The organism is Microbacterium sp. WCS2018Hpa-9 (genome assembly GCF_031843745.1).
Lineage (GTDB): Bacteria > Actinomycetota > Actinomycetes > Actinomycetales > Microbacteriaceae > Microbacterium.
On the sequence record NZ_JAVTIY010000003.1, the window covers coordinates 449768 to 506064 of the forward strand.

At 68.7% G+C, this 56297-nt stretch carries 55 protein-coding genes and 1 tRNA gene (2 of these 56 running past the window's edge); 34 read left to right on the forward strand and 22 right to left on the reverse strand.

Features of this window, described 5'->3' with window-relative positions; translation table 11 throughout:
• On the reverse strand, positions 1-342 hold the 5' portion of the coding sequence (locus RQG82_RS08860) for a hypothetical protein (protein WP_311258724.1). It extends 552 nt beyond the left edge of the window; only the first 342 of its 894 coding nucleotides appear in the window; the start codon lies at positions 340-342; its stop codon lies off the left edge, out of view.
• Between the two features lie 153 nt (positions 343-495).
• Between RQG82_RS08860 and RQG82_RS08865 the strand changes: the two genes are divergently transcribed.
• The 5 genes from RQG82_RS08865 (at position 496) to RQG82_RS08885 (ending at position 6469) form a co-directional block, all read left to right on the forward strand.
• Positions 496-1476 (forward strand): glycosyltransferase family 2 protein, encoded by a 981-nt coding sequence (locus tag RQG82_RS08865; protein WP_311258725.1) that lies wholly within the window; start codon positions 496-498, stop codon positions 1474-1476.
• Entirely contained in the window at positions 1473-2831 is a 1359-nt protein-coding gene (locus RQG82_RS08870; protein WP_311258726.1) for a polysialyltransferase family glycosyltransferase, read from the forward strand. Before RQG82_RS08865 ends, RQG82_RS08870 begins: the two co-directional genes overlap by 4 nt.
• Positions 2832-2878: 47 nt before the next feature.
• Positions 2879-4123 carry an acylneuraminate cytidylyltransferase gene (locus tag RQG82_RS08875; protein WP_311258813.1) on the forward strand — a complete coding sequence of 415 codons (1245 nt, stop codon included), beginning with the start codon at positions 2879-2881 and terminating at the stop codon, positions 4121-4123.
• Between the two features lie 85 nt (positions 4124-4208).
• A complete protein-coding gene (locus RQG82_RS08880) occupies positions 4209-5081 on the forward strand; it encodes an N-acetylneuraminate synthase family protein (RefSeq protein ID WP_311258727.1) in 873 nt (290 codons plus the stop codon).
• Complete coding sequence (locus tag RQG82_RS08885; protein ID WP_311258728.1) at positions 5078-6469, forward strand: DUF6716 putative glycosyltransferase; 1392 nt, start codon at positions 5078-5080, stop codon at positions 6467-6469. Before RQG82_RS08880 ends, RQG82_RS08885 begins: the two co-directional genes overlap by 4 nt.
• Positions 6470-6498: 29 nt before the next feature.
• On the opposite strand, the gene RQG82_RS08890 is transcribed toward RQG82_RS08885, so the two are convergent.
• Positions 6499-7101 carry a TetR/AcrR family transcriptional regulator gene (locus tag RQG82_RS08890; RefSeq protein WP_311258729.1) on the reverse strand — a complete coding sequence of 201 codons (603 nt, stop codon included), beginning with the start codon at positions 7099-7101 and terminating at the stop codon, positions 6499-6501.
• 105 nt (positions 7102-7206) lie between these two features.
• Between RQG82_RS08890 and RQG82_RS08895 the strand changes: the two genes are divergently transcribed.
• Complete coding sequence (locus RQG82_RS08895) at positions 7207-7920, forward strand: SDR family oxidoreductase (RefSeq protein ID WP_311258730.1); 714 nt, start codon at positions 7207-7209, stop codon at positions 7918-7920.
• A gap of 34 nt (positions 7921-7954) precedes the next feature.
• A complete protein-coding gene (locus RQG82_RS08900; RefSeq protein WP_311258731.1) occupies positions 7955-8953 on the forward strand; it encodes an NADP-dependent oxidoreductase in 999 nt (332 codons plus the stop codon).
• Between the two features lie 58 nt (positions 8954-9011).
• Here the strand turns inward: RQG82_RS08900 and RQG82_RS08905 are convergent, their stop codons facing one another.
• Both RQG82_RS08905 and RQG82_RS08910 read right to left on the reverse strand, forming a co-directional pair.
• Positions 9012-9794, reverse strand: coding sequence for an ABC transporter permease (locus RQG82_RS08905; RefSeq protein ID WP_311258732.1), 783 nt, complete (start codon positions 9792-9794; stop codon positions 9012-9014).
• A complete protein-coding gene (locus RQG82_RS08910) occupies positions 9791-10828 on the reverse strand; it encodes an ATP-binding cassette domain-containing protein (RefSeq protein WP_311258733.1) in 1038 nt (345 codons plus the stop codon). Before RQG82_RS08910 ends, RQG82_RS08905 begins: the two co-directional genes overlap by 4 nt.
• 61 nt (positions 10829-10889) lie before the next feature.
• On the opposite strand from RQG82_RS08910, the gene RQG82_RS08915 reads away from it, so the two are divergent.
• Positions 10890-11873, forward strand: a complete 984-nt coding sequence (locus RQG82_RS08915; RefSeq protein WP_311258734.1) for a WYL domain-containing protein — start codon at positions 10890-10892, stop codon at positions 11871-11873.
• Here RQG82_RS08915 and RQG82_RS08920 read toward each other — a convergent pair.
• On the reverse strand, positions 11862-12797 hold the full coding sequence (locus tag RQG82_RS08920; RefSeq protein ID WP_311258735.1) for a hypothetical protein: 936 nt from the start codon (positions 12795-12797) through the stop codon (positions 11862-11864). The genes RQG82_RS08915 and RQG82_RS08920 overlap by 12 nt on opposite strands.
• 136 nt (positions 12798-12933) lie before the next feature.
• On the opposite strand from RQG82_RS08920, the gene RQG82_RS08925 reads away from it, so the two are divergent.
• Positions 12934-13009 (forward strand) — tRNA-Met (locus tag RQG82_RS08925).
• 79 nt (positions 13010-13088) lie between these two features.
• Here the strand turns inward: RQG82_RS08925 and RQG82_RS08930 are convergent.
• From RQG82_RS08930 to RQG82_RS08970, 9 genes are all read right to left on the reverse strand, one after another.
• Entirely contained in the window at positions 13089-14282 is a 1194-nt protein-coding gene (locus RQG82_RS08930; RefSeq protein ID WP_311258736.1) for a low temperature requirement protein A, read from the reverse strand.
• A 52-nt stretch (positions 14283-14334) separates the two neighbouring features.
• Positions 14335-16065, reverse strand: a complete 1731-nt coding sequence (locus tag RQG82_RS08935; protein ID WP_311258737.1) for an ABC transporter ATP-binding protein — start codon at positions 16063-16065, stop codon at positions 14335-14337.
• Entirely contained in the window at positions 16058-17719 is a 1662-nt protein-coding gene (locus tag RQG82_RS08940) for an ABC transporter ATP-binding protein (protein ID WP_311258738.1), read from the reverse strand. Before RQG82_RS08940 ends, RQG82_RS08935 begins: the two co-directional genes overlap by 8 nt.
• Complete coding sequence (locus tag RQG82_RS08945; RefSeq protein ID WP_311258739.1) at positions 17716-18504, reverse strand: ABC transporter ATP-binding protein; 789 nt, start codon at positions 18502-18504, stop codon at positions 17716-17718. The genes RQG82_RS08940 and RQG82_RS08945 overlap by 4 nt, the downstream gene beginning before the upstream one ends.
• Before the next feature lie 11 nt (positions 18505-18515).
• The gene (locus RQG82_RS08950) at positions 18516-19598 is read right to left on the reverse strand and encodes an iron chelate uptake ABC transporter family permease subunit (protein ID WP_311258740.1); all 1083 of its coding nucleotides are present in this window, start codon (positions 19596-19598) and stop codon (positions 18516-18518) included.
• Entirely contained in the window at positions 19595-20668 is a 1074-nt protein-coding gene (locus tag RQG82_RS08955; RefSeq protein ID WP_311258741.1) for an iron chelate uptake ABC transporter family permease subunit, read from the reverse strand. The genes RQG82_RS08950 and RQG82_RS08955 overlap by 4 nt, the downstream gene beginning before the upstream one ends.
• An 8-nt stretch (positions 20669-20676) precedes the next feature.
• Complete coding sequence (locus RQG82_RS08960; protein ID WP_311258742.1) at positions 20677-21738, reverse strand: ABC transporter substrate-binding protein; 1062 nt, start codon at positions 21736-21738, stop codon at positions 20677-20679.
• A 166-nt stretch (positions 21739-21904) separates the two neighbouring features.
• The gene (locus tag RQG82_RS08965) at positions 21905-22747 is read right to left on the reverse strand and encodes an AraC family transcriptional regulator (protein WP_311258743.1); all 843 of its coding nucleotides are present in this window, start codon (positions 22745-22747) and stop codon (positions 21905-21907) included.
• Between the two features lie 21 nt (positions 22748-22768).
• Positions 22769-23386: a TetR/AcrR family transcriptional regulator gene (locus RQG82_RS08970; RefSeq protein ID WP_311258744.1), complete on the reverse strand. Its 618-nt coding sequence runs from the start codon at positions 23384-23386 to the stop codon at positions 22769-22771.
• A 70-nt stretch (positions 23387-23456) separates the two neighbouring features.
• On the opposite strand from RQG82_RS08970, the gene RQG82_RS08975 reads away from it, so the two are divergent.
• Positions 23457-24755, forward strand: coding sequence for an MFS transporter (locus RQG82_RS08975; protein ID WP_311258745.1), 1299 nt, complete (start codon positions 23457-23459; stop codon positions 24753-24755).
• Positions 24756-24787: 32 nt separating this feature from the next.
• Complete coding sequence (arfB, locus tag RQG82_RS08980) at positions 24788-25228, forward strand: alternative ribosome rescue aminoacyl-tRNA hydrolase ArfB (protein WP_311258746.1); 441 nt, start codon at positions 24788-24790, stop codon at positions 25226-25228.
• A gap of 9 nt (positions 25229-25237) precedes the next feature.
• Here the strand turns inward: arfB and RQG82_RS08985 are convergent, their stop codons facing one another.
• Together RQG82_RS08985 and RQG82_RS08990 are read right to left on the reverse strand one after the other, a co-directional pair.
• Positions 25238-27313 (reverse strand): DUF2156 domain-containing protein, encoded by a 2076-nt coding sequence (locus tag RQG82_RS08985; protein WP_311258747.1) that lies wholly within the window; start codon positions 27311-27313, stop codon positions 25238-25240.
• Between the two features lie 4 nt (positions 27314-27317).
• Positions 27318-28070 carry a hypothetical protein gene (locus RQG82_RS08990; RefSeq protein WP_311258748.1) on the reverse strand — a complete coding sequence of 251 codons (753 nt, stop codon included), beginning with the start codon at positions 28068-28070 and terminating at the stop codon, positions 27318-27320.
• Between the two features lie 101 nt (positions 28071-28171).
• Between RQG82_RS08990 and RQG82_RS08995 the strand changes: the two genes are divergently transcribed.
• Entirely contained in the window at positions 28172-29248 is a 1077-nt protein-coding gene (locus tag RQG82_RS08995; protein WP_311258749.1) for a PQQ-dependent sugar dehydrogenase, read from the forward strand.
• Positions 29249-29274: 26 nt separating this feature from the next.
• Here RQG82_RS08995 and RQG82_RS09000 read toward each other — a convergent pair whose 3' ends face one another.
• Entirely contained in the window at positions 29275-30255 is a 981-nt protein-coding gene (locus tag RQG82_RS09000) for an oxidoreductase (protein ID WP_311258750.1), read from the reverse strand.
• Positions 30256-30304: 49 nt separating this feature from the next.
• Here RQG82_RS09000 and RQG82_RS09005 point away from each other — a divergent pair, with 49 nt between their 5' ends.
• Positions 30305-30706, forward strand: a complete 402-nt coding sequence (locus RQG82_RS09005; RefSeq protein ID WP_311258751.1) for a MerR family transcriptional regulator — start codon at positions 30305-30307, stop codon at positions 30704-30706.
• 1 nt (position 30707) lies between these two features.
• On the opposite strand, the gene RQG82_RS09010 is transcribed toward RQG82_RS09005, so the two are convergent.
• Together RQG82_RS09010 and RQG82_RS09015 are read right to left on the reverse strand one after the other, a co-directional pair.
• Positions 30708-31361 carry a thioredoxin domain-containing protein gene (locus RQG82_RS09010; protein ID WP_311258752.1) on the reverse strand — a complete coding sequence of 218 codons (654 nt, stop codon included), beginning with the start codon at positions 31359-31361 and terminating at the stop codon, positions 30708-30710.
• Positions 31362-31445: 84 nt separating this feature from the next.
• Entirely contained in the window at positions 31446-31859 is a 414-nt protein-coding gene (locus RQG82_RS09015) for a hypothetical protein (protein WP_311258753.1), read from the reverse strand.
• Between the two features lie 100 nt (positions 31860-31959).
• Here RQG82_RS09015 and RQG82_RS09020 point away from each other — a divergent pair, with 100 nt between their 5' ends.
• The 3 genes from RQG82_RS09020 to RQG82_RS09030 are packed head-to-tail and all read left to right on the forward strand — an operon-like array spanning position 31960 to position 34872.
• Positions 31960-32325 (forward strand): PLDc N-terminal domain-containing protein, encoded by a 366-nt coding sequence (locus tag RQG82_RS09020; protein WP_311258754.1) that lies wholly within the window; start codon positions 31960-31962, stop codon positions 32323-32325.
• Positions 32322-33986, forward strand: coding sequence for a 2-succinyl-5-enolpyruvyl-6-hydroxy-3-cyclohexene-1-carboxylic-acid synthase (gene menD / locus RQG82_RS09025; protein ID WP_311258755.1), 1665 nt, complete (start codon positions 32322-32324; stop codon positions 33984-33986). Before RQG82_RS09020 ends, menD begins: the two co-directional genes overlap by 4 nt.
• Positions 33987-34029: 43 nt before the next feature.
• Positions 34030-34872, forward strand: a complete 843-nt coding sequence (locus tag RQG82_RS09030; protein WP_311258756.1) for a polyphosphate kinase 2 family protein — start codon at positions 34030-34032, stop codon at positions 34870-34872.
• A 12-nt stretch (positions 34873-34884) separates the two neighbouring features.
• Here RQG82_RS09030 and RQG82_RS09035 read toward each other — a convergent pair whose 3' ends face one another.
• Positions 34885-36144, reverse strand: coding sequence for an isochorismate synthase (locus RQG82_RS09035; protein WP_311258757.1), 1260 nt, complete (start codon positions 36142-36144; stop codon positions 34885-34887).
• Positions 36145-36205: 61 nt separating this feature from the next.
• Here RQG82_RS09035 and RQG82_RS09040 point away from each other — a divergent pair, with 61 nt between their 5' ends.
• The 6 genes from RQG82_RS09040 (at position 36206) to RQG82_RS09065 (ending at position 42166) form a co-directional block, all read left to right on the forward strand.
• On the forward strand, positions 36206-36769 hold the full coding sequence (locus tag RQG82_RS09040) for a hypothetical protein (RefSeq protein ID WP_311258758.1): 564 nt from the start codon (positions 36206-36208) through the stop codon (positions 36767-36769).
• A complete protein-coding gene (locus tag RQG82_RS09045; RefSeq protein WP_311258759.1) occupies positions 36766-37485 on the forward strand; it encodes a class I SAM-dependent methyltransferase in 720 nt (239 codons plus the stop codon). Before RQG82_RS09040 ends, RQG82_RS09045 begins: the two co-directional genes overlap by 4 nt.
• 45 nt (positions 37486-37530) lie before the next feature.
• Positions 37531-38592: a polyprenyl synthetase family protein gene (locus RQG82_RS09050; RefSeq protein ID WP_311258760.1), complete on the forward strand. Its 1062-nt coding sequence runs from the start codon at positions 37531-37533 to the stop codon at positions 38590-38592.
• A 58-nt stretch (positions 38593-38650) separates the two neighbouring features.
• On the forward strand, positions 38651-40024 hold the full coding sequence (locus RQG82_RS09055; protein WP_311258761.1) for an FAD-dependent oxidoreductase: 1374 nt from the start codon (positions 38651-38653) through the stop codon (positions 40022-40024).
• Positions 40025-40086: 62 nt separating this feature from the next.
• A complete protein-coding gene (locus tag RQG82_RS09060) occupies positions 40087-41130 on the forward strand; it encodes a hypothetical protein (RefSeq protein WP_311258762.1) in 1044 nt (347 codons plus the stop codon).
• 28 nt (positions 41131-41158) lie between these two features.
• Positions 41159-42166 (forward strand): alpha/beta hydrolase, encoded by a 1008-nt coding sequence (locus RQG82_RS09065; RefSeq protein ID WP_311258763.1) that lies wholly within the window; start codon positions 41159-41161, stop codon positions 42164-42166.
• Positions 42167-42185: 19 nt separating this feature from the next.
• On the opposite strand, the gene RQG82_RS09070 is transcribed toward RQG82_RS09065, so the two are convergent.
• Both RQG82_RS09070 and RQG82_RS09075 read right to left on the reverse strand, forming a co-directional pair.
• On the reverse strand, positions 42186-42821 hold the full coding sequence (locus RQG82_RS09070; RefSeq protein ID WP_311258764.1) for a GntR family transcriptional regulator: 636 nt from the start codon (positions 42819-42821) through the stop codon (positions 42186-42188).
• A gap of 858 nt (positions 42822-43679) precedes the next feature.
• The gene (locus RQG82_RS09075; RefSeq protein ID WP_311258765.1) at positions 43680-44168 is read right to left on the reverse strand and encodes a YajQ family cyclic di-GMP-binding protein; all 489 of its coding nucleotides are present in this window, start codon (positions 44166-44168) and stop codon (positions 43680-43682) included.
• A 188-nt stretch (positions 44169-44356) separates the two neighbouring features.
• On the opposite strand from RQG82_RS09075, the gene RQG82_RS09080 reads away from it, so the two are divergent.
• From RQG82_RS09080 to rpsG, 12 genes are all read left to right on the forward strand, one after another.
• Entirely contained in the window at positions 44357-45565 is a 1209-nt protein-coding gene (locus RQG82_RS09080; protein WP_311258766.1) for a maltose ABC transporter substrate-binding protein, read from the forward strand.
• 66 nt (positions 45566-45631) lie between these two features.
• The gene (locus tag RQG82_RS09085; RefSeq protein ID WP_311258767.1) at positions 45632-47236 is read left to right on the forward strand and encodes an ABC transporter permease subunit; all 1605 of its coding nucleotides are present in this window, start codon (positions 45632-45634) and stop codon (positions 47234-47236) included.
• A gap of 1 nt (position 47237) precedes the next feature.
• Positions 47238-48161 (forward strand): sugar ABC transporter permease, encoded by a 924-nt coding sequence (locus tag RQG82_RS09090; RefSeq protein WP_311258768.1) that lies wholly within the window; start codon positions 47238-47240, stop codon positions 48159-48161.
• 72 nt (positions 48162-48233) lie between these two features.
• Positions 48234-48386, forward strand: coding sequence for a hypothetical protein (locus tag RQG82_RS09095; protein ID WP_311258769.1), 153 nt, complete (start codon positions 48234-48236; stop codon positions 48384-48386).
• Between the two features lie 132 nt (positions 48387-48518).
• On the forward strand, positions 48519-49559 hold the full coding sequence (locus RQG82_RS09100) for an ABC transporter (RefSeq protein WP_311258770.1): 1041 nt from the start codon (positions 48519-48521) through the stop codon (positions 49557-49559).
• An 8-nt stretch (positions 49560-49567) separates the two neighbouring features.
• Complete coding sequence (locus tag RQG82_RS09105; RefSeq protein WP_311258771.1) at positions 49568-50059, forward strand: hypothetical protein; 492 nt, start codon at positions 49568-49570, stop codon at positions 50057-50059.
• A 59-nt stretch (positions 50060-50118) separates the two neighbouring features.
• Entirely contained in the window at positions 50119-50766 is a 648-nt protein-coding gene (locus RQG82_RS09110) for a spermidine/putrescine ABC transporter substrate-binding protein (RefSeq protein WP_311258772.1), read from the forward strand.
• Between the two features lie 149 nt (positions 50767-50915).
• On the forward strand, positions 50916-51392 hold the full coding sequence (locus RQG82_RS09115; RefSeq protein WP_311258773.1) for a DUF2975 domain-containing protein: 477 nt from the start codon (positions 50916-50918) through the stop codon (positions 51390-51392).
• Complete coding sequence (locus tag RQG82_RS09120; RefSeq protein WP_140037917.1) at positions 51392-51610, forward strand: helix-turn-helix transcriptional regulator; 219 nt, start codon at positions 51392-51394, stop codon at positions 51608-51610. The genes RQG82_RS09115 and RQG82_RS09120 overlap by 1 nt, the downstream gene beginning before the upstream one ends.
• Complete coding sequence (locus RQG82_RS09125; RefSeq protein ID WP_311258774.1) at positions 51610-55332, forward strand: SCO7613 C-terminal domain-containing membrane protein; 3723 nt, start codon at positions 51610-51612, stop codon at positions 55330-55332. Before RQG82_RS09120 ends, RQG82_RS09125 begins: the two co-directional genes overlap by 1 nt.
• A gap of 219 nt (positions 55333-55551) precedes the next feature.
• Entirely contained in the window at positions 55552-55920 is a 369-nt protein-coding gene (gene rpsL / locus RQG82_RS09130) for a 30S ribosomal protein S12 (protein WP_311258775.1), read from the forward strand.
• Between the two features lie 5 nt (positions 55921-55925).
• Positions 55926-56297, forward strand: partial view of a 30S ribosomal protein S7 gene (gene rpsG / locus RQG82_RS09135; RefSeq protein ID WP_215169391.1) — the 5' portion only. 99 nt of this gene lie beyond the right edge of the window; only the first 372 of its 471 coding nucleotides appear in the window; the start codon lies at positions 55926-55928; the stop codon falls past the right edge of the window.

Sequence of the window (56297 nt, forward strand, 5' to 3'; positions counted from 1 at the left end):
ACCCGTCGCCGCGACGAACAGTCGATCGTCGAACCACGCGAGGCCGCCGGCATGGATCGGGGCGGGCTGCAGCTCGCCGCCATCTTCGACCGCGAGCAGCACGTCGAGATGACGAGAGCGCTCGAGGTCGACGAATGCGATCCGAGACGCCAGATGGTGACCGTCGAGCCGCTGACGGAACCAGCTCACGGCGAGTGTCCGGCGCCCCTGCCACAGACCGAGATCGATGCCCTGCGGATACCAGCGGCGAGTCCAGGTGCGGGCGCTCAGCCACCGCAGGTCGACCGTGGTGCGGCGCTTCTGGCGCACCGGGCGCCAGGTGGTTCCGAACGGCCAGAGCATGCACCCATCGTCGCCGATCGCCGGGCGAGGTGCGAATCGGCCGCGGGCATCGGTGCGTCGACGCAGATCGCGTCACCGCGCGTTCACCCGCTGGCCCCCGATCGGCAAGGAACGCCTGAGAGCATTCCGAGACCGTCGACCCGGGGGAGTTCTGTGCGCACACCGCTCGTGACCGTCATCCTGCCAGCCAAGGACGCAGGCGCCTACATCGGCACGACGCTCGAGACGCTGACACGGCAGTTCGACGACCCCGCCTCGCTCAAGCTCGTGGCTATCGACGACGGCTCGCGCGACGACACCGGCACCCTGATGAGGCGATATGCCGAGCGGTTCCCGCACGCCGAGGTCATCGTCAACCCCCGGCCGAAGGGGCTCGCGAGCGCGCGCAACCAGGGGCTCGAGCATGTCGAGGGCGATGCGTTCTGCTTTCTCGACGGAGACGACTGGATGCAGCCGCAGCGGCTCTCGGTGCTGGCCCGGCGTCTGGACGAGCTCCAGTGCGACTTCCTCCGCACCGACCACGTCACGGTGAAGGCCGGCGTGCGCACCCTCGTGCCGGCACCGTACCCGTGGCGGGAGACGGTCGGCTCACCCCGTGAGGCGATCCTGCCCGACAACGAGCCGACGATGGTCGACTACCCGTTCGCCTGGGCCGGGATCATGCACCGTCGCCTGATCGACCAGGGACTCGCGGGTTTCACACCCGGCCTCTTCACCGCCGAAGATCGTCCGTGGATCTGGCGCCTGCACCTGCAGGCCCGATCGTTCGCGGTGGTCGACGCCCCGGCATTGCTCTACCGCCGCGGGGTGTCGACATCGCTCACGCAGGTGCGCGACCGTCGACAGCTCGACTTCGTGCGCGCGATGGGCGAGGTGCTCGACATCGTCGAGGCGGATGCCGAGTCCGACCGCTTCCTGCCGAAGGCGGTGTGGAGCGTGATGGCGCTCTCTTCCCGCCATCTCGTGCGATCGAGGAGGATGACCCCGTCGCTGCGCGTCGAGATGCGCGCGGGCCTGCGCGGATTGCTCGCCCGCCTGCCTGAGGGCGAGGCATCGGCTGTGCTGTCGCGTCTCGACGGACCCCGGCGCCGCGTGCTGGCACCGCTGCTGCGCACCGTCGGGGTCGCGGCATGACGCAGCTCTTCGCGGTGCACAGCGCCTATGGGCTGGCCACCGCGGCCGGTGCACTCGACGGCGGGCTGCTCGGCGACCACGGTGAGCGCATCCTCGTTCCGTTCGTGTCATCGCGAGTGCCCGAGACATCGGTGAGCATCGCCTCCGACCCCGCGCTGGCGAGCCTGCGCGACAGGTTCGACCGCATCGAAGATCTCGACGCGCTGCTCGGCCCCCTGCATCCGAGCTCGTGGAAGCCCCATGCTGCTGACCTGCCGCTGCTGCGCCGACTGCTGACCCGGGCGTGGGGCATCGACACGGGCGACATCGAACTGCTCGTGCAGAGCCCGCAGGTCGCCCCGGCACGCACCCTGATGCTGCTCTTCCCGCACGCGCGACTCACGATCATCGGAGACGGGCTCATGACGTACTCGCCGATGCGGGTGCGGATGCCGCACACGGTGACTGCGCGGATCGGTCGCGTCGTGCACGTCGACGTGGTGCCAGGACTGACGCCGTTGGTGGGGTCGCCCACCGCGACTCCCGTGCCTGTCTCGCCCGACCTGTTCCGCGCGGTGCTCGCCGAGACCGCCGCGGCGGTCGACGACACGGCAGAACTCGAGAGCGCTCTCGGCGGTGAGTCGACCGTGCTCGTGCTCGGCCAGTACCTGTCGGCTCTCGGCCTGGTCAGCGAGGGCGAGGAGATCGCGCTGCAGAAGGAGATGATCGACCGCGCGGCGAGCCGACGACCGCAGCACATCGTCTTCAAACCGCACCCCGCCGCCCCGCCCCGTCTGAGCGACGCTCTGCGTGACCGGGCGCGGGTGCACGGCATCGACTTCCGCGAGTACCGCGGTGCGCTCGCCGCAGAGGTGCTGGCCGAACGGATCGACGCGACAGCCGTCATCGCCGGGTTCTCGACCGCCCTGCCGACCGTGCAGGCGCTGTTCGGCCGGGAGATCGATGCGGTCGGGGCAGGCACCGTGCTCGCGCGGCTGACTCCCTATGAGAACAGCAATCGGGTGCCGGCGACGATCGTCGATGCGCTCACCCGTGCAGACTCCCCGTACCGTGAACCCGACAGCATGCAGCTGCTGATCGACGCGGTCGGCTATGCGATGCAGCCCGTCGTCGCCGGGCACCTGCGCGGTCGGGCCGAGCAGCTGCTCGCCGGCATCCGGCCCTCTGACCGGGATCGGTACTTCGCCCCCGAGAGGCTCAGCGAGCTGCGGCTGCCAGGGGCGCCGCGCGAGACGGCCATGCGTCGTGCGCTGCGCCCGGTGGGCGGCATCGGCCGAGTCGAACAGATGAAGCTCACGGTGCTCGCAGCGCGGCGCAGACTCGCTCGCGCCTGGCGAGTGCTCAGAGGGCGATGAGCGGGATGACGGCGAAGAGGGACGACGACGGCGATGGGATCAGCGACATGACCGCGGAACAGCAGAGGGCGGAAGCCGGCAGGGTCGTCGCGATCATCCCGGCACGAGGCGGATCCAAGGGCGTGCCGCGCAAGAACCTGCGACGTGTCGGCGGGGTGCCGCTCATCGAACGCGCCGTGCGCACCGCATCCGAGACCGATGGCATCGACCTCGTGGTCGTCTCGACCGATGACGACGAGATCGCCGCGGTGAGCGAGGCGGCCGGGGCGAGAGTCGTGCGGCGACCGGCCGAGATCTCCGGTGACACGGCCTCGTCGGAGTCGGCGATCCTGCATGCGCTCGACGTGCTCGAGGCCGGGGGAGAGTCGGCCGACGTGGTGGCGTTCCTGCAGGCGACATCGCCGTTCATCGCGCAGGACGCACTGTCGGGTGCCGTGCGCGAGGTGCGCGAGCGCAGGGCGGACAGCGTGTTCGCGGCCCACGAGACCTACGGATTCCTGTGGTCGCGCGGCGACACAGGGAACGCGAGCGGCGCAGGGCGTTCGGATGGCATGGGGCGTACGGATGGCGCAGGGCAGACGGATGCCGACGCAGCCGTCGCACTCAACCACGACGCCGCGCATCGCCCTCGGCGTCAGGACCGCGAGCCGCACTTCCTCGAGACGGGGGCGTTCTACGTGTTCCGTGCCGATGGCTTCCGTGCGGCGAAGCATCGCTTCTTCGGACGCATCCGCATCGCTGAAGTGCCCGAGTGGACGGCGATCGAGATCGATGACGAACAGCAGCTGCGCATCGCCCGCGCGCTCGCAGCTCTTCACGAGAGCCCGGAGCGGGTGCCGGTGCGAGCCATCGTCACCGACTTCGACGGCGTGCACACCGACGACACCGCGACCGTCGACGCCGATGGTGTCGAGCGCGTGCGGGTGAGCCGTGAGGACGGCATGGGGGTGTCGCTGCTCCGGCGTGCCGGCATCCCGATGCTCATCCTCTCGACCGAGGTCAACGCCGTCGTGCGGGCTCGGGCAGAGAAGCTCCGCGTGCCCGTTCTGCACGGCATCGACGACAAGGAGTCGGCACTGCGCGGGTGGGCGGAGGAGGTCGGCATCCCCCTCGCCGACATCGCGTACCTGGGCAACGACGTCAACGACCTCCCGGCGCTGCGCATCGTCGGCTGGCCCGTCGCTGTGGCCGACGCGCATCCTCTCGTGCTCGAGGCGGCCCGTGTCGTGCTCAGCCGCACCGGCGGCCACGGTGCCGTCCGTGAGCTGATCGAACGGGTGTTGCCCGCCTGACCGGTGCCGGTAACCCTCCTGTGGTGTGGCGTTCACTATCGGCGCGTACTCAAGAGAGAAGGCCATTTCGACGACCGGAGGAACCATGACTGTCAGCATCGGCTCACGCGTGATCGGCGGCGGCCACCCCGCCTATGTCATCGCGGAGATCGGCCTCAACCACAACGGCGACGTCGACATCGCCAAGCGTCTGATCGACGTCGCGGCGAAGGCGGGAGCCGACGCCGTGAAGTTCCAGAAGCGCACCCCCGAGATCTCCACCCCCGAGCACATGCGCGATGTTCCGCGCGAGACGCCGTGGGGCACGATGAGCTACCTCGACTACCGCCGCCGCGTCGAGTTCGGCCGCGACGAGTACATCGCCATCGGCGACCACGCCACGATGCTCGGACTCGACTGGTTCGCATCTCCGTGGGATGTGCCCAGTGTCGAGTTCCTCGAAGACCTCAACGTCGTGGCGCACAAGGTCGCGTCGGCCAGCCTCACCGACACCGAGCTGCTCGTCGCGCTGCGCGAGACCGGCAAGCCGATCATCCTCTCGACCGGCATGTCGACGATCGAGCAGATCGACCGCGCGCTCACCACGCTCGGCACCGACCGCGTCGTGCTCATGCACGCCACGTCGACCTACCCCCTCGAGCCCGAAGAGGCCAACCTCCGTGCGATCGCCACGCTGCGTGACCGCTACCCCGGAGTGCCGGTCGGCTACTCGGGTCACGAGCGCGGTCTGCAGATCTCTCTCGCTGCGGTCGCGATCGGCGCGGTCGCGGTCGAACGCCACATCACGCTCGACCGCACGATGTGGGGCTCCGACCATGCGGCATCCCTCGAACCCACCGGCCTCGAGCACCTCGTGCGCGACATCCGCGTGATCGAGATGGCTCTGGGCGACGGCGTCAAGCGCGTGTTCGACAGCGAGCGCGCGCCCATGGCCAAGCTGCGTCGCATCTCGGCATGACCGGATCGGGCGCACTGCGGGTCGTCGCGATCGCCGACGCCGACTCCTTCGTGAAGTGGTCGGCGTCGCTGCTCGGCAGTGTGCCCGGCATCCGTGCGCATCTGCTGCTGGTGCAGACGCCGCTGACCGCGAGTGTCGATCAGCAGTGCACGGCGCTGGCCGGCACTGGAATGCGGTCAGGCGACGTCACCCGCATCGGTTTCGCGCAGGCTGCCGCCTGGCTCGACGGGCAGCGGCCCGACGTCGTCCTGCTCGCGGGGCGGGGACCGTTCGTGCGCCTGATGGGACGCCTGGTCGACACGCTCTCGCACCGCCCTGTGGTGGTCGCGGGGCTGCCGGGAATGGCGATCCCCGCCCAGCGCGGCGCCCTGGAATACCGCCGCCACGCCGACCTGCTCGTCGTGCACTCCCATCGGGAGGAGCGTGCGTTCGCCGAGCTGGGCCGCCGGATCGGCGTGCAGGTGCCGACGGCGCTGGCCACCCTGCCCTTCGCCCGATCTCGATCACGGATGCTCGCCGCCGACCGCGCCCGCGTGCTCGCGGCCGACGCAGGGCACCCGGCAGGCACCCTCATCGCCGACCGTCCGCCGGCTCCGAGCGCCGTGCGCATGCCGGCGACCGACATCGTGTTCGCGGCGCAGGCGCTCGTGCCGGTCGGTCGGGACGAACGTGCCGAGATCGCCGCGACTCTCATCAGAGCGGCCGAGGCCGACCCGAGTCGCCGAGTCGTCGTCAAGCTGCGCTCGCGTCCGGGGGAGTCCGAGACCCACCTCGAGCGCGACCCGTATCTCGAGCTGCTGCCTGCCCGGCGTCCTGACAACCTCGTGGTCTCGTACTCCTCGATGGCCGCGGCGCTCTCGACGGCGGCCGGACTCGTCACGGTCAGCTCGACCGCAGCCGTCGAGGCCGTGGCACTCGGTGTGCCCGTGATCGCTCTCGATTCGTTCGGAGTCAGCAAGAGCCTGCTGAACACCGTCTTCGTCGGAAGCGGTCTGCTCGGTGGGCGCAACGAGGTCGTGGCCGGTCGATTCCGGCATCCGCACCCCGCCTGGCTGCGAGACAACTACTTCCACCCTGCGGCCGACTCGACCTGGTGGAACCACGTCGAGCAGCTCGTCGCCCTGCGCAGGGCCGGTGCTCTGCCGGCGAAGCACGTGCCTGCAGCCCGAGGCGGAGCGATGCACGAGGCATGGCACCGCGCGAGTGTGCTCGGCTCGAAGGATCGCACGCTCGGCGGCACCGCAGCTCTCGCCGTGGGGGTGCCCGCGACGACCCTGCTCGCCGCGCTGCGCCGCGGGCGCTCGTCGGGCGACGGTGCCACCTGGGCCGATGCGACGACGGACTTCACGCTGGAGCCGAACCCGTTCCACGACTCGATCCGGCGCTGAGGCGCTGAGTCGCCGGTCGGCGCTCGGGCTCAGCGGTCGAGCAGCGCGCCGACCTGCGTCCTGACGTCCTGAGCGATCTCGTCGATGCTCGACTCCGCGTTGACGCTCGCCGCCATCGTGACGAACATCACCGCAGACACGATCCGGGCGAGTACGACCGACCGGTTCTCGTCGAAGCGAGGATCGCGGCGAAGGATGTCGGCGAGTGCGCTCTCGGTGTCGCCGACGATGCGCAGAGCCTCGGCATGGTGGGCGTCCGTCGCGCTGCCGAACACCATCTCACGAAGGTACGTGCGGCCGTTCTCGATCTGGGCGCGGTTGCACTCGATGATCGGGCGGAGGAGAGCCATCGCCGCCTCGAGAGTGTCCGACGTCGCTTCGGCTGCGGCGCGTCCGGTCTCGAGCGCCACGGCGTAGTGCGCGTTCTGCACCAGCAGCAGCAGTTCGCCTTTCGTCTTGGCGTACAGGAAGAGCGTGCCCGTGCCGACATCTGCCTTCTCGGCGATCTGCTGTGTCGTGACGTCGTCGATGCCGTGCTCGGCGAACAGCTCGGTCGCGGCGGCGGTGATCCGCTCGAGCTTCTGCTGCTTGTTGCGCTCGCGGCGGCCGAGGGGCGGTGCGGGTGTCGACATCTCGTCCTCTCGGGAATATAAACTGATTGCGCTCAGTTATGACTGAAGTCGCTTACGTGCGAACTCAGCAGACACCACATTGTCCCAAACTTCAAGGAGCAATCCATGCCTTCACTCGATGGCGCAGTCGTCCTCATCACCGGAGCGAACGGGGGCATCGGCACCCGCTTCGTCGAGGAGGCGCTCAGGCGCGGAGCGGCCAAGGTGTACGCCACTGCGCGGACCCCGCGCGAGTGGGCCGACGAGCGAGTGGTGCCCCTGCGACTCGACGTCACGGATGCCGAGTCGATCCGCGCCGTCGTCGAGGCGGCACCCGATGTGACGGTGCTCATCAACAACGCCGGCGCATCCGTGCCGACCGCGGGCATCCTCACCCATTCCGACGACGAGATCCGCCACAATGTCGAGACGAACTTCCTCGGCCCGCTCTTTCTGACGCGGGCCTACGCCCCGCTGCTCAGCGGTCGTCCCGGAGCGACGGTCATCGACATCCACTCGGCCCTCGCCTGGTTCGCGGTCGGCGGCATCTACAGCGCCACGAAGGCAGCCCTGTGGTCGGCCACCAACTCGCTCCGTCTCGAGCTGGCGCCCGCGGGCGTCCATGTCGTCGGTGTGCACGTCGGATACGTCGACACGGCGATGGCGGAGCACGTCTCCGACCCCAAGACCGACCCCGCCGAGCTGGTGCGGGCGATCCTGGATGCCACTGAGCGGGGCGAGTACGAGGTGCTCGCCGACGAGATCTCGGTGCAGCTCAAGGCCGGTCTGAGCGCTCCATTGGAAGCGGTCTACCCGCAGCTTCAGCCCGCAGTCGACTGATCCCGATCGAACCAGAACGGACAGGGGAACGACGATGCGCGCATTCGTGCTCACCAAGTACAAGCAGCCGCTGGAGCTGACCGAGGTCGAGGAGCCGGAGGTCGGAGAGCGAGACGTCCTGATCCGGGTCGAGGCTGTCGGGCTCAACCAGCTCGACGAGAAGATCCGGGCAGGGGAGTTCGCGCAGATCCTGCCCTACGCGCTGCCGGTCGTGCTCGGCAACGACGTGGCGGGCACGGTGATCCGGGTCGGCCGCCTGGTCGAGTCCTTCAGGGCGGGCGACCGGGTGTTCGCCCGCCCCGACCAGAGTCGGATGGGGGCGTTCGCCGAGCGCATCGCGGTGGCGGAAGCGGATCTCGCCCTCGTTCCCGTGAGCGTCTCGATGGCGGAGGCGGCTTCGCTGCCCCTGGTCGCGCTCACGGCCTGGCAGGCCCTGGTCGAGAGCGGCCACGTCGGGCCGGGGCAGAAGGTGCTGATCCATGCGGGAGCAGGAGGAGTCGGCTCGATCGCCATCCAGCTCGCGAAGCACCTCGGCGCGCTCGTGGCGACCACCGCGAGCGCGGCGAACGCCGACTTCGTCCGTGAGCTGGGCGCCGACGTCGTGATCGACTATCGCGCGGAGGACTTCGAGGCGATCCTCTCGGAGTACGACCTCGTGCTCGACAGTCTGGGCGGCGAGAACCTCGCGAAGTCGCTGCGGGTGCTGCGGCCCGGTGGCCTCGTGATCGGCATCTCAGGTCCACCCGACCCGACGTTCGCGAAGCGGATGGGGCTCGGCGTGCTGGTCTCTGCGGCGATCCGCATGCTCAGCCGCCGGATCCGGCGCCAGGCGTGGCGGCTCGGTGTCGCCTACGAGTTCCTGTTCATGCGCGCCGACGGCGACCAGCTGGGTCGCATCGCGACCCTCGTCGACGAGGGGGTTCTCAGGCCCGTCGTCGCGAAGACCTATCCGTTCGAGCAGATCCCCGCTGCGCTCGCCGATCTCGCGGCGGGCGGAGGCCGCGGCAAGATCGTCGCCACCCTCGAGTCCTGATCGCGCGACGTCCGCACCGCCCGCCCGGACATCGGGCCGACGGTGCGGACGTGTCGCGTCAGCTGCTGCGACGGATCGCCCGCACTCCCACCACGAGTCCGACGACCGCGACGGCGAGAGCCGAAACCCAACCCCACAGCACGGTCGGATCGCCGAGGTCGCCCGCGAACAGCGCGCGTTCGGCCTGCACCACCCAGTTGACCGGGTTCACTGCGGCGACCGCGCGCATCCACTCGGGGGCGTCGTCGAGCGGAAGCAGCATGCCCGAGAGGATCAGCAGCGGGAAGATCAGCGACTGCTGCACTCCCCAGAACAGCCACTCGCGGTCCTTCGTGGCCAGCGCCAGCGAGTACGACAGCGAGCCGAGTCCGACGCCGAAGACCGCGAGCAGGGCGAGCCCGATGAGCAGGCCAGGCACGTTGATCGCGAACCCGAACGGCCACGCGATCAGCACGATGATCAGCGCCTGCACCACGATCGGCGCGATCTCCTTGAGTGCACGACCCACGAGCAGCGACGAGCGGGCGAGCGGTGCGACCAGAGTGCGCTCGTGCGAGCCGGTCATCATCTCGTACTGCAGGTTCGACCCCGTGGCGCCGGTGCCGAACAGCACGATCATCACGAGCACGCCGGGCACGAACCAGGCGAGGGTCTCGCCGGCCGGCTGACCGGAGCCGCCGATCAGCAGCGGAGCGAACAGACCGAGGAACACGAGCGGCTGCAGCAGGCTGAAGATCAGCGTGAACGGGTCGCGCAGCACCGGCTTGAGTTCGCGGGTCAGCACGTTCTTGGTGTCGCGCACGAGGTTCGCACGCACGAGGGTGTCGGTCGTGGCGGTCATGAGAGGACTCCTGTCTTGTCGGTCTCGGTGGTGCTGACGGCTTCCGAATCGGATGCATCGGCGCTGCCTTCGCCCGCTTCGCGCAGTGTGCGCCCGGTGAGGGCGAGGAAGACATCGTCGAGCGTGGGCGGAACCCCGGTCGCCCGACGGACGAGGATGCCGGCGGCATCCAGCTCGCGCACGATCACCGGCAGCAGTCGGTCGCCGTCCGGCACGGCCAGCGACAGCGAGTCGCCGTCGAGCGAGACCTCGGCCGCGCTGAGGCGAGCGACGACGGAGCGTGCGTTCGCGGCATCCGCATCGTTCGCGAAGCCGAAGGTGAGCACGTCGCCGGCGAGGGTCGCCTTGAGTGCTGCCGCGTCGTCGTCGGCGATGATGCGGCCCTTGTCCATGACCATCACTCGCTCGGCATATCTGTCGGCCTCTTCGAGATAGTGCGTGGTGAGGAAGACGGTCGTGCCGTGCTGCGTGCGCAGGTCGAGGATGTGCTCCCACAGGTTGGCCCTGCTCTGCGGGTCGAGGCCGGTCGACGGCTCGTCCAAGAAGATCAGCGGCGGCGCGTGCATGAGGCCGAGCGCGATGTCGAGCCGACGCTTCTGCCCTCCGCTGAGCTGCTGCACCGTGCGAGTCGCGAACGAGGAGAGATCGAGGGACTCGATCAGGTCGTCGGCGCGACGGATGCTGTCGCGCCGGCTCATGCCGTAGAACGCGCCCTGGCTGAGCAACTCATCGCGCACCCGCTGCGAGAAGCTGCCGCTCGTGAGCTGACCGACGTATCCGATGCGGGCGCGCACCCCGGCGGCATCCGTGCGGATGTCGTGGCCGACCACGCGTGCCGTGCCCGAGGTCGGCGGGATGAGCGTCGTCAGCATCCGCAGGCTCGTGGACTTGCCCGCGCCGTTCGGACCGAGGAACGCGACGAGCTCGCCGCGCACCGCAGTGAAGGAGAGGTCGGTGACCGCTTCGACCGACGTCTTCTTGACGGTGAAGACCTTGGTGAGGCCTTCGGTTTCGATGATGGATTCGTTCGACATGCCTGCAGGTTAGAACCCAACCAGGACAGATCCTGTCCGCAATATCTGTCAATCTTGGAGCATGTCCGACACCACCTCTCGCGCTCTCGCTCTGCTCAATCTGCTGCAGACGCATCGGCACTGGCCGGGCGCCGAGCTCGCCGGACGCCTCGGCGTCACCGAGCGCACTGTACGTCGAGACGTCGATCGGCTGCGGGAGCTGGGATATCGGGTCGAGTCGACGCCGGGTGCTGCCGGGGGATACCGTCTCGAGGCCGGAAGCGCCGTGCCCCCGCTGCTGCTCACCGATGACGAGGCGGTGACCATGGCGATCGGGCTGCGCGTCGCGGCGACGCAGCAGCTGGTGGGCGGTGCCGAGGTGACCCTGACGGCGCTCGCGAAGCTCGAGCAGGTGCTGCCGTCTGCTCTGCGTCAGCGGGTCAACGCGCTCGCCGCCGCCGTGCAGCCACCGCGCATCGGCGATGCGCCGGTGGTCTCGCCCGTCGTTCTGGGCGAGATCGCGCTCGCGACCCGCGATCACGAGCGTCTGCGGATGCGTTACATCGACGGGGCCGGGGCCGAGAGCATCCGCCGCGTCGAGCCGCACGCGCTGGCACCGTCAGGGCGCAAGTGGTTCCTGCTGTGCTGGGACCTCGATCGTGATGACTGGCGCACTTTTCGCGTCGACCGCATCGTCTCGGTCGAGCACACCAGGGTGCTGTTCACGCGACGCGAGATCACCACCGAAGAGGTCGACGAGCGGGTGCTCATCGCCGCCTCGTGGTCGCCGCAGAAGATCGAGGCGGATGCCGTGATGCAGCTGCCGTTCCCCGAGATGCAGACCATGTTCGGGCCGTGGTCGGAGGGTGCGACGGCTGAGGACGACGATCGCACCCGGTGGCCGTTCGGCGGCTCGGACTGGCGCGAGGCGATGTACGCGCTGCTCTGGATCCCCGAGGGCGTCGAGTACACGACGTCGTTCCCCGAGCCGCATCGCGCGGAACTCAGGGAGTCGGTGGAACGGCTGCTGCGGGCACTCGATGCGCCCGCTCCTTCACACCCCTGAGGTTGTACGCGCGATGATGGAGGGCGGGTTCGGGTCGTTCCACCGCTGGAAGGTCTGCACCCACCAGAACGTCGCGAACAGGATCAGGGCGATGGCCTCGCCGATGAGCACGACGGGGGTCTCACCGAAGGCCTGGCGGAAGAGCACCGCCACCACCAGCAGCACGAGATCTGCGATCAGCAGCCCCGAGATCCAGCGGTAGATCGATCGCTGGCGGGGCGTGGGCGGGGTCTCGCCGGGGTCGAGCGGTCCGCCCGCGTAGAGGATCGGAACCGCCGCGAACACGCCGAAGAAGAGCAGGGTCACCGCGAAGTGGATGCTGTTCACGGGCCAGAAGTTGAACGGGAAGTACTCGTTGAGCGCCGGCGCGAAGGCGAGGGCCGTGACCACCGCAGCCGTGACGAGCGCGATCGCCGACACCAGCGCGGCTGCCCGGTTCGGCGTGCGCGTGCGGCGGCGGATCACCGCCATGGTGATCACCACGGCCACCACCACTACGGCGTAGACGGCGATCCCGGCCTTGGCGCTGCCGACGTATCCGGCGGGGATGCAGTCGGTGGCGACCGGGCACGGGATGTGACCGACCGCGCGAGTGTCGGCGAGCCCGGTCGGAACGATCGCGATGAGCGGCGCGAAGACGGCGCACACGTCGAGCAGAGTCGTCGCGCGGCTGCGCCCCGAGAGGGCGAGAAGCACCACGGATACCGTGATCAGTGCTCCGACGAAGACGTCGCGGGCCGGGGTGTAGACCGCGTAGCTGATCGAGGGGAGCGGATGCCAGCCGAAGATCACCGGCTCCCACATCACGATGACGCTCTGCAGCACGACGCTGACGAGCAGCGCGAACACGATCAGCACCAGCGACAGACGGAGGTAGCGATGGGTCTTCTGCGGGGTCGTCGCTGGACTGTCTGCGGCTGCCATATTCGCGACGCTACACCGCTCGTCGGACGCCGGCGTGTGACGCGGCGTGACGACTCCTGTCATGCGCGGACTCACTCGGTCAATCCCCGCAACGATCCTGGCCTTCCTGATCGCGGCCGGGTAACGTCATTCCCATCGCGGCGATCCGGGCGGTCCCGGGCCTCAGTTCATACCTGAAGGCGTGGCGGGTTCGACTCCCGCCGTCGCGTCCACTCTTTCGGGCTCTGCGCTCCTGGTCTTCTTCTTTGCTTCACGCGCAGACAACGGACGCGTGCCTTCGGCCGCCCGCGATCAGCCCCCTGCCCGGCGACCGCGACGCAGACGCTCGAGGGTCTCGCCCGCTGCGACACCGACGAGAACCATCGCCGTCGTGATCGACAGCGTGAGTGCGTTGACGGTGAGGCCCGCGAGCCCGACACCGGCGAGCAGAGCAAGAGCCACGAGACCGATCAGCTGAGCTCGCGCCCAGCGCCCTTCGAGCACGCGGCGGAACAGCACCGTGCCGGCGAGGAAGAGAATCGGTGCGCCGACGACCACGACCGTTACGGCGGGGCCGTGCTGGTCCGGAAGCGCGAGCATCTCCTTGTCGCCCACGCTCATCAGAACGATGCCGGCGATAATCAGAAGATGCACCCAGGTGTACACGGTGCGAGCGACCCGGGCCGGCTCGTCCGACACCTCGATCGCCTCCGCGCCGATGCGTTCGCCGTGATCGAAGTAGATCCACCAGGTCGCCCCTGCGGCGACGAACGCTGTCACCAAGGCAGCGATGGATGCGACGGACGATTCCTTGTCGACGAACGCGAAGCCGGTGACCAACAGTCCTTCACCGAGCGCGATGAGCACGAAGAGGGACGTGCGCTCGGCGATGTGCGGACCGGACAGATCCCAGGACCTCAGCTGCACCCTCCCCCGTCCGGGGACCGGGAAGCCGAGCACGGTGCCCAGCAGTTCGAGTGCCAGCGCTGCGGCCCACAACGGCAGCTGCCACCCGAGGGGCATCAGTGCGCCGGCGATCCACAACGCGCCACCGGCGACCGTCCAGCACAGGATGAGCGAGAAATCGCGGGCCACCCGCCCGTCGTGACGGGCTGTCGCCCACACGATGAAGACCGTGCGCCCGATCTGGAGGACGACGTAGGCGATCGCGAACGCCCACGCGCGCTCGCCGAACGCCTCAGCGATCGAGACGCTCATCACGAGCGCTACGAAGGCCAGTGCGATCACCGCCCCGCGCACGGGCAGCTTCACGGGGTCGAGCCAATTGGTCACCCAGGTGGTCGACACCCAGGCCCACCACAGAGCGCACACCATGATGACGCCCTCGAAGGCGCCCAGGGGCGTCTGATTCTCGTAGAGGTAGGCAGACAGCTGAGTCAGCGCGAGGACGAACACGAGGTCGAAGAACAGCTCGACATAGGTCACTCGATCCGCGCGCGGAGAGTCCGTGGGGCGCAGCACGTCGCGGGCCATCCCGAATGCCATGCGACCATCCTGGCATCGCCGGCTGAGACGGCACCATTACGGAAACGTAGGACTACCCCGCCTGGGCCAGCCAGAAGCTGCGATAGAGCCCCTCTGTCGCGAGCAGTTCGTCGTGCGTGCCGCGTTGGGCGGCTCGGCCGTCTGCGAACACGATGATCTGCTCGGCGGTCGACACCGGTTCGAGTCGATGCGCGATCAGCACGGTCGTGCGATCCCGGCGCAGCACGCGGATCGCCTCCTCGACGGCATCGCGATGGAGCAGTCCGACATCGGCCGTCGCCTCGTCGAGGATCACCACGGCAGGATCCGCGAGCAGCGCCCGCGCGATGGCCAGCTGCTGAATGCGTCCCTCATCGAGAGAGACACCCGCGCCGGTGGATGTCAGCGAATCCACCGCCCACTTCGCTCCGACCGCCACCAGCACGGCGACCATCTCGTCGTGGTCGGCATCGGGCGCGACGAGGCGCAGGTTGTCGGCGATCGTGCCGCGGAACTGGTGCAGCTCCTGCGACAGGTAGTACGGGGTGGTCGTCTCGGGCTCGATGCGCACGGTGCCCGTTGTCGCAGGGTGGTGTCCGGCGATGACCCGGGCGAGCGTGCTCTTGCCCGAACCCGATGATCCGACGAGCGCGGCCGTCGTGCCGGGTTCGATGCGCAGTGTGATCTCGCTGATGCCGCGCCCCGTCGTCGGGTATCGATAGCCGACGTCGCGCAGGTCGACTCCGACGGATGTCGCGCGACGCTTCCGGTCGGGAGAGCCCGTCGCCTCCGCAGCAGCCGTGGGCTTCGCCGGCGCCAGATCGATGATGCCGACGAGCCGCGCGAGTCCGATAGCCGCCCGCTGGATGTCGTCGAGGCCGAAGATGAGCTGGCCGACCGGATCGAACAGCCGATGGAACAGCAGGGCGGCCGTCGTGACCATGCCCACGGTGATCGCGCCGTTCGCCTGCAGCACGAACCCGGCAGCGAGGATCGCGCCGAGGCCGACCAGCTCTCCGCCGTTGATCCACCGGAACAGACGGTTGCGCACGCGCACGCCCTCGATCTGCATCCGGATCGAGTCCTCCGCCCGCGTGCTGACACGCGTCAGAGCGTGGTCCTGCTCGTTGAGGGCGGTGAGGGTCTCGATACCCTCCACTGCTTCGAGCACGGCCTGGCTGCGCGCGGCCTCGCGCACCCGGACCTCGCGGAACACCACCCGTGAGCGCCGCAGGAATGCCCTGGTGCCGAGCAGGTAGAACGGCACGCTCGCGATCCCCGCGAGTGCGAGCCATGGGTCGAGGGCGGTCAGGGCGACCAGGGAGACTCCGATGGCGAAGCCCGCCGACAGCAGCATCGGCACGACGTCGCCGCCGGCTTCGGCCACCGCGTCGACGTCACCCGTGACCCGGGAGAGCAGATCGGCGGTCTCTCCGTCGTCGACCGTGCTCACCGGCAGGCGCATCGCCGACGCGAACACGTCTTCGCGCAGATCGGCCAGCACATCCTGCACCAGCCCGGTCAGCACGCGCGCGGCCCACAGCATCACCAGCGCGGCGGCGATCGCCCCGGCTCCCGCGCCGACCACCCAGCCGACGATCACCGCGATGCCCGCGTCGGTCGAGACGGCGTCGACTATCCGCCCGAGGCACGCGGGCAGCACCACCCCCAGAGCGGATGCCACGAGGAAGAGCACCGCAGTGCCCGCCGATCGCCGTCGGTGGCGTCGCAGCAGCATTCTGATGACGACCAGCACCCTGGCGCCGGTCGCGATCGGCAGCAGCGGGGTCGGAGTGTCAGTCATGGTGGGCTTCCGATCCTTCATCCGAGAGGTCGACGACCCGGTCGCACGCGGCGAGCAGCGTCGGCGAGGTGCTGATCACGATGGCTGTCCGCTCGAGTCCTGACAGAGCACGAGCGATGTGCGCCTCGGTGATCGCGTCGACGGCCGAGGTCGGCTCATCGAGCACCACGACGGCGGCGTCGGTGTGCAGTGCCCGCGCGATCCCGATGCGCTGACGCTGCCCGCCCGAGAGCCGTCTGCCCGACTCGCCGACCTGCGCCTGCCACCCGCCGACCTCGGCGATCGTGTCGTGCAGCGCAGCCGCCTCGATGATCTCGCGCTGCGGATCGTCTGTGTCGCCGTGTCCGCGCACGGCCTCGCGCAGCGTGCCGGTCACGATCGTGTGGCGGTGCGGCAGTGCGACGACGCGTCGGCGATAGTCCGCGGCATCCAGGTCTCTCAGGTCGTGCAGGGCGCCGTCGACGGCGACCGAGACCCTGCCTCGCTCGGCTGGGGTCCGCAGGCCGAGCAGGCGCGAGAGGGCGCGAGCGGTGTCGCTGTCGGAAGGGCGGATGCCGAGCAGCTCGCCCGTGCGCACCTCGATGCGCTCGGAGCTTTCGGGAGCGGGGCGGAAGGCGAGTGCGACCCCGTTCGCGTCCCGGTTCACGACCCCGCGCTCGCCGTCGAGCGGTGGCGTCACCGACGGCGCGTCGAGCAGGTCGTCGGCGTTGATCATCTCGGCGAGGCGCTTCGCCGAGGCGAGCTTGTGGATCCAGTTCGAGGGGAACGACCCTGCGTGGGCGAGGGATCCGCTGAGGAACTGCGCGAGGCCGAGAACGGTCACCAGCTCGCCGATGCTGATCTGGCCCTCGGCGGCGAACCAGGCAGACAGGCCCGCGAGCGCAGTGGTGGCCACCGCGGCGAGCAGCGAGCTCACCGCCTCGTATGAGGCGAGCGATCGTCCGGCGGCCGTCGCGGCGATGCGACTCGCGTCGCTGGCCTCGACGTAGCGCCGCACCGCCTCTTCGCGCGCGCCGATGCCGACGAGCACCCGGAAGCCCGCCATGAAGTCGGCGGCGACGGCGCCGGCCTCGGTCGCCGCGTGCTGCTCGACGGAGCCTCGGCGCTCGAGAGGGCGCGAGACGACCCGCATCACCCCCATCATCGCGATGGTCGACGCGAAGACGACGAGCGTCGCGATCGGCGAGATCACCAGCATGGCGAGCGCCGCCCCGGTGATCGCCGCGATCGTCGCGCACTGCTGGGCGACCGACCACGCGACCCCGGCGACGCGGTAGGTGTCGGACGTGACGAAGGTCAGCGCTTCTCCGGCGGTGACGGCTCGTCGAGAGAGGCGGGGGCGGAGCATCCGCGACAGGGTGAGGTGCCGCAGCGCCTGCTCGCCGTATCCGTAGACGCCGACCATGAGGCGGGAGGCCGCCTGGTAGCTCGCGGTCAGCACGAGGAACGTGCCGGCCAGCACGCCGAGCCAGAGCGCGAGCGCCGACGGATCGGACGGCAGCACGGCGCGGTCGATCGTCGCGCCGATGATCACCGGGATCGTGGCCTCGGCGAGCGAGTGCACGACGAGCAGCGTCGTCGCCGCGGTCAGGGTGAGCCCGCGGCCCTGCGAGGTGAGCGCGATCGCGAAGAGCTGCCGGGGCGTAACGGTCATGACGTGCGCCGACCGAGTGGCAGCACCAGCGGTGTGCCGGCGACGGGATCGGTGATCACACGGCAGGGCAGGTCGTACACGGCCTCGACGAGTTCGGCGGTGATGATCTCGCGCGGATCGCCCTGGGCCACGATCTCGCCGTCGCGCATCGCGACGAGATGCGTCGCATAGCGTGCGGCGTGATTCAGGTCGTGCAGCACGGCGACGAGGGTCGTGCCGTTCCGGTGCAGGTCTGCGAACAACTCGAGCAGATCGATCTGGTGGGCGATGTCGAGGAAGGTCGTCGGCTCGTCGAGCAGCAGGTGCCTGGTCTGCTGTGCCAGGGCCATCGCCACCCAGACGCGCTGGCGCTGACCGCCCGAGAGCTCGTCGACCAGTCGGCGTGAGAGATCGGTGATGCCGGTGGCGGCCATCGCCTCCGACACCGCCTGCTCGTCGGCCGTGCTCCAGGTGCGCAGAGCGCTCTGATGCGGGAATCGTCCGCGCCCCACGAGGTCGACGACGGTGATGCCGTCGGGCGCGATCGACGACTGGGGCAGGAGCCCGAGCCGGCGCGCAGCCTCCTTCGGCTTGAACGTGCGCAACTCGGCGCCGTCGAGGAGCACGGTGCCGGTGGTCGGGCGCAGCAGCCGTGCGAATCCGCGCAGGAGGGTCGACTTTCCGCACGCGTTCGGCCCGATGATTATCGTGAAGGAGTCATCCGGAACCTGCAGAGACAGCCCCGAGACGACGGGGGTGTCTCCATAGCCCAGGGTGAGATCGCGGGCGAGCAGCGAGGTGGTCATCAGGGTTCCTTTCAGGCGCGGCGCGCGTACTGGGCGGCGAGCAGCCAGGCGAGGTAGATACCGCCCACCGACACCGTCACCACGCCCACCGGCACGGCGACGAGCTGGGCGACGGCATCCGACACCACCACGAGCGCGGCGCCGGTGAGCATCACCGGAGCGGTGCCCATCGGGGTGTTCGAGCGGGTGAGTCGTTGCGAGATCTGCGGAGCGGCGAGGGCGATGAACGAGATCGGCCCCGCGGCTGCGGTGACGAGGGCGACCAGGGCGACTCCGAAGACCATCGCCCCGAGCCGGGTGCGCCCAGGGCTCACGCCCAGAGCGGTCGCCGCGTCATCGCCCATCTCGAGCACCGGCAGTGTGCGGTTCAGGGGCAGGCACGCGAGGGCGACGACGGCGAAGACGATCGCGGCGGGGACGAGCTGGTCGAAGCCGAGAGAGGCGAGCGAGCCCGCTCCCCACGTCGCTGCCATCATGGCCTTCTCGACGCTGACCGAGATCAGGATCCACGAGGTGAGCGAGCCGAGTCCCGCCGAGACGCCGATCCCCACGATGATCAGTCGGAACGACGACAGCGTGTTCTTGTTCGCGAGTACGTAGACGAGCAGGGCGGTGAACAGGCCGCCGATGAGCGCCCCGACCGCCTTGAACATGTATGTGTTCAGCTCGAGCACGACCATCATCAGGGTCACGCCGAACTGCGCGCCGACGCCGAAGCCGATGATGTCGGGGGAGCCGAGTGGATTGCGGGTGAGGGATTGGAAGATGCCGCCGGCGAGGGCGAGCGCCGCTCCGCACAGCACCGCGAACAGCACGCGGGGCAGCCGCCACTCGAACACGACCTGGCGGATGTCGGGATCTGATGACGGGTCGACGATCGCACGGATGACCGAGCCGAAGTCGACCTCATAGGCGCCGATCGTCATCGATGCGAGACCGGCGGCGATGATCGCCACGATGAGCACCACGCACACGACGAGCGAGCGCACGGGGATGATCGCGGCGATCCGCGTGGTGTCGATGCGCAGCAGGCGGCGTCCGTGGTCGACGGGCGCGAACACGGGAGAGCGCTCGGTGCGCTGATCGATGCTCACAGCCCGCTCACCCGCCTGCGCCGCACCAGGACGATGAGGATCGGTGCTCCGAGGAGAGCCGTGACGATGCCGACGCGCAGCTCTCCGCTGGGCAGCACGATGCGCCCGAGGATGTCGGCCACGAGCAGGAAGGCGGGGCCGACGATCATCGAGTAGGTCAGCACCCACCGCTGATCCGGACCGGTGAACCAGCGCACCACGTGCGGGATCATCAGCCCGACGAAGGCGATCGGGCCGGCGGCTGCGACGCTCGTGCCGGCGAGGATGGTGACGGCGATGATGACGAGCACACGGGTCACGCGCACCCGAGCCCCCAGCGACTGGGCCAGATCGTCGCCCAGGGCCAGAGCGTTCAGAGAGCGCGCGCACAACAGCGCGATGATGAGGCCGGTCGCGATCAGGGGCGCGGCCCAGGCGAGCTGGTCGAGGGTGCGTCCGCCGATGGACCCGACGCCCCAGAAGCGCATGACCTGCAGAGTGCCGAGGTCGCGCAGCACGATCGCCGTCGTGAAGCCCGTGAACGCTGCGCCGAGTGCCACCCCCGCGAGGGTCAGCTTCATCGGCGTCGCCCCCGACCGCCCGAACGAGCCGAGCGTGTAGACGAGCACGGTGAGCACGAACGCGCCGAGCAGGGCGAAGGGCACGTAGGCGCCTGGTGCGGTGAGCCCCAGCACACCCACGGCGAAGGTGACGGCGAACGAGGCGCCCGCATTCACGCCGAGGATGCCGGGGTCGGCCAGCGGGTTGCGGGTGAAAGCCTGGATCAGGCCGCCGCAGACCGCAAGGGCGGCGCCGACGACGATGCCGAGCAGCGTGCGCGGCACCCGCAGCTCCATGACCATCAGGTGCAGGGGGTTCTCGTCGTCGTACGCGAAGAGCGCCTGGAGCACGGTCGCGGGGTCGATCGCCCGATTGCCGACCGCGAGTGAAGCGATGGCGGCGGCGGCCAGCACGATCACCGCGATGACCAGTCCACCCGCCAGCGCCCCGGTGCGGCGCGGGGAGTCGTCTGCACGACTCCCCGCGCCCGTGTGCGAGACGTCCGTGCCGTCTTTCGTCGCCAGGGACATCTCTCGGGTCACTCGCCTGCGATGGTCGGCTCGCCCTGCAGCGCGGCTGCGAGGTCGTCGACGTACTTCGGCAGGATGTACTTCAGCGAGAGCACGGTCGGCGCGCTGATCGCGGACGCCTCTGCATCGTCGGCGTAGATCACGTACGACCCGGCCTCGATCGGCTCCCAGCGGGAGACGACCTTGTTCTCGACCGTGTACTCGCCCTCGGCGACGCTGCCGCCCCAGGCCGCGAAGAGGTCGGCCTGCACATCGTAGAGCTTCTCGAGGCTGACTCCGGTGTACCAGTTGTCGCCCTCGGCGCTCGCCAGGAAGCTGTCCATCGCCGAAGTCGAGGTGAACCCGAGAGCCTCAGTGATGCGCACGCGCGGGTCGTACTCGAGGTAGACGCCGAGGTCTGTTCCGCCCTCGTTCAGGGTCAGGCCCCAGACGAACGTCTTGTCATCGAACTCGGGGTGCTCGTCGGCGAGGGATGTGATCATGTCCTCGGTCTCGGAGATCAGCTCCTCGGCCTTCTCGTCCTCCGACATGGCCTTGCCGATCGTGCGAGTCATGTCCTCCCACGTGCTCGGATCCCACGCCCGCTCGATGTAGGGCACAGTCGGGGCGATCTCGGTCAGACGCTCGTATTCGACGTCGGTGACTCCCGAGTAGAGGCTCAGGATGAGGTCGGGCTTCAGCTCCTTGATCGCCTCGTAGTTGGGGCCATCGTCAGTGAAGGGGATGATCTCGGGAGTGTCTCCGTACTCCTCGGTGACGAAGTCCTCGAACCAGGGCTGGTATCCGCTCTCGTCCGCACCCCAGACCTCTTCCATGCCCACCGGGTTCGTGCCGAGTGCGGCGACGATGTCGGGCGTCATCCACCCCAGGGTGACGATGCGCTGCGGCTTCTCGGGGATGACGGTCTCGCCGTGGGCGTGCTCGATGACCACGCCTTCTGCCGACGCGGCGGCGGTCTGGCCGGTGTCGGCTGAGGCCGTGCACCCCGCGAGGGTGAGGGCTGCGACGATGGCGGCTGCGGCGAGCGCGGCACCTCGACGGGTCTTCGGGCGCGCAGAAGCGTGCGTCATGATTCTCCTTCAGAGAAAGGGGGAGGGGTATGCCGCGTCCACGCGGCGAGAAGTTAGGTAAGCATGCCCTAACACTTCGATGCTAGAACGCGGATCATGCAGTGAGTGTCGACAGGCCGACGACTTGTATCGCAGATCCGACAGTTCCGGATTCAGCGCCGAGTCGTCATCGCCAGTACAGCTGGTGCGCGGGGTCGGCCTGCACGCGCGCGACGTGCTGCCGCGGAGTCAGGCCGAACCGCTCTTTGAACGCGGCCGAGAACGCGCTCGTGGTGGCATAGCCGCAGCGGTGCGCGACTGCCCCGATGGGGGTGTTGTCGACGATCAGGCGGGCGGCGAGGGTCATCCGCACGCCCGTGCGCCACCTGCCGAAGGTCATGCCGACGTCGTTCTGGAAGATGCGCAGCACCGTGCGCTCATGCAGACCGTGGGCGAGGAGCAGATCACGCGCGCTGCGCTGGTCGCCCGGGTCTGCGAGCACCGCCTGCACGAGCGACCGCACGCGCTCATCGGCCGGCATCGGCACCTCGCCCCAGCCGTCGGCGGCTCCGGTGGACGGATGCTGGAGCATCTCGATGAGCACCGATTGGATGCGCACGCGCAGGTCGGTGGGCATGTCGTTGATGCCGAGGTGCAGCAGCATCTCCTGCACGGCTCGCGGCACCAGCACCTGGGTGACCTCGTCGATCGGCGCGATGAGCGAGGCGTCGGAGATGTACGTGTAGCACCCGGTCGAGTCGCGCTCGTGCCGGGCAGTGTGGGGCGTGTGCGCGGGAATCCAGATCCCCTGCCCCGGTGCGAGGCGCCACATCGCATCCCGCAGCTGCACCCAGACGGTGCCTCGATAGCACCACGCGAGCATCGCATCCGGGTGTCGGTGCGGAGGTGAGAGCGGGCGCGTTCCGGTGTCCTCGCCGGTGACCACGCCCGTTCCCATCACGTAGGGCGCGCGGATCGTCGACGGATTCTCCGGACTCGCGTCCCAGTCATCCGGTCGATAGGAGTTCACGCTGTGCTCCGGGCCACGGGTCTATCGGCCGTTGCTGTCGACGATCCGTGCCTCGACCGGAGCCCACCCGTTCTCGAGAACCGAGAAGCCTGCGTCGAGGATCCCGAGCTGGTCGTCGTGCTCGTTCACGAGCAGCTGCATCTGCAGGATGAAGCGCGAGTACACCCGGATCTCCGCCGTCGGCTCATCGAGCCCGAGCTCGTCGGCGATCGCGGCGGCGAGCGCGTCTTCGTGCCGCAGCCACATCTTCGCGGCGTAGTCGCGCAGGGCGGGCGTCTCGTTGAGGAAGCGGATGAAGATCCGCGAGACGTCGTCGCCGTGCTCGTCGATGTTGGCGCCGACCTCGGCGGTGTAGAAGTCGTGGATCGCGCGGTTGATCGTGATCCCGTCCCGGCGGTCGCGCACGGCTGCCACGAGTCGGTCGCGCTGCTCGTCGTCCTCATCGAACACGAGCGCCTCCTTCTGCGGAAAGTGCGCGAACACGGTGGTGGGCGAGACGTCTGCGGCATCGGCCACCTCGCGGATGCTGACGTTGTCGAACCCTCGCTCGAGGAACATCATCGTCGCGACGTCGGAGATCGACTTGCGGGTCGCTGCCTTCTTGCGTTCGCGGCGGCCGAGTGGCTCGGTGTTCGTCATGCCACCACGGTATCGCGGATCGGATCCAGAACCGGCTTGACAACAAAACTGGTATTGATACAGTTTCGGAGTGACTTCACTTACAACATCGCCCGCGCGCAGCGACAAGCGCGCCTGGATCATGCTCATCGTCCTGACGATGCTCACCGTCATCGGGATGACCGTCGTGCTCCCCGTCCTGCCCTTCGTCGTGCTGCAGTACGTGTCGCACGAAGGCGATCTCGCGATCTGGGTCGGCGTGCTCGAAGCGATCAACGGCCTGTGCGCCTTCCTGGTCGCCCCCTTCCTCGGTCGCCTCTCCGATCGCTTCGGTCGACGCCCGGTGATCATCGCCGCCGCGTTCGGTGCGGCATTCGCCATGGCGCTCTTCGGCATCGGCGGTGCGATCTGGGTCTTGGTCCTCGCTCGTGTGATCCAGGGGGTGACCGCAGGAGATCTGCCGGCGCTCTTCGCCTACCTCGCCGACATCACCCCGCCCGAGAAGCGCGCGCAGCGGTTCGGCCTGCTCGGCGCTCTCTCGGGTGTCGGCATGATGATCGGCCCCGCAATCGGCGGACTTCTCGCGGCCGTGAGCCTGCAGTTGCCGGTCTTCCTCACCGCGGCCGTCGCTCTCACGATCGCCATCCTCAGCATCTTCCTGCTGCCCGAGAGCCTCGCGCCCGAGAACCGGATCGAACGCATCTCGATCCGCGAGATCCAGCCGTTCGGCGTCTTCAAGGAGGCCTTCGGCCGCAAAGAGCTGCGGGGTCTGATGATCGGATTCGGCCTGCTCGCGCTGCCGTTCGGCTTCTTCGTCAACAACTTCAGCGTGCTGGCGCTCGACTCCATCAGCTGGGGGCCGACCCAGATCGGTCTCCTCACCGCGGGCGTCGGCATCATCGACATCCTCATCCAGGGCGTGCTGCTCGGCATCCTGCTTCCTCGCATCGGCGAGCGCGGCGTGATCATCAGCGGCGTCGTGGCGCAGACGATCGGACTCGTCGGCCTCGCAGTCGTCGCCTCGGTCTTCGCGCAGCCCTGGGTGTTCATCGTCGGCGCGCTCATGCTCGCCGCAGGGCAGGGAGCCGCGACGGCCGCGTTGGACGGCGCGATGTCGAACGCGGTCGGCGACGACGAGCAGGGGTGGCTCGGTGGAGCGACCCAGTCGCTCAATGCCGCGATGAACACGGCCGCACCGCTGATCGCCGGCGCGCTCTACGTCACCGTCAGCCATGCGGCGCCGTACTGGCTGGGAGCCGCGCTGATGGTCGTCGCCGCGATCGTGGTCTCTCGCGCGCACATCGCCAACACGGCGAAGAAGGATGCCGGGCAGCGGTCAGCGGGCACCGCGAGCGGCGTCCCGATCGAGGCCGCCGACGCGCTGAGCTGATACCAGGACCCGCACCGGGGGATGATGGATGCATGCCCACCCCTCATCGCCCCGGTCTGCGGATCTCGGCGGGTCTCACGATCCCCGAATCCGAGCTGTCGTGGCGCTTCTCGCGCTCGTCGGGGCCGGGCGGCCAGGGTGTGAACACCGCGGATTCCCGCGTCGAGCTGGTCTGGGATGCTGCGGGCAGCGCCGTGCTCTCGCCGCACCAGCGCGAGCGTCTGCTCGACAGGCTGAGCGGCCGGCTGGTGAACGGGGTGCTGACGATCGCCGCCTCCGAGCACCGCGCGCAGCTGCGCAACCGCGACGCGGCGCGGGATCGGCTGGCGGCGCTGGTCGGCGAGGCGTTGCGTCCGCCCGCACCTCCGCGGCGCGCCACCAAGCCGAGCCGCGGATCGAAAGAGCGTCGGCTGACCGCGAAGAAGCAGCGCACCGACGTCAAGAAGCTGCGCAAGCCGCCCCGCGACGGCTGAGCGGGCCTGTCAGTCCTTGCTGCCGCGCACCAGTTCGAGACCGGCGCCGGCGAACTGCCGCAGCGTGGCATCCGGCAGGAATGCTCGGGTGAGGGCCGTGCCGATGGCCGCGAGGTCGCTCTCGTCGCGGAACAGCAGGTACATCGTCTCGTAGCGCGGGTGGAACTTCTGCTTGAAGCGGTGCAGCGACGCGAAGCCGTAGACGGGCTCGAGCGCTTCGGCGAGGCGATCGCTGAGCACGGCGATGATGCCGGCATCCGGCGGATAGTCGTGCGCGAGCGGAGCGCCCGAGAGCGACATGATCTCGGCGCCCTCCTCCGAGAACTGCCTCGCAGACGACCCGATCAGGTACTCCATGACGGGCGCGAAGCCGCCGTCGCGCCGCCGCATCAGGTCGAGAGTCCACCCGCGAACGGTTCCGCCCTCGCCGTAGACCGGCAGCCACGACAGGAATCCGTCGACGTCGCCGTTCGGGGCGAGCGCCAGAGCGAGTCGCACCTCGGGGTCCTCGGCCTCGTCGAGCGTGCCGAGCGTGAACCGCATCTCAGGAAGGTCCTTGTCTCCGACCCAGGCTTCCGAGATCGCCCGCAGCTGCTGTCTCACGCCCCACGACTCGTCGGCCAGGCGGGTCAGGCGGAAGGTCATGTCCTCCCGCCCCGCTCGATTGAGCGAGCTGCGCACCGAGTTCCATCGTTTGCCGGTGAACTCCAGGCCCGGCAGGTCGACGATCGTGTCGTCCGCGACCACGAGGGTTCGCCAGCCGGAGGGCACGGCATCCCGTGTCGCGTCATCGGCGCTGAAGAAGCAGGGCACGAGGCCCGCGAGCTCGGCGGTGCGGATGAACTCCGCGACGGCGTCTGCACGCGACGCCGACGGTCCGATCGGGTCGGCCAGCGCGAGCGCGACCCCGGCTCTCCGCTGATACGCCACGATCCCTGCGGTGCTTCGGGCATAGCTGTTGCCCTCCCATGTCGTCATCCACGACAGCGTCCCGCCCCCGTGCGTGCGCAGCTCGGTCTTGACATCATCGACCGTCGGGGCGGGCTGGATGCCGAGCGGCGACTTGCGCTTCGCCCGGAACGCCCGACGCACCGCGATCAGGTAGACGAGGAGGATCAGCCAGAGGAAGCCGTTGGCGAGGTCGAGCTCGGTCTCTCCGTCCCATCGGAAATCGACCTGGGCCTGCGAGAACACCGTGATCAGGATGAGCACGAGCGCCGCCGTGAGGATGTTGAAGAGTCCGAGCAGGATCACGAGCACCCACGACCAGCGGCGGCCTCGCAGCAGCCCGTTCACGAGCACGACGATCACCACGAGATCGAACGCGAGGCCGATGAAGCCGCCCGAGGCGGGCTCGGTCGGACCGAACGGGCCGTCCGTCGCGATCAGCGTCGTGATGATCTCGACCGCTCCCAGCACCAGCAGCGAGATCACGGCGATCAGGCGCTGTTCGCGCACCGTGGTCCGCTGCACCCGCAGGCTGCGGTCGACGACCAGGATCAGCAGCACGGCGAGCAGATGCTCGAGATCGGCGACCGCACCCCAGAACAGCATCGCGATGAACACGAATCCGAGCAGCACGAGCCAGCCGCGCACCCGCCACGGCGGCCGGAAGAGTCCGATAGCCGCGGCGATGCAGGCCATGGTGCCACCGGAGGCGCCGACATCGAGCGCCTGGGCCTGCTCCTGAGCCCAGGCCCACGGCAGCTGAGAGGCGAAGAAGAGCACGAGTGCGGTGGCCAGGATCGCGAAGAGCTGCCCGACCCAGTAGTAGGCGAGCGCGACCCTGGTTCCACGGCGGTACTCGAGGTACCCCATTCCCCAGAATCCCGAGATCGTGAAGACGTACACCCAGGGTGCGTTGACGAAGAAGGTGCCGGTGAACGGTGTCCACCACATGCCCTGTGCGAGGTTGGGCAGGCCGTACGCGACGGTGTCGAACAGATCCGTCTTCTCGAACGGCCTCCACAGCCCCTGCCACACCACGCCGACGGCGAGGATCACCGCGACCATCGTGAGAGTGGCCGGCATGCGTCGCAGCACGGCGAGAACAGGATGCGATGTGGGGGTTCGCGCCTCGGTCATGCGCTCAGCGTAGCGAGGGCGACGCATCTTCCGGAGTGAGACGCCGCGGGACGTAGCGGCTCCATGCCCATCGGAACCCGACGCCGCCGAACGTCATGAACCCTGCGGCGAGAAGCATGCCTGCGATGACCCCGAGCGACGCGGCCCACGCGAACGCGCCTCCTCCGGCGATGATCGCCGAAGCGACCAGCAGACCTGCGACACACGCGTTCACGACGATCAACAGCATCACCGAGCTGCCCAGAAGGATGCTGACGCTCCGAGGGCGAAGGAACGAATAGGTCCTCTTCATGCCGAGCTGGTCGTCGTAGGGCGACGCGAGGAAGACGTCGGCGACGACAGGATCGAGGTCGACGTAGGCGCCGCGGACGCGGTTCATCGCCACGACGTACATCATGTCCTCCTCTGAGACGTTCATCACCCGCACCTGGGTCATGAAACCGATGAGTGCGAGGAATGCGAGGATCGCGAGCGAGGCTCCGCCGAACCACCCGCGGAAGCCGGATGCCTGCCCGAGAAGTCCGATCGTCACGAGTCCAGCTGAGACCAGCGTCAGGAAGATCGTGATCCGCGAGAGCACCTCGCTCTGGGCGGTGCTGCGCGCAGCGAGGAGCCCCCAGTGCTCGGTCGCGAGCAGCTGTGCCCGGCGGCCCAGCACCGCATCTGATTCCCTCGGCGGCGGCGCGGTCTCGTCATAGGATGCCGGCGTCGGCGAGTGTTCCGGCGCAGGCGGCTCGGGGGAGGAGCCCTGGCTCATATCGTTATTGTGCACCCGCGTCAGGGGGCGCCGGTATGGGTTCTTACGCCGTTCTCAGATCGTCACTGTCGCTCCGCACCGATAACGCGTTGGATGGACTCATGTCTGCGAATCGGATGCCGCGCCCCTCGCCGAACCGGCCGTGCACCGCTGGCGCGCTCGCCGCCGCATCCGTCATCGCAGTTCTCCTGCTGGCGTCATGCTCCTCCGAACCGAACCCTGTGTCGGTGCCGGCACCCGAGTCCTTCGTCGACGACCTCGATGCACCCTGGTCGATCGCCTTCCATGGCGATGTCGCTCTGGTCAGTGAGCGCGACAGCGCCCGCGTGCTCGAGGTCGGCGAGACCGGCGAGGTGCATGAGGTCGCTGTCATCGACGGCGTGGAACCCGGTGGTGAGGGCGGACTGCTCGGGCTCGCCGTGAGTGACGGCGAGCTCTTCACGTACTTCACTGCGCAGGCCGCGAACCGTGTCGAGCGGCGCGAGATCCGAGGCGAAGCCGGCGCGCTGTCGCTCGGGCCCGCGACCGTGGTGATCGACGGCATCCCCGCAGCCGGCAACCACAACGGCGGGCGCATCGCCTTCGGGCCCGACGGAATGCTGTACGTCACGACGGGCGATGCGGGAGATCGCGAGAGCGCCCAGGATCCGGACGCGCTGTCCGGCAAGATCCTGCGGCTCACGCCCGAGGGAGAGGTTCCCGCCGACAACCCCTTCGCCGAGTCGCCGGTCTACAGTCTGGGGCACCGCAATCCGCAGGGCATCGCGTGGGACGCGGATGGCGGGATGTACGCGAGCGAGTTCGGGCAGGACACCTGGGATGAACTCAACGTCATCGAGCCCGGCGGCAACTACGGCTGGCCCGAGGTCGAGGGCATCGCCGACGACGGCGACTACATCGACCCCGTGCAGCAGTGGCGGCCGGATGCCGCGAGCCCGAGCGGCATAGCCGTGACAGGGTCCGACATCGTGATCGCGAACCTCCGAGGGGAGCGCCTGCGCATCGTGCCCCTCGACGATCTGACCTCGAACGCCGAGCAGTTCGTCGGTGACTTCGGTCGGCTGCGTGACGTGGTCGTGGGGGCAGACGGCATGCTCTGGGTGCTCACGAACAACACCGACGGCCGCGGCAGCCCAGCCGAGGGCGACGACCGCATCCTCCGGCTCGACCTCGACTGACCCACCGGCGCTGCATCCGGCTCGACTCAGGCGAAGGCGTCGACGCCCGTCGCGGTGACCGAGAGCGCCCACAGTCGCTCGGCGGCCTCGGGATCGATCGCCCATTCCTTCACCCCGCCGGTGGTCATGTCGCTGTGGTCGGGAGCAACGATGCCCTTGATCGAGCAGTCCTCGCAGTACGCACCGCTGCGCTCGACCAACTCCGTGGCGGTCGCCGCCCAGAGTCCGGTGGACGCGCCTTCAGCCGGTGTCTTGAAGCGCGGGTTCGGGGTGCCGTCTTCATCGATCCAGCCGCGGGAGAGCAGCTTCTCGCGGGGCACGTGCCGCTGCAGCTCGGTCATGATCCCTCCGGGGTGCACCGAGAAGGCGAGGATGCCGCGCTCGGCGCCACGTCGTGCGAGGCCCACCGCGAACAGCGCGTTTGCCGTCTTCGACTGCCCGTATGCGACCCACGGGTCATAGGGCGTCGTCGCGAAGTCGATGTCGTCGAACAGCACGGGGGAGCGGAAATGCCCTCCGGATGAGTAGGAGATGACGCGGGCGTGGTCCGACAGCAGGTCTGCGACCCCGCCGACCAGAGCGAAGTGACCCAGATGGTTGGTGCCGAACTGCGACTCGAAGCCCTGCGCTGTGTGACCGAACGGGGTGGCCATGATGCCGGCGACATTCAGCATGAGGTCGATGGGCTGACCGTCGCGGCGCACCGACTCCGTGAAGGCCGCCACGGAGTCGAGGTCGCCGAGATCGGCGCCCCGCACGTCCACCTCTGCGATCCCGTCGAGCGCCTTCTGCGCCGCATCCACACGGCGCGCAGGAACGATCACGCGCACACCGGCATCCGCCAGCGCACGCACCGTCTCGAGTCCGAGTCCGGAGTAGCCGCCGGTGACGATCGCGGTCTGGCCGGCGAGGTCCGTGCCGGCGATCACCTCGGCCGCGGTCGAGCGGTAGCCGAACTCCGACGAGAGCGGCTGCTGGCGGGCGATCATGTCGAGAGGAGCTGTCATGATTCGACCGTACGATCTAGAGTGCACTCGAAGTCAAGGAGGAGTCCTCGTGGATGATGTGATCGACACGACGCGCACGTTCAGCATCGGCGAGCTCGCGCGCTTGGCGGGCGTGAGCGTGCATACCCTGCGCTGGTACGAGGCCGAGGGGCTGTTCCCGCGCGATGTGCCCCGCACGTCCGGCGGGCGACGGGTGTACGCGCACGATTCGCTCGCCTGGCTCGCCCTGTTGGGGCGGCTCCGCGAGTCCGGGGCGCCGATCGCGCTCCTGCGCGACTACGCCGCCCTCGTGCGCGCAGGCAGCGGCAATGAGGCCGAGCGACTCGCCCTGTTGCGCGGGCACGAGCGCTCGCTCGATGCGCAGATCGAATCGCTGATCGCCTGTCGACAGGTGATCCATGACAAGGCCAGGGGCTATCAGGAGGCGCTCGTCGCACGCGGCCTTCTCTGACTCAGCCGTTCACAGCCTCCTCGATCGCGGCCTCGAGGTCGTCCCACGCCTCCAGCACCACGGCTTCGCCGTCGATGAAGAAGCTGGGCGTGCTGCGCACTCCGAGCTGCTCGCCGTCGCTCTTGTCGGCCTGCACTCGTTCGAGCGTCGCCGGGTCGGCGATCGCGGCGTCGTAGGCGGCCATGTCGAGTCCGAGGTCCTCGGCGAGCGCCCGGAACACCTCCGGGGTCTCCTCCGACTGTTCGCCCCACTGGGCCTGGGTCTCGAACAGCCGGTGGTACATGTCCTCGAATCGGTCCTGCTCTGCCGCGGCCTCGGCGGCGAGGGCGGCCTGCGTCGAGTTGATGTGCCCGGGCAGCGGGAAGTAGCGGACCACGTAGGTGATCTCGCCGTCGTACTGCTCGCGCAGGTCTTCGACGATCGGATAGAACGCGCCGCACGCCTCGCACTCGAAGTCGAGGAATTCGACGACTGTGACGGCATCGGCACCTCCGTCGTCGAGCACGTGCGAGTCGGTGCGGACGGTCTGCAGCTTCTCGCCCTCGGGGGGAGCAGGTTCGGCTGCGCGCTGCGACATGGCGTAGACGATGCCGACGATGGCGAGGACGATCGCTACGGCGATGGCGATCAGGGTCGCCTTGACAGGGGTCTTCATGGGGTTCTCCAACGGTTCGGATCAGGCAGGGTGATGGGCCGCGACGAGAGCGCGGCCGGATCGCCGACGAGCGGCGTGCCTGATTCAGGTGCGGGAGAGCGAGAGCTGGGCGAGGGTGAGCGCGGGCACGTGCCGGCGAGGGCCGGCACGACTGGGCGCCGATGCGCGCACCGGGACTGCGTGGCGGATCAGGGTGCTGCCCCTCGCGGACCGCACCGACAGCAGCACGAGCAGGAAGCAGCAGAGTGCAGCGACGAGGACGATCCCGGCGTCCGGCGGAGCGGTCTCGGCCGCACTCGTGTCGTCGTGGTGCGCGCCGATCGACGCCACGCTCGCACCCGGCGCGAGGCACAGCGTCGTGTGCGCATCGGCCTTGCCATGCGATGTCGACCATGCGCCGATCACGAGCAGCAGGGCGAGGCCGAGTGCGAGAGCGACCCGGAGGATCAGCACCCGCTCGACGCCCTGGTGTCGCAGTCGCATCGACGGGGCATGCATGATGCCCGCAGTCTAACAATCCGGCATCGGTGCCCCCCGATCGCGGTCGCCGACAGGTGCCGGCAGAGCCGTCGCCCCCGGACCCGCCTACACTGAAGGAGTGGCGAGACTGTTGATCGTAGGCGGCTTCCTGGCCGCCATCTTCTGGGTGTACAGCATCGTCGACTGCGCAGTGCAGCCGCCGACGCGGCACCGTGGCGTGCCCAAGGCCGCCTGGATCGCCATCGTCGTCTTCATCCCGGTCATCGGCGGGATCCTCTGGTTCCTGATCGGCCGTCGTCGCATGAACGACAAAGGCTCGATCCGCCTCGTCGCTCCGGACGACGACCCCCAGTTCCTCCGCAGCATCAGCAAGACCGAGCAGGATGACCGCATCCGCCGCCTCGAAGAGGAGCTCGCGAAGCTCGAGGACGAGACCGACGAGGGCACCGCACCGGACGGCACGGCGCCGGATACGCGTCCGTGACGGAATCGCCGGCGACGGATGCCGCGGCATCCCTGATCGCCGACCTCATCGGTCACGGTGTGCGCGATCTCGTGCTCTCACCAGGCTCGCGATCTCAGTCGCTCGCGCTCGCCGCAGTGCACGCCGCGAACCAGGGTCACCTGCGCCTTCATGTGCGCATCGACGAGCGCGTCGCAGGGTTCACGGCACTGGGCCTCTCTCGTGAGACCGGCGTTCCCGCGGCGGTGCTCTGCACCTCGGGAACCGCTGTCGCGAACCTTCTCCCCGCGGCGATGGAGGCCTTCCACTCGGGAGTGCCGCTGCTGCTGCTGACGGCCGACCGTCCGCCCGAGCTGCGGGGGATCGGCGCCAACCAGGCGACGATCCAGCCCGGCATGTTCGCCGCCTGGGTGCGCGAGCAGATCGACGCACCTGTTCCTGGTGACGGCGACTGGTCAGGGCTGGCACGGCGAGCGATCGCAGCCGCGATGGGAGCGGATGCCGCACACGGCCTCCCTGGGGTCTCAGGCCCCGTGCACCTGAATCTGCCGTCGCGCGAGCCGCTGTCGGGCGACATCCCGGCTGTCGACATCGCTCCGGGCGAGGCTCCGAGACCGGTCGCCGCAGAGGCGTTCGTGCTCGAGCGCGGGCCGCGCACGGTCGTGATCGCGGGCGCCGATGCCGGGCCGGATGCCGAAGAGATCGCGCACGCCGGATCCTGGCCGCTGATCGCCGAGATCGTCAGCGGTGCCCGCTTCGGACGTCAGGTGGTGCACGGCTATCGCGCGCTGCTGAGCGACGACGGGTTGGGTGGTCGCATCGAACGCGCCGTCGTGCTCGGGCATCCGACTCTCAGCCGAGAGGTGGCCCGTCTGCTGTCGCGTGCCGACGTCGAGGTGATCGCCGTCCGCCGCGGTGGTGAGGCTCTCGACCTCAACGGGCGCACGACGCCTGCAGCATCCGTCGCGGTCGCCGCCGGCCCCGCCGATCGCGAGTGGCTCGGAGCCTGGCTCACGGCATCCGCCGCCCACGCCGTCGACCTCAGCGAGCGCGCTCCCGACCAGGACGGTCTCACCTCCTCCGATCCGTCCGCGCGACGCGATGCCGTGAAGGCCGAGCTGGCAGCCGTTCGCCGCCCGCTCGATCGCGAACTCCTCGCCGACGCCGTCTGGCGGGCGACCTGGCCGCACGACCGGCTCGTCTTCGGCTCTTCGCGTCTCGTCAGGGTGGCCGATGCGGTGCTCGGCGGCAAGAAGGTCCCGGTGCACGCCAACCGAGGACTCGCCGGGATCGACGGCACGATCGCGACCGCCACCGGCATCGCGCTTGCGAGTCAGGCCGGGGGAGCCCCGGGGGTCACCCGCGTGCTGCTCGGCGACCTCGCCTTCTTGCATGACGTCGGAGCACTGCTGCTGCCGCCGGACGAGCACGAACCGCGCATCCAGGTCATCGTGGGCAACGACGGCGGCGGCACGATCTTCGACGGCTTGGAGGTCGCGGGCACGGCGGCTCGCGCCGACCTAGACAGAGCGTTCTATACTCCGCACTCGGTGCGCCTCGAGCAGTTGGCCCTCGCCTACGGGTGGGAGTATCAGCGGGTCACGACCCGCACCGCGCTCGATCAGGCTCTCACCGCTCCGGCCGGTGGTCGTCAGCTGATCGAGGTGCCGCTCGCGCGCTGATCCGGTTCTGCGCGGCGTGCGTGGGCAGTGGCAGGATGAACGCATGACAGCGCACGAGTGGGCCAAGACCCTCCAGGTCGGCGACGGATTCCGTCTCTCCGACGTCGATCCGCAGAGCACTCCCGGGTACAGCGGCGCGAAGGCCGACGGCAAACGCGATCTCGCGGCCGGTCTCGAGGAGCTCAACCAGCTGCAGGAGCGGTTGTTCGCCGAAAGTCGAGTCGGAGTCGCCAAGGACTCGGTGCTGCTGATCCTGCAGGCCATGGACTCGGCAGGCAAGGGAGGCATCGTGCGGCACGTCGTCGGCGGCGTCGACCCGCAGGGCGTCGCGCTCACGGCCTTCAAGGCGCCGACCGATGAGGAGCTCGCGCACGACTTCCTCTGGCGCGTGGCCAAGCGGCTGCCGGAGCCGGGATTCATCGGCGTCTTCGACCGCTCGCACTACGAGGACGTGCTGATCGGTCGGGTGCGGTCGCTGGCACCGGCCGACGAGATCGAACGCCGGTATGACGCGATCAACGAGTTCGAGGCCGAGGTCGCGGCATCCGGCACCCGCATCATCAAGGTCATGCTGCACATCTCTCCCGACGAGCAGAAGGAGAGGCTGATGGAGCGGCTCGAGCGGGCCGACAAGCACTGGAAGTACAACCCGGGCGATGTCGACGAGCGACTGCTCTGGGACGACTACATGAAGGCCTATCAGACGGTGTTCGAGCGCACCTCGACCGCGGCGGCGCCGTGGCATGTGATTCCCGCGAACCACAAGTGGTTCGCCCGCCTCGCCGTGCAGGAGTTGCTGCTCGACGCGCTGCAGCAGATCGATCCGCAGTGGCCGGCGGCCGACTTCGACGTCGAGGCCGAGAAGAAGCGCCTCGCCGCGAGCTGAGCGGGCGGAGGCTCAGGCGAGAGCGTCGACCAGCGGGCGGAACTTGACCCGGGTCTCGAGCAGCTCAGACTCGGGGTCCGAGCCCGCGACGATCCCCGCGCCCGCATAGGCGGTGACGGCGATGTCGGTCTCGGCCGGGGTGAACTGCGCGCAGCGCAGCGCGATGGCCCACTCGCCGTTGCCGGCCCCGTCGACCCATCCGACCGGACCGGCATAGCGTCCGCGGTCGAACGGCTCGAGTTCGCGGATCGCCGCGATCGCGGCGGACGTCGGTGTTCCCGCCACAGCGGCCGTCGGATGCAGAGCGCCGACCAGGTCGAGCGACGAGCCGCCGTCGGCCAGCTCGCCCTCGACGTCCGTCGCCAGGTGGAAGAGGTTCGGCAGCTTGAGCAGAAAAGGCTGCTCGCTCGCGGCCAGCGCGCGCGTGTGCGGGCGCAGCGAGGCGAGCACACTCTGCACCGCATACTCGTGCTCGTCGAGATCCTTGGTGCTCGAGGCCAGATGAGCGGATGCCGAGGTGTCGGCGTCCGCATCGGCTCCTCGCCCGATGGTTCCGGCCAGCACACGGGCGGTGACGGTGCGCTGCTGCACGGTGACGAGGGTCTCGGGGCTCGCGCCGATCAGGCCGTCGACCGCGAAGGCCCAGGTGTCGGGGTATCCGGTCGACAGCGCGCGCACGAGCCGGCGCAGGTCGGATCCCGCCGGGATGCTGCCGGTGAGGTCGCGAGCGAGCACGACCTTGCTGAGCCCGCCGTCGGCGATGCGGGCGAGCGCCTGACGCACGGAGTCCTGGTAGCCCTGCGGGCTCTGCGCCCCCGGCCCGACGGTGCCCGCCCAGTGGGGGCCGTAGGTGATCGTCGACGCGTCGGGCTGTGTTTCGAGAGCGGGGGTCGTCGACGAGCGGATGCGGGTGAGCCATGTGCGCCCGTGGTGTCGGCCGATCACGAGTGCCGGCACGACCAGGACGCTGTCAGCGGCGGAGTCCTCGTCGAAGGTCAGCGCACCGAAGGCGACGAGCCCCGAGCCGGGGAGCCGGAGGTCGTCGTCGATCTCGGCATCCTGCGCCAGGTCTCGCCAGGCGGCGGCGATTGCGGCCGAGCGCATGGACGCAGCGCCCGCGGGGATGCGGATCGTCTCGACCACGCCGTGTCCCACGGCGACGATGCCGTCACCGCGGCGCAGCCATGCGAGGGGCCGCGCCGGGTCGGCGTAGGCCAGGAGATCCTCGACCGGATCGATTTCTCGGGTCTCCACGACCAGCCTGCTGCTCACCCCTCCAGCCTAGTTGTCGCTCGACGACCGGGATGTGAGAGACCCCGCCTACGCTGAGTGCATGAGCGACGCCCGCCCCGAACCCGGCACCGAGATGATCTTCCAGTGGCGCAAATGGGACGGCTCTGCGCATTGGCGTCACGAGTGCGTGTATCTCGGTGCCGACGAGTGGGGCGACTGGCTCGGTCAGCCGGTCGGCTGGCCCAGTGCTCGACCTGGCGCGGCCTACATCGCACAGACTCCCAACGTCACCCTGGTGCCGCGACAGCCCGACTTCGCCCTGACGGTGAATCGCGATCATCCGAATGGCATGCGGGTCTACATCGACATCGGATGGGATGTGTGCTGGTCCGATGACCCGCTGCTGGCGGTCGGCATCGACATGGACCTCGACGTCGTGCGGGTCGATGGGCCGCGGGGCATCTGGGTCGACGACCGCGACGAGTGGGCAGAGCACAGCGTGCGCTACGGATACCCCGCCGAGATCGTCACCAGACTCGAAGCCCTCGCACTCGACCTCGAGCAGCGCGTGCGCGATCAGACCGCTCCGTTCGACGATGCGACCCCGGATCTCTGGCTCGATCGCCTCGACGCGCTGCACCTCGCGCCTAGACTGGGCCTGTGACCTCGAACGAAGCAAACCGCGCCGATCTCGGCAAGGACCCCGCCCGCGTCAGCGGCATGTTCGACCAGGTCGCCGCGGGCTACGACCGCACGAACACGGCGATGACGGTCGGCAACGACGCCCTCTGGCGCGCAGCGACGACCAGGGCTGTCGCCCCGAAGCCGGGGGAGAAGATCCTCGACCTCGGCGCAGGCACCGCGTCGTCATCGGCATCCCTCGCCCGCAGCGGAGCGCAGGTCGTCGCCGCCGACTTCTCGCCCGGCATGCTCGCCGAGGGCAAGCGTCGTCACGGCAGCATCCGCAATCTCTCGTTCGTGCAGGCCGATGCCACCGATCTGCCCTTCGAAGACGGCGAGTTCGACGCCGTCACCATGTCGTACGCCCTTCGCAACGTCAACGATCCCAAGAAGGCGCTGCGTGAACTGCTGCGGGTGACCAAGCCGGGCGGTCGCCTCGTGATCAACGAGTTCTCGACCCCGCCTGGCACCCTGTTCCGTGCCGGATACCGCTTCTACAACTCGCAGGTGCTGCCCCGGGTGGCCCGTGTCGCCGGCACCAACGGCGACGCCTACGACTACCTGAACGAGTCGATCCGCGACTGGCCCGACCAGAAGAAGCTCGCCGCGTGGATCCGCGAGGCCGGGTGGACCGAGGTCGAGTACCGCAACCTCTCGTTCGGGATCGTCGCACTGCACCGGGCGTTCAAGGCCGCGTGAGCACGACGCGCGAACCGCCACGGCTGACGACGGTAGGCTGAGACCGTGACTTCGAGCCGCGTAGCCCCTGGTTCGCGACTGGCGAGCCGTCTCGGTTTCAGCGACCGTGTCTTCATCGGCACTGCAGGTCGGCGCATCGCGCAGGCGATCGAAGACGGTCTCGAGCTCGTCGAGACCGGCCTCGCCGAAGACGTGCGCGTCGCCGATCCTCTCGCCGATGCCGCGAGCCGCTATCTCTACGAGGCCGGTGGCAAGCGCATCCGCCCCGTCCTCACGCTGCTCGCCGCTCAGCTCGGCGACGGCAATACCGAGAAGGTGATCGACGTCGCCAAGGCGCTCGAGATCACCCACCTCGGCTCGCTGTACCACGACGACGTCATGGACGGCGCAGACCGCCGTCGCGGTGTTCCCGCCGCGCAGACGGTGTGGGGCAACAACATCGCCATCCTCACCGGCGACATCCTGTTCTCGCGTGCGAGCCAGCTGATGTCGCGTCTGGGGGAGCGGGCGATCCGGCTGCAGGCCGACACGTTCGAGCGGCTGGTCCTGGGGCAGATGCACGAGACGATCGGCGCCCAGCCGGACGACGACCCCATCGAGTTCTACCTCCAGGTGCTCGCCGACAAGACCGGTTCCCTGATCGCCGCGGCGACCCAGGGCGGTGTGATCTTCTCGAACGCCCCCTCGGAATACGAAGAGCCGCTGCGCGTGTACGGCGAGAAGATCGGCGTCGCCTTCCAGCTGCTCGACGACGTGATCGACCTGTCGGCCAAGCCCGAGGACACGGGCAAGGTGCCTGGCACCGACCTGCGCGCCGGCGTTCCGACGATGCCGTACCTGCTGCTCAAGGCCGAGACCGACGACGCGTCGATCGACCTCGCCGCCCGCATCGACGACGGCGTGACGCGCATCGCCGACGGCGCGGACCCCGGAATCCTCGACGAGCCGCTCACCGAGCTCCGCGACCACGTCGGCACCCAGAAGACTCTCGCGCTCGCGCACACCTGGACCCAGGATGCGATCGACGCGCTCGCCCCGCTTCCGCGCGGCACCGTGCGCGAAGCGCTCACCCGTTTCGCTGAGACCCTCGTCGAACGCTCCAGCTGACCGCGTCGCGGCCCTCGGCCGCGTGCGTCGGGCGTGACGGCATACGAAAGGACCCCTTATGACCAAGCTCAGACTGGCCATCGTCGGAGCGGGCCCCGCCGGCATCTACGCCGCCGACATCCTGCTGAAGGCCGAGCGCAAGTTCGACGTCTCCATCGATCTCTTCGAGCAGCTTCCGGCCCCTTACGGCCTGGTCCGCTACGGCGTCGCCCCCGACCACCCCCGCATCAAGGGCATCATCAACGCGCTCCGCGATGTGCTCGACCGCGGCGACATCCGTCTGTTCGGCAACGTCCGCTTCGGCGAGGACATCACGCTCGACGATCTGAAGAACCACTACAACGCGGTGATCTTCGCCACCGGCGCGATCCGCGACACCACGCTCGACGTCCCCGGCATCGACGCGGTCGCCTCCTACGGAGCGGCCGACTACGTGAGCTGGTTCGACGGACACCCCGATGTGCCGCGCGAGTGGCCGCTGGATGCCGCATCGGTCGGCGTGCTCGGCAACGGCAACGTCGCTCTCGACGTCGCCCGCATGCTGGCGAAGCACGCCGAAGACCTGCTGGTCACCGAGGTCCCCGAGAACGTCTACGAGGGACTGAAGGCGAGTGCTGTCACCGACGTGCACGTATTCGGTCGCCGTGGCCCGGCGCAGGTCAAGTTCACCCCGCTCGAGCTGCGCGAGCTCGGCGAGCTGCGCGACGTCGACATGGTCGTGTACGACGAGGACTTCGACTACGACGAGGCGTCGAAGGACGCGGTTGCGAGCAACAAGCAGGTCATGGTCATCGACCGCATCCTGCAGTCGTGGCGCAAGCGCGACTCGGTGAACAACGCGGGGGGCACGGCATCCCGTCGTCTGCACCTGCACTTCTGGGCCCGCCCGGTCGAGGTCCGCAAGGACGAGGCCGGTCGCGTGGCGGCCCTCGTCTACGAGCGCACGAAGCCCGACGGACAGGGCGGCGCAGTGGGCACGGGTGAGATGCGCGAGGTGCCGCTGCAGGCGCTCTACCGCGCGATCGGATACTTCGGCTCGCCGCTTCCCGGTGTGCCCTTCGACAAGAAGCACGGCGTCATTCCCAACCGCGAGGGCCAGGTGCTCGCGAAGGACTCGAACCAGCAGATGACCGGCATCTACGCGACCGGCTGGATCAAGCGCGGCCCGGTGGGCCTCATCGGCCACACGAAGTCGGATGCCATGGAGACCGTGCGGCACATCATCAACGACCAGGGCTCGTGGTGGCACCCGGAAGACCCGTCAGAAGAGGCGATCCCCGCGCTGCTGCAGGAACGTGGGGTCAAGTGGACCGACCTCGAGGGTTGGCATCGACTCGACGAGCACGAGGTCGGCCTCGGCGCGCCGCAGGAGCGTGCCCGCGTCAAGGTCGTGCCGCGTGACGAGATGGTGCGCGTCTCTCGCGGAGAGTGACCGACACCGGATCGTTGTCGACACCTCGCGTGTCGGATCCCTCGGGTCTCTAGGCTGAACCCATGCGACTGCGTCACTTCGTCGTGCTCGGCACTGCTGCCCTGCTGCTCGTCTCAGGGTGCACGGCCGAGCCGACATCCGAGCAGACACCGAGGCCGACGGCATCCCCGTCGGCGTCGGCGAGCCCGACTCCCACTGCGGAGCCCATCGTCGAGCCGGAAGCGGCCTTCGACGTGAGCTGCGACGATGTCGCGGCCGAGATGGCCGCACTTCTGGGCGAGCTTTCGACACCGATGGAGCCGGTGCTCTCGGTGCTGTCGGCAGCGGGCTGGCTTCCCGGGCCGGCGCAGCACATGTTCCAGCGGGCCGGTGGAATCGCCTGCTCGGCTGGCGACATCGAGCGCAATTGGGAGGTCACGATCGTGCCCGACGCACAGGCTGTGATCGCCGGTGCGACCGAGCGCGAGGGCTTCTGGGGTGAGCAGGTGGGCTGCGGCGACGGACGCTGCGGGGCCGAGCTGCCCGACGGAGATGTGCTGCTGTCGGCCACCGTTGTCGACCCCGAACTCGGCGAGGGCGACACCGCCCGGATCGAGGAGGCCCTGCGGCGGATCGCCTCGACGGCGGCGTCGAGCGTGCGCGAGGTCGAGTATGTCGACAGCGACATCGTCGGTGCTCCGTGCGAGCGTTTCGTCACGCCCGAGGAGGTGGCCGCGTCGGCAGGTGAAGAGGTGATCCTCTTCGATAACTTCGGCGGGTGGGGCATCCCGGCGGAGGTGTATCAGTACGTCAACGGCTCGCGGATCTGCTACTACACATCCGCCGAGGGCGATATGGAGACCGTGCGGAGCTATCTGATGCTCACGACGCTTCCCGCGGGAGCATGGGCGTTCGAGAAGCTCGACGGCGACCCTGTCGAGGTGGAGGGCGCCGATGCCGCCAAAGCCAGCACGGGCGAGCACGGCGAGAACATCCTCGACGTGCGCGTCGGCCTCGACTGGATCCGGCTGATGACGTACGACAACGGATCGGGCGCGGCCGATCCGGCTCCGCTGGCAGAGGTCGTCGTGCGCAACCTCACGGTCGGACACACCGCTCCCGAGTAGCCTGCCCGCCGTCGGCTAGCCTGGCGGCATGCCTGAGTGGATACCGGACGTTCTCGGTGACGAGTTCGCGCAGCTCACGCTCGAACTCGGTGAGGACGACGAGGGGCCGCTGGTCGCCACGCTCGTGAGAGCCCTGCCGCGGGAGCAGCCCTGGTGGGATCGTGTGAGCGGGCACCGTCTTCCGCTCGATGACGTCGACGTGCTCTACGTGCACGGCTGGTCTGACTACTTCTTCCAGAAGCGACTCGCTCGCTTCTGGACCGCGCGAGGAGCGCGCTTCTTCGCCCTCGATCTGCGCAAGTACGGACGCAGCCTGCGCGACGGTCAGACCCCCGGCTACATCACCGACCTCGCCGCGTACGACGACGACATCGCCGCCGCGCTGCATGCGATGGGGCGCGACCCCGAGGGCACTGCATCCACGCGCCGTCTGGTGCTTCTCGGACACTCGACCGGCGGGCTCACGCTGAGCCTGTGGGCGTCGCGGCACCCCGAGACGGTCGACGCGGTGATCCTGAACAGTCCGTGGCTCGAGTTCCAGGTCGCATCGGCCCGCCCCCTGATCGCTCCTGTCGCAGAGCTGCAGGCGCGGTGGGCTCCGAGGGAGGTCGCCCCGCAGGTCGATCTCGGGTTCTACACCCGCGCGCAGCAGGAGGTCGCCGACCCCGACGACCCGGTCGACGTGAATCCGATATGGCGCCCGGCGCAGACCATGGCCGTGCACGCAGGATGGTTCCACGCGATCCTCTCCGGACACGCCAAGGTGTCGGCGGGGCTGACGATCGACGCGCCCGTGTGCGTGCTGCTGGCGGCGCGCTCGGCGACGCCCGCTCGATGGTCGGAGGACCTGACCCGAGCAGACTCGGTTCTGGTCGTCGACGACATCGCGCGGGCGGCGCTCAAGCTCGGTCCGTCTGTCACTGTCGAGCGCATCGACGGCGCCCTGCACGATGTCTTCCTCTCGCGTCACGAGGCGAGAGAGGAAGCGTATCGCCGCCTCGGCCGGTGGGTCAGAGGGTGGACGGCCGCGCGCTGACAGCGATCAGACGCAGCGATCAGACGTAGTGCATCAGTCGCGCTTGGCGCTCGGCGTCGTCGGCATCGCCGCGCAGCACCGCGTCGTGGAAGTCCCGATAGACCTGGAGCATGCGCTCCCGGTCGTTCTCGGGCACGCTCCAGCCGCGGAGGTTGCGGAACAGGGCCATGCTCGCGTCGTTGATCAGCACCTGATGCTGCGCGTTTCGACTGCGCGTACTGAGAAACGAGAACACCGCCCACCGTGTGTTGGAGATGTGCACGTCGTCATCGAGCGCCGTGTACATCTCTTCGACGAGTTCCGCGAGGCTTTCGCGTTCCGCCTGGCTCATGCGCGCGACGCCCATTCGCGCCGCCATCCCCGCCTGATACCCCGCGAACTCGAGCGTCTGCTCGACGGTCTCGGGTGTGACCGCCGTGACCTCGGTGTATCTGCTCGGGTACATCGTCACGAGCCCGAGACGCTCGAGGCGCTGTAACGCCTCTCGCACGGGTGTCCGTGACACGTGCAGTTCTTCAGCGACATCGACATCGCGGATCCGGTAACCCGGCTCCAGCACACCGTCGACGATCTGCGCGCCGATGTGCTGAAAAACCTCCTCCGCTAAGAGCTGCTTGCTTTCTCTGACACTCGTCATCGAGATGTTGTTGTTCATGGACTGCCCCCAGTTGCTTTCCAGATCCGGGCTCCCCATGATGTGCCCGGACGGCCACTACATCACGAAGTGGATCGTGATGCCAATAATCCACAGACGAGTTTTCAGACGAGCCTGTCGGCGCTCGCCCTCGGCGCGTCGTCGCAGGATTCAGTACGGGTGATTTTCTGTGGCCGACGGGTGTTGGGACACCCGCCGGCCACAGACGATGGCGTGCACGGAGCTGTACTGCGCCCAGTCCCCACAAGGCGGGAACCGCGATCCGCGAAGCGCGGAACCGAGGTTCGGCAGCGCGTCATGCATCGCCGCATCGTCCGTCGCATTCGGGACGCGACTGCATCCAGTCTCGGGTACTGCCGCCCATATATCGGAATGGGATCGGAGGGCAGGGAGAAGGGGGGGCGGATGATCGGCGCCTGTCCCCCTGAGATCTGAGAGGTCAGCGGCAGCGTGCTGCCGAACTCGTCGCACTCCGATCGATCTCGACCGTGCACGATGTGCGGTCGTACAGCGGAGGGACTCTCGCTCGGATCACGCGATCCCGATGAGGAAGAGCCCCTCGACCGGAGCGTCGCCGACGCCGGCCCCCAGACCGTGGCCGGTGCACGCTCTCGTGCGTCATGCTACGCCCGATGTTCGCGAGCCGATACCCCATGTCGGATTCCTTGCGAAAGCGCACGCAGGACCACTAGATACAGCGATGCATTGAGCGTACGGTTTGCCCTGGCCATACAAATACGGCCAGGAGCCGGTGGAGTCCCCAGCGAAGCCGGTTAGGTGTCCCGATGGGTGTCCCCCAGAGCCGGTCGGGGCACCGTTTCCACCCCGCCGCGAGAAACCCCAGGTCAGCGGCTAGCTCTACCGGTAGTTGATGAACTGCAGATCGAGATCGAGGTCCGATCCCTTGAGCAGTGAGATCACGGACTGCAGGTCGTCGCGGCTCTTGGACTGCACGCGCAGCTCGTCGCCCTGGATCTGACTCTTCACGCCCTTGGGGCCCTCATCGCGGATGATCTTGTTGATCTTCTTCGCGTTCTCCGACGAGATGCCGTCCTTGAGTGTCGAGACGATGCGGAACTCCTTGCCGCTCGCGAAGGGTTCGCCCGACTCGAGGCTCTTGAGCGAGATGCCTCGCTTGATGAGCTTGGACTGGAAGACGTCGAGAACGGCCTTCGCGCGCTCCTCGGTGCCGGCGATGATCAGGATCTGCTCGCCGCTCCAGGCGATCGACGAGCCGGTGCCCTTGAAGTCGTAGCGCTGCTCGATCTCCTTGCGCGCCTGGTTCAGGGCGTTCTCGGCCTCCTGGTGATCCACTTTCGAGACGATGTCAAAGGAACTGTCAGCCATAAGCAAAGTGTATCGACACCGTCGTTTTCACGCTCGCTTGGAAGCGCTTCCATCGCACGTCACGCGGCTTTTCGCGGTTACAGCTTGATATCGAAGGCTCATTGCATTGCGATTCTCAGCGATCTCGTTGCATACTGTAAGCGCTTGCAGTCCTGCAGGCCACCAGCACTTCAGAGAGGCACACACCAATGAAGGTGAACAAGAGGGGCATCGTCGCCGCCGGCGTCATCGCCATCGTTTCGACTCTTACACTTGCCGGTTGCTCGACCGCGACCGATGGCGGTGACTCGGCCGAGGGCGAGAGCAGCGGAACGCTGACCGTCTGGGTCGACGCCGAGCGTGTCGACGCGCTGCAGAGCGCCGCCGACTCGTACGAGGAGAAGACCGGGGTCAAGGTCGAACTCGTGGGCAAGTCCGTCGACGACATGAAGGATGACTTCATCCAGCAGGTGCCGACCGGCAAGGGCCCCGACGTCGTCATGGGCGCGCACGACTGGCTCGGCGAGCTGTCGACCAACGGCGTCGTCGCTCCGCTCGAGCTCGGCGACTCTTCCGCCGACTACCTGCCCGTCGCCCTCCAGGCCGCGACCTACGACGGCACCGTCTACATGCTTCCCTACGCCGTCGAGAACATCGCCGTGCTGCGCAACGCCGACATGGTCCCCGCCGCCGCGACGAGCTTCGACGACATGGTCTCGAAGGGCACCTTCGTGGTCGAGCAGGGCACCGAGGGCAACCCGTACCACCTGTACCCGTTCCAGACGGCGTTCGGTGCCCCGGTCTTCGGCACCGACGACTCGGGCAGCTACGACTCCGCCGACCTCCAGCTCGGCAGCGAGGGCGGCACCGCATTCGCCGACTGGCTCGCCGCTCAGGGTGCAGCGGGCACGCTGAACACCGACATCGACGGTGAGATCGCCAAGCAGCAGTTCCTCGACGGCACCGCGGCCTTCTGGCTGACCGGCCCGTGGAACGTCGGCGCGGCAACCGACGCGGGCATCAACGTCGCGATCGACCCGGTCCCGAGCCCCACGGGCGAGACCGCTTCGCCGTTCGCCGGCGTCAAGGGCTTCTTCGTGAGCTCCGAGTCGAAGAACAAGGTCGCTGCGAACGACTTCCTCGTGAACTACATCGGCACCGAAGAGGTGCAGCTCGAGCTGTTCAAGGCCGGCAACGTCCTGCCCGCGCTCACGGCCGCCGCTGACTCCGCCGCATCCGACCCGATCATCGCCGGCTTCCAGGCCGTCGGTGAGGACGCGGTGCCGATGCCGGCCATCCCGGCCATGGGCTCGGTCTGGGAGTTCTGGGGCGTCGCAGAGGCTGCCATCATCAACGGCTCGGACCCGGCGACGACGTGGCAGAAGCTCGTCGACGACGTGACCGCAGCAATCAAGTAAGACACCCAGCACCATCCCTGCCGGGGCGGACATCGTCCGCCCCGGCAGCTCGACGACGGGGACGAGATGACAGAACTCGCTGAGCCCACGGCTCCACTGAACAAGCGCCAGCGCCAGGCGGCGAAGATCGCCGAGGCCGCGTCCGGGCCCATCGGCTGGATGCTGCTGAAGATCCTGCTGCTGGCGATCGTCGACGCCATCGCGCTGTACGCGGCGTTCGTCCTCTTCGGCCAGCAGGAATGGCTGGTGCTCGGCCTGGTCGTGGCCGTCACCGTCCTCGTCAACTACATCTACTTCTCGCGCAAGCGAATCCCCGCGAAGTACCTGACCCCCGGCATCATCTTCCTGATCATCTTCCAGGTGTTCACGCTGCTGTACACGGGGTACATCGGCTTCACGAACTACGGCACCGGGCACAACGGCACGAAGGACCAGGCGATCTCGTCTCTCCTCGCTTCCGCCCAGGAGCGCGTCGAGGACTCCGCGACCTATCCCGTCACGGTCGTCGAGCAGTTCGGCACCTACGGCCTGCTCGTGACCGACCCCGAGTCGGGTGACGCGCTGCTCGGCACCGCCGAGCAGCCCCTGCAAGAGGTCGACGCCGAGTTCGAGGGCGATCAGGCCGTGGCCGTCGACGGCTGGACGACGCTGCCGCTGGCGAAGGTGTTCACCCTGTCGGAAGAGCTCGAGAAGCTCTCGGTGCCGTTCAGCGACGACCCCAACGACGGCAGCCTGCGCGCGCCCGACGGTCAGAAGGGCTACCTGTACGTCTCGACGCTCGAGTACGACGCAGAGGCCGACACCATCACCGACACGACGACCGGCGCCGTGTACTCCGACACGGGTCAGGGGTCGTTCATCGCCGAGGACGGCACTGAGCTGCTGCCCGGCTGGCAGACCACCGTCGGGTTCGACAACTTCGTGCGTGCGGTGACCGACGAGAACATCCGCGGTCCGCTCATCTCGGTGACGATCTGGACCTTCGTGTTCGCCCTGCTCTCCGTCGCGACCACGTTCTTCCTCGGACTGCTGCTCGCGCTGGTCTTCAACAACACGCGGATGCGGTTCCGCAACGGCTACCGGATCATCCTGATCCTCCCCTACGCGTTCCCGGCGTTCCTGTCGGCCCTCGTCTGGGCGGGCATGATGAACGAGAGCTTCGGATTCATCAATCAGGTGATCTTCGGGGGAGCTGACATCCCGTGGCTCACCGACCCGAATCTCGCGAAGGTGTCGGTGCTCCTGGTCAATCTCTGGCTGGGCTTCCCCTACATGTTCCTCGTCTGCATGGGTGCCCTGCAGGGCATCCCCGAAGACGTCAACGAGGCCGCAGTGATGGACGGTGCGAACCCGTGGCAGGTCTTCCGCCGCATCAAGCTGCCGCTCCTGCTCGTGACGGTCGCCCCGCTGCTGATCTCGTCCTTCGCGTTCAACTTCAACAACTTCAACCTGATCTACATGCTGACCAAGGGCGGTCCGCGGTTCGAGGACGTCAGCATCCCGGTCGGGCACACAGACATCCTGATCTCGATGGTCTACAAGGTGGCGTTCACGGGGCAGTCCCGCGACTACGGTCTCGCCTCCGCGTTCACCATCCTGATCTTCATCGTGGTCGCGACGATCTCGATCATCAGCTTCCGCAAGACCAAGGCCCTCGAGGAGCTGAACTGACATGAGCACCACGGACACCGGCACCGCCCGCCCCGTCGCGGTCGCGCAGAACCTCACGCCTCGCCGCCGCAGCTTCGGCGCGTGGTTCGCAGACACCGGATGGCGCCATGTGATCGCCATCATCGTGAGCGCCTTCGCGCTCTTCCCGCTGCTGTATGTCGTCTCGGCGTCGCTCAACCCGAAGGGCACGCTGACCGGCTCGAATCAGCTGTTCTCGGCGTTCGGGTTCGACAGCTACGTGCGCATCCTCAGCGATCCGCAGAATCCCTACGGGCTGTGGTTCCTCAACACGCTGGTCATCGCCGTGGTCACCGGCGCGGTGACCGTCTTCATCGGTGCGCTGGCCGCATATGCCTTCTCGCGCATGCGATTCGCCGGTCGTCGCATCGGCCTCGTGACGATCGTGGTCGTGCAGATGTTCCCGCAGCTGCTCGCCGTGGTGGCGATCTTCCTGCTGATGTCGACGCTGGGGGACTGGTTCCCCGCCATCGGCCTGAACACGCACACGGGCCTGATCCTCGTGTACCTCGGCGGCGCGCTGGGCGTGAACACCTATCTGATGTACGGCTTCTTCAACACCCTCCCTATGGAGCTCGACGAGGCCGCCCGCATCGACGGAGCCGGTCACGCCCGCATCTTCTTCACGATGATCCTGCCTCTGGTCGCGCCGATCCTCGCGGTGGTCGCGCTGCTGTCGTTCATCGGCACGGTCAACGAGTACGTGATCGCGAGCGTCATGCTCGTCGACGTCGACCAGCAGACCCTGGTCGTCGGGCTGACGAAGCTCGTCGCGAACCCGCGCTACGCCGACTGGTCGGCGTTCTCGGCCGGCGCCGTGATGGCCGCGATCCCGGTGATGATCCTGTTCCTGTTCCTGCAGCGGTACATCGTCGGCGGGCTGACGGCCGGCGCGACGAAGGGCTGATCGGCGGTCATGGTCGGGTCGTTCCCGGCGTTGCGATCACGGGCGCGGCACCGACGGTCGTAGCGTGATGGCATGACGCGTGTCGCGGGACGGAACGTGGTGATCAGCTGGATCGCCGCAGTGCTGTGCATCGGGGTGGTGGGCACCCTGATCTGGTTCTCGATGCCGATCGTGCCGGTCGTCGCCTCATTCGTCGGCGACATGCTCCGCTCCACTCTTCGGTAGCGGTGCCGTCACGCCCCGTCCGGAGAGAAAGTCGCGCGATCACGGGCTCGGCGACACGTCGGCACGCCTCCGTCGGGGCGCGGGCGGGCGGCGGTAACCTCGCAGAGCACACTTCCGATGAGAGGCGCACCCATGAGTGACCCCGAGGTTCCCCAGCCCGAGCGGCCGAAAGACGTCAACGACGTCGTCGACAGCGCGAACGCTGGCCTCGACGCCGCCGCCGCAGCGGGTGCTGGCGTGCATGGCACGCCCGCAGACCCCACGCACGAGACGTCGGCTCCGGCACCGACCCAGCCCGCCGTCGACCCCGATGTCGCCGCGTTCGAGGCGGCCGAGAACGACCACCCCGGCACCTTCGCGACGCCGGAGCTCAACGACCCGAAGTACCTCGATGACGCAGACGACACGACGAAGTCGTGGAACACGGATGCCGACACGACGAAGTCGTGGAACACGGATGCCGACGCGACCGCCGCATACACGCCGCCGGCCGCGCACGAGCAGTCGGCACTGGCCGGAGCCGCGTACGCGTCGGCCGACCACACCGAGACCCGGGTCGTCCCCTCCGAGCCCGCAGCCGCCGAGCCGGTCGTCGTTCCGATCCAGCAGCAGCCGATCTTCGTCCAGGCTCCCGAGCCGCCCCGCGAACGCGGCAATCGCGGCACCGCGGGCGCGATCGGTCTGCTCGCGACGATCGCCTTCGCGATCCTCTACCTGGGTGCGACGCTCGGCCTCCGTGCCGTCGCGGGTGACATCACCGGCGAGAACATCGGCGAGGCTGCCCTTGCTCCTCTGATGACCTGGGGCTACTGGGTTCCGGTCGTCGGCTTCTTCTTCGGCTTCTGGCTGCTCGGGGCCTTCATCAACCGCGGACGCTGGGGACTCTGGGTGATCTTCGGCATCATCGTCGGTCTGATCGCCTACGGCGGGCACATCCTCGGGGCTCTCTTCGAGGCGCCCTTCTGGTTGCTCACGGCTCGGGAGGGCAGCGAGCTCGTCGGAGCGCAGCTGTTCCACCCGCTCGCCATCGCCGCCTTCGTGTTCGCCCGCGAGCTGACCATCTGGTTCGGCGCGTGGGTCGCCCGCAGCGGGGCGCGTAAGACCGAGCTCAACGCCGAAGCGCAGCGCGAGTACGAGCGCACGCTCGAGGCCGGCCCGACGCTGGCGCGGTAATCACGAACATGTCATCGCCGAACCCCCGTGGACCCGAGTCCGCGGGGGTTTCGGCTGTCCTGGCGCTGGTGCTGGCCATCATCAGCTTCTTCGCTCTCGCGGTGTTCGGTCTCGGTGCGGTGAGCATCGCGACCGACAGTGACATCATCGCCGTCCGCGGTCTCGGTCCGCTGCCCGGTGCGTTCGGGATGCTGGCGGCAGTGGTGGCGTTCGGGCTGACGCTGTGGTCGTCGCTGCGGCGGAGGCCGCTGTCGTACGCTTCGGCACTGGCGGTCGCCCTGGCCACCGCGCTCACGCATCTGGCCGTCGTCTGGATCGGCGTCGCCGCCGCCAGCGGCGACCTCATCGTCGCGACGGTCGTCGCGGGGGATCTCGTCCGTGGGGGAGCGAGCGCGGTGCTCCTCGTCGCCGCGGCGATCGCCGCCTGGGGCGGCATCGCGCTGCGGCGCACGCGCGCTCAGCATCCGCAGTGGCCCTGGGAGCGCGAAGACGACGAGTGACGCCCCGCCGTGACGCGGAAATCTCTGCGTCGGCGGCGGCCGCGCCGTACGCTCTAAGTGTGGAGCGCTCGTTGGAGACGCAGGTCGACCAGGCCGTCGAGGCCTGGTTGCGCTGGGTGCCGCGCTGGGAGCCGGCAACCCATCGCGGTCGGGTCGCGCCCTGCCGACGCTGTCTGGGGTCCCCGATCCTGTCTGCGGCGGGTATCGGCTCGAACACGCCGCACGGTGTGCAGCACGGACTCTCGACGCGCATCAAGACGATCGTCGACCACGCGGTGGCCGAATACACCGCCAGGAACCTGCCGATGCTGCAGCGCGAACTCGATCAGCAGGCGGCGCGCAACCGGGCGCGCAGCTACCGTCCGGCTGACGGTCTGGATCCCGAGTTCGACGGGCTGCCGCTCGACCCCGAGCCGATTCCGGGCGCCCCGTTCCTCTTCACCATCGCCGGCATGGCCGACGAGGCCGTCGCGGATCTGCCGCCCCTGCCCCCTCTGAGCGACGAGGCGAAGGTCGCGCTGCGGCAGGAGGTGGCACTCGCCGACGAGTACGCGAACATGGTCGGCCGCGAGATCTGCGGCATCCTGCTGCGCCACCGCCTCTACATCCAGGCTGCCATCTCTCAGCACGTCGAGCCGCAGATCGAGGCGCTGCTGGCCGAACTCACCGACTCGCTCGACTCCCCGTTCGACGCGGATCAGTCGTAACCCTCGCGGGCGATCCCGCTCCGGCCGCACCTGCTCGTCGAGGACTCCGCCTGCGGATTCGCTGAGAGCTGCGAGTCCCGCTGGTGCTGGCCCACGCCCCGTGGGTATCGTTTTTCGATAGATACCCATTGGCGATCGATAGGGCAACCATGCATCCTCGTGTCACTCGCGTTCTCAAGGCGCTGATCATCGTTCTGCTCGCACTCCTGCTGGCGAGTCAGACACTGGTCATCCCCGAGGTGGCCAGGATCACGGCCGTCCGCAATCCGGACGTCGCCTGGCTCGAGGTTCCGGGCATCATCGGCGCCGTGCTCTTCCTGGCCCTGGTCCAGGTGACGCTCGTGTGCATCTGGTTCCTGCTCTCGCTCGTGCAGGACGATCGGATCTTCCGTGTCGAGGCGTTCCGATACGTCGACATCATCCTCGGCGCCCTCATCGCGGCCGGGGTGGTCATCCTCGCGGCGTACCTGGTCATCGTCGCAAGCCGTTCCGTGTCACTGTCTCTCTCGCTGCTCGCGGTGCTGGGCATCGTGGTCAGCGCGGCGCTCGCGCTGCTCGTCGTCGTGCTGCGGGGTCTGCTGCGCAAGGCCCTCGAACTCGAGCAGGACATGTCGGAGGTCGTCTGATGCCGATAGTCATCGACCTCGACGTGCAGCTCGCGATCAAGAAGATGAGCGTGCAGGACTTCGCCGATGCGATCGGCATCACTCCGGCCAACGTCGCCGTGCTCAAGAACGGTCGGGCCAAGGCGGTGCGTTTCACGACTCTCGAGGCGATCTGCCGCGTGCTCGAATGCCAGCCCGGCGACATACTGCGCTGGGTTCCCGATTCCGAGGAGCAGTGATGACCACCACGCAGGCCTCGGGGGCAGAGGCGCCGTCGATCACCTGGGGCGAAGCCGTCGCCCGACATCTGCTCGACGGAACGACCTGCCCGGTGTGCCAGTGGACGCTGGACGGCGGATGCTGTGCGCGATGCGGTTCCGACCTTCGTGGCCCGATCGGCATCGACATCTGGAAGGCATCGCTCGCGGCTGCCGTCGCGATCCGCGCTCGCGACGAGACTCTCCGTCGCGTCCCGACCGTTCATGCGGCCGTCGCCACCACCCAGGTGCCCGTCTCCGTGGTCGACACGCCGCCTTCCGGGGTGGCGGCGGGGCCGCCCCCGCCGCCGGCTGCAGCCGGAGCTTCGCGTCCAGGTGCATCGCCGCAGCCGCAGAGCAGCGCGACCGTGCAGTCGGTGCTGGCGACGGCCGGGGCCGGACTGTTCGCCGTCGCAGCGATCGTCTTCACGTACTTCAACCCCGACCTCGCCGATCGCGCTCTGCGCAGCGTGATCGTGGGGCTGATCACACTGCTGTTCCTCGGCGGAGCCTGGCTGCTGTCCCGACGCGGTCTGCGCTTCTCCGCCGAAGCGGTCGGCGGCCTCGGTCTCGTGTTCGCCGGCCTCGACGTGCACGCGGTCGCCCAGCTCGCGGCGCCGCAGATCGACCCGTGGGGCACCGCGGCGGTTGCCACCGCGGTCGCCGCGCTCGTGGTGCTCGGCGCGGGCAGTCGTTTCGGCATCCGGATCTGGCAGTGGGCTGCGGTGGTCGCGCTGTCTGTCGCCCCGGCGATGCTCGGTGCCGCTGGCGGCACAGCACTCTCCGGTGCCGTCGGCGCGATCGGTGTCGCGTTCGCGGGCGCGGCGATCGTCGAGTGGCTCAGGCTGCCCCGGGTCGAGCGCACAACTCTCGTCGCGGTGCAGCTGATCGCCGCCGTGAGCGCCCTTCTGCTGCTGTTGCGCATCGAAGGCGACGACATGACGACGAGGCTGTTGACGGCGAGCGGGCTGCTGCTCCTCATCGCCGTGCACGCCGTGATCGCCGCACGGCGGATGCTCCGACCGCTGTGGTCGTATGCCGCGGGAGCGACAGGCTCGGCCGCGCTGGTGCTCGCCGTCTACGGCGTCCCCGGCATCCGCGAGCTCGAAATGTCGTGGCAGTTCGCGATCGCCCCGGCCGCGGCATCCGTCGCCCTGGTGCTGGTGGGCGTGCTGGTTCCGCTGCCGTCTCGTGTGCCGCGCGCCTACACGGTGGCCGGTGCGTTGACCGTGCTCGCGGTGCCGTCGGCCCTCCTGCTGATGCTCGCCGGACTCACCGGCGGCATGACCGTGATCGCGTTCGTCCGAGAGATTCCCGCACTGGGCGGCGGAGGTGTCGCGGGGTGGGGAGGCCCGATCGGACTCGCCGCGGTCGGCGGCGGCCTGGCCGCCTTCGGCGCGCTCGCCCGCGAACGCGAAGGCGCGCGCTTGTTCGCTGTTCCCGCGTCACGACTCGCGCTCGCCTTCGCCGCCATCGCGGTGCTCGTGCTCGGGTGCGGCGGCCTCCTGGTGCTGCCGGCGTCGATCGCCGTGCTGATCGGGATGGTTCTGGCGATCGCCGCGATGATCCGGTGGATGCCGCAGCGGATGGGCAAGGGCGTGCGTCCGATCCTGCTCGTCGCCGCTCATCTCGCTCTCGTCTCGGCAGTGATGGTGGCCTGGCAGGAGGCGTCGATCGTCCCGGCAGCGGGACTGGCTACCCTTCTCGCCGTCGCTGCCCTCGCCGCGGTGCGTCCTGCGCGCTGGCGTTTCCTCTACGTCGGCGCAGGCTTCGCCTACGGTCTCGTCCTGGTCGCGACGGCCCTCGCAGAAGGCGGCGTCGACGGCATCGCACAGCTGTGCCTCACCGCATCCTCGGGTCTCGTGGTCGCCATCGCGGCCACCTATCTGACCGTGATCGGCGCCCGCTCATGGCAGGCGATCCTGGTCGTCTCGGCGGTGCCGTTCGGCATCGGGGTGCTGCAGGTCGTCATCGAGCGCAGCGGCTGGACGGCGCTGTCGACCGGTCTGATGTTCGTGCTGGCGATGACGCTGCTGCTCACCCGTCGGCCGGGGCTCACACTGCCGGTGCGCACGATGGCAGCCGGGATGCTGGTGCCGACGCTCGCCGTGGTCGTCGTCTGCCTCGGTGCGCAGCTCTTGGCATCGAGCGGGTCTCCGATCGTCCTGCCGATCGTGGCAGTAGTTGTCGCGCTCGCCCTCGCCTCCTCGTCGCTCGTGAGGGATGTACTCATCGGCAGGGGGCATTCCGCGCGCACGGTCAACGCCGCTCGGGTCGCGATCGAAGCCTCGGCGCTGCTCACCGGGGTGATCGCGACGGCGCTCGCACTCGGACGCGAGGCAGCGGGGCTCGGCACGGCCCTCCTCGTGCTGCTGGTCATCGGCGTCGGGGCCGTGGTCGCGGCGCTCGTCGCCGCCCGCCGCTATGCATGGGCGGTCGCCGGGGCCGCCTTCACGGGCGCCCTGTGGTGCACCTGGGGCATCGCGGGGGTCGACGTGCTCGAGGCCTACCTGCTGCCGCCGACCCTCGGGGCGGCACTCATCGGCCTGCTCCTCACGCTCCGCGGTCGCCGCTCGACGGCGTTGTTCTCCGCCGGACTCCTCATCGCCGTCGCCCCGCTCCTGGCGGGCGTCGCCGTCGCCGGGTCGGATGCCGATCAGCCCGCCGTCGCGTGGCGGGTCGGTGGACTCCTCGCCGCGTCGTGGGCCCTGGTGATCTCCGAGATGCTTCTGGGCAGGGTGCGAGCAGGGTCGCGCCTGCACCGCCTCGGTGCTCTGCGCATCCCGATCCTCGCGACCGCGGCACTCGCAGCGACCGCAGGGCCGCTTCAGGGCATCCGCATCGGGCTGGGCTGGGACCTGCCCTCGGTGCACGGTCTGGCGCTCTTCCTCTGCTGCTTCGGGGTGAGTGCCGCTGGTGCCGCCGCACTCATGCTCGCCGGCCGCGGAATCAGACGCGCGGCTTCCGACCGTTCGGTGCTGCGCACCACGAGATGGCTCGACGCACCCGCCGCGCTCGCCCTCGCGGTGGGCACCTGGTTCGCGATCGAGCGAGACTGGTTCTCGGTCTGGCCGATGTGGATGCTGATGCTCGGCTACCTCGTGGCGACCGTCGTCGTCGCGCACCGCGTGACTCGGCGTGAGACCACGGCCCCGCCGGTGTGGTTCCTCTTCGCGATCGCGTTCGCGACCGCCGTCGTGGCGTGGAGTCCGCGAGATCTGCGCGTCGAATGGTTCTCGCTGCCGCTGGGGGCGTTCCTCCTGCTCGCAGGCGCGATCGCCCTGCGGCGACAGCCGTCGCAGCCCGGCAGCGCGCGCCCTACGATCGACAGCTGGCCGGGCCGCTGGACCGGTTCGTGGGCGCTGCTCGCACCGGGAATCGTCACGATGATGATCGCGTCGATCGTCTCGACCTTCACCGACCCCCTGACCTGGCGGGCGATCCTCGTGATGATGCTCGCGCTGATCGCGATCCTCGTGGGGTCTCGCGAGCGGCTCGCCGCCCCGTTCCTGCTCGGTCTCGTCGTGCTGCCGATCGAGAACGTGTTCGTGTTCGCGGTGCAGATCGGACGGGGCGTGGAGTCGATGCCGTGGTGGATCACGCTCGCGGTGATGGGTGCGGTGCTGCTGATCATCGCGGTCACCGCAGAACGCCGAACGGGGGAGGGGAGCGGCGTGGCCGCGCGGGTGCGAGACCTGCGCTGAGCAGGGCTGAACCGGGGCCCCCATTTGACCGCCAGGTTACGCGGCATTACACTTGATCAGGTGTGTGCACGTCTCGACGTGCGCGCTGGGCGTCGGCACCATGCCGGTCCGCCCCCACGGCATACCCACCACACAAAAGGCTCGTCGATTCCGGCGTGCCGGTGGGTCATGAGGTGAAACCCATCACGCTGTCACCGTGCAGCACTATGAGGAGAGAACGTGCCAACCATTCAGCAGTTGGTTCGCAAGGGTCGCTCGCCGAAGGTCACCAAGACCAAGACGCCTGCCCTGAAGTCGAACCCGCAGCAGGCCGGGGTCTGCACCCGCGTCTACACCACCACCCCGAAGAAGCCGAACTCGGCGATGCGCAAGGTCGCTCGTGTGAAGCTCCGCAACGGCTCCGAGGTCACCGCCTACATCCCGGGTGAGGGTCACAACCTCCAGGAGCACTCGCTGGTGCTCGTCCGCGGCGGTCGTGTCAAGGACCTCCCCGGTGTTCGCTACAAGATCGTCCGTGGCGCCCTGGACACCCAGGCCGTCAAGAACCGTAAGCAGGCTCGCAGCCTCTACGGCGCAAAGAAGGGCTGAGTCCAATGCCTCGTAAGGGTCCCGCCCCGAAGCGTCCCGTCGTCAACGACCCGGTATACGGCGCTCCCATCGTCAGCCAGCTTGTCAACAAGATCCTGGTCGACGGCAAGAAGTCGCTCGCCGAGTCGATCGTCTACAACGCCCTCAAGGGCGTCGAGGCGAAGAACGGTCAGGATGCCGTCGCCACTCTGAAGAAGGCGCTCGACAACGTGCGCCCCACTCTCGAGGTCAAGAGCCGCCGCGTCGGTGGCTCGACCTACCAGGTTCCGATCGAAGTCAAGCCGCACCGCGCGAACACCCTCGCGCTGCGCTGGCTCGTCAGCTACGCCAAGGGTCGTCGTGAGAAGACGATGACCGAGCGTCTCCAGAACGAGATC

Bases quoted from the DNA above. Each gene is read 5' to 3' on its own strand.
- RQG82_RS08870 (WP_311258726.1), top strand. From the start codon at position 1,473: ATGACGCAGCTCTTCGCGGTGCACAGCGCCTATGGGCTGGCCACCGCG.
- RQG82_RS08875 (WP_311258813.1), top strand. From the start codon at position 2,879: ATGACCGCGGAACAGCAGAGGGCGGAAGCCGGCAGGGTCGTCGCGATC.
- RQG82_RS08880 (WP_311258727.1), top strand. From the start codon at position 4,209: ATGACTGTCAGCATCGGCTCACGCGTGATCGGCGGCGGCCACCCCGCC.
- RQG82_RS08885 (WP_311258728.1), top strand. From the start codon at position 5,078: ATGACCGGATCGGGCGCACTGCGGGTCGTCGCGATCGCCGACGCCGAC.
- RQG82_RS08890 (WP_311258729.1), bottom strand. From the start codon at position 7,101: ATGTCGACACCCGCACCGCCCCTCGGCCGCCGCGAGCGCAACAAGCAG.
- RQG82_RS08895 (WP_311258730.1), top strand. From the start codon at position 7,207: ATGCCTTCACTCGATGGCGCAGTCGTCCTCATCACCGGAGCGAACGGG.
- RQG82_RS08900 (WP_311258731.1), top strand. From the start codon at position 7,955: ATGCGCGCATTCGTGCTCACCAAGTACAAGCAGCCGCTGGAGCTGACC.
- RQG82_RS08905 (WP_311258732.1), bottom strand. From the start codon at position 9,794: ATGACCGCCACGACCGACACCCTCGTGCGTGCGAACCTCGTGCGCGAC.
- RQG82_RS08910 (WP_311258733.1), bottom strand. From the start codon at position 10,828: ATGTCGAACGAATCCATCATCGAAACCGAAGGCCTCACCAAGGTCTTC.
- RQG82_RS08915 (WP_311258734.1), top strand. From the start codon at position 10,890: ATGTCCGACACCACCTCTCGCGCTCTCGCTCTGCTCAATCTGCTGCAG.
- RQG82_RS08920 (WP_311258735.1), bottom strand. From the start codon at position 12,797: ATGGCAGCCGCAGACAGTCCAGCGACGACCCCGCAGAAGACCCATCGC.
- RQG82_RS08930 (WP_311258736.1), bottom strand. From the start codon at position 14,282: ATGGCATTCGGGATGGCCCGCGACGTGCTGCGCCCCACGGACTCTCCG.
- RQG82_RS08935 (WP_311258737.1), bottom strand. From the start codon at position 16,065: ATGACTGACACTCCGACCCCGCTGCTGCCGATCGCGACCGGCGCCAGG.
- RQG82_RS08940 (WP_311258738.1), bottom strand. From the start codon at position 17,719: ATGACCGTTACGCCCCGGCAGCTCTTCGCGATCGCGCTCACCTCGCAG.
- RQG82_RS08945 (WP_311258739.1), bottom strand. From the start codon at position 18,504: ATGACCACCTCGCTGCTCGCCCGCGATCTCACCCTGGGCTATGGAGAC.
- RQG82_RS08955 (WP_311258741.1), bottom strand. From the start codon at position 20,668: ATGTCCCTGGCGACGAAAGACGGCACGGACGTCTCGCACACGGGCGCG.
- RQG82_RS08960 (WP_311258742.1), bottom strand. From the start codon at position 21,738: ATGACGCACGCTTCTGCGCGCCCGAAGACCCGTCGAGGTGCCGCGCTC.
- RQG82_RS08970 (WP_311258744.1), bottom strand. From the start codon at position 23,386: ATGACGAACACCGAGCCACTCGGCCGCCGCGAACGCAAGAAGGCAGCG.
- arfB (WP_311258746.1), top strand. From the start codon at position 24,788: ATGCCCACCCCTCATCGCCCCGGTCTGCGGATCTCGGCGGGTCTCACG.
- RQG82_RS08985 (WP_311258747.1), bottom strand. From the start codon at position 27,313: ATGACCGAGGCGCGAACCCCCACATCGCATCCTGTTCTCGCCGTGCTG.
- RQG82_RS08990 (WP_311258748.1), bottom strand. From the start codon at position 28,070: ATGAGCCAGGGCTCCTCCCCCGAGCCGCCTGCGCCGGAACACTCGCCG.
- RQG82_RS08995 (WP_311258749.1), top strand. From the start codon at position 28,172: ATGTCTGCGAATCGGATGCCGCGCCCCTCGCCGAACCGGCCGTGCACC.
- RQG82_RS09000 (WP_311258750.1), bottom strand. From the start codon at position 30,255: ATGACAGCTCCTCTCGACATGATCGCCCGCCAGCAGCCGCTCTCGTCG.
- RQG82_RS09010 (WP_311258752.1), bottom strand. From the start codon at position 31,361: ATGAAGACCCCTGTCAAGGCGACCCTGATCGCCATCGCCGTAGCGATC.
- RQG82_RS09015 (WP_311258753.1), bottom strand. From the start codon at position 31,859: ATGCATGCCCCGTCGATGCGACTGCGACACCAGGGCGTCGAGCGGGTG.
- RQG82_RS09030 (WP_311258756.1), top strand. From the start codon at position 34,030: ATGACAGCGCACGAGTGGGCCAAGACCCTCCAGGTCGGCGACGGATTC.
- RQG82_RS09040 (WP_311258758.1), top strand. From the start codon at position 36,206: ATGAGCGACGCCCGCCCCGAACCCGGCACCGAGATGATCTTCCAGTGG.
- RQG82_RS09055 (WP_311258761.1), top strand. From the start codon at position 38,651: ATGACCAAGCTCAGACTGGCCATCGTCGGAGCGGGCCCCGCCGGCATC.
- RQG82_RS09060 (WP_311258762.1), top strand. From the start codon at position 40,087: ATGCGACTGCGTCACTTCGTCGTGCTCGGCACTGCTGCCCTGCTGCTC.
- RQG82_RS09065 (WP_311258763.1), top strand. From the start codon at position 41,159: ATGCCTGAGTGGATACCGGACGTTCTCGGTGACGAGTTCGCGCAGCTC.
- RQG82_RS09070 (WP_311258764.1), bottom strand. From the start codon at position 42,821: ATGAACAACAACATCTCGATGACGAGTGTCAGAGAAAGCAAGCAGCTC.
- RQG82_RS09075 (WP_311258765.1), bottom strand. From the start codon at position 44,168: ATGGCTGACAGTTCCTTTGACATCGTCTCGAAAGTGGATCACCAGGAG.
- RQG82_RS09080 (WP_311258766.1), top strand. From the start codon at position 44,357: ATGAAGGTGAACAAGAGGGGCATCGTCGCCGCCGGCGTCATCGCCATC.
- RQG82_RS09085 (WP_311258767.1), top strand. From the start codon at position 45,632: ATGACAGAACTCGCTGAGCCCACGGCTCCACTGAACAAGCGCCAGCGC.
- RQG82_RS09090 (WP_311258768.1), top strand. From the start codon at position 47,238: ATGAGCACCACGGACACCGGCACCGCCCGCCCCGTCGCGGTCGCGCAG.
- RQG82_RS09095 (WP_311258769.1), top strand. From the start codon at position 48,234: ATGACGCGTGTCGCGGGACGGAACGTGGTGATCAGCTGGATCGCCGCA.
- RQG82_RS09100 (WP_311258770.1), top strand. From the start codon at position 48,519: ATGAGTGACCCCGAGGTTCCCCAGCCCGAGCGGCCGAAAGACGTCAAC.
- RQG82_RS09105 (WP_311258771.1), top strand. From the start codon at position 49,568: ATGTCATCGCCGAACCCCCGTGGACCCGAGTCCGCGGGGGTTTCGGCT.
- RQG82_RS09115 (WP_311258773.1), top strand. From the start codon at position 50,916: ATGCATCCTCGTGTCACTCGCGTTCTCAAGGCGCTGATCATCGTTCTG.
- RQG82_RS09120 (WP_140037917.1), top strand. From the start codon at position 51,392: ATGCCGATAGTCATCGACCTCGACGTGCAGCTCGCGATCAAGAAGATG.
- RQG82_RS09125 (WP_311258774.1), top strand. From the start codon at position 51,610: ATGACCACCACGCAGGCCTCGGGGGCAGAGGCGCCGTCGATCACCTGG.